At 72.0% G+C, this 54,101-nt stretch carries 58 protein-coding genes and 2 pseudogenes (1 of these 60 running past the window's edge); 29 read left to right on the forward strand and 31 right to left on the reverse strand.

Annotated elements, in window-relative coordinates; all coding sequences use genetic code 11:
- The first annotated feature begins 168 nt into the window (after nt 1-168).
- Nucleotides 169-1,248, forward strand: a complete 1,080-nt coding sequence (locus tag EKO23_RS13035) for a hypothetical protein (RefSeq protein ID WP_134717960.1) — start codon at nt 169-171, stop codon at nt 1,246-1,248.
- A gap of 54 nt (nt 1,249-1,302) precedes the next feature.
- Here EKO23_RS13035 and pstB read toward each other — a convergent pair whose 3' ends face one another.
- The 5 genes from pstB to EKO23_RS13060 all read right to left on the reverse strand — a co-directional run bounded on the left by pstB (nt 1,303) and on the right by EKO23_RS13060 (nt 6,348).
- Nucleotides 1,303-2,082: a phosphate ABC transporter ATP-binding protein PstB gene (gene pstB / locus EKO23_RS13040; RefSeq protein WP_134717962.1), complete on the reverse strand. Its 780-nt coding sequence runs from the start codon at nt 2,080-2,082 to the stop codon at nt 1,303-1,305.
- A gap of 11 nt (nt 2,083-2,093) precedes the next feature.
- Complete coding sequence (pstA, locus tag EKO23_RS13045; protein ID WP_134717964.1) at nt 2,094-3,173, reverse strand: phosphate ABC transporter permease PstA; 1,080 nt, start codon at nt 3,171-3,173, stop codon at nt 2,094-2,096.
- Nucleotides 3,173-4,105: a phosphate ABC transporter permease subunit PstC gene (gene pstC, locus EKO23_RS13050; protein WP_134717966.1), complete on the reverse strand. Its 933-nt coding sequence runs from the start codon at nt 4,103-4,105 to the stop codon at nt 3,173-3,175. The genes pstA and pstC overlap by 1 nt, the downstream gene beginning before the upstream one ends.
- A 64-nt stretch (nt 4,106-4,169) precedes the next feature.
- On the reverse strand, nt 4,170-5,279 hold the full coding sequence (pstS, locus tag EKO23_RS13055; protein WP_134717968.1) for a phosphate ABC transporter substrate-binding protein PstS: 1,110 nt from the start codon (nt 5,277-5,279) through the stop codon (nt 4,170-4,172).
- Between the two features lie 181 nt (nt 5,280-5,460).
- On the reverse strand, nt 5,461-6,348 hold the full coding sequence (locus EKO23_RS13060) for an NUDIX hydrolase (RefSeq protein WP_134717970.1): 888 nt from the start codon (nt 6,346-6,348) through the stop codon (nt 5,461-5,463).
- 42 nt (nt 6,349-6,390) lie between these two features.
- Here EKO23_RS13060 and EKO23_RS13065 point away from each other — a divergent pair, with 42 nt between their 5' ends.
- On the forward strand, nt 6,391-7,452 hold the full coding sequence (locus EKO23_RS13065) for a hypothetical protein (protein ID WP_134717972.1): 1,062 nt from the start codon (nt 6,391-6,393) through the stop codon (nt 7,450-7,452).
- A 93-nt stretch (nt 7,453-7,545) separates the two neighbouring features.
- Here the strand turns inward: EKO23_RS13065 and EKO23_RS13070 are convergent, their stop codons facing one another.
- The gene (locus tag EKO23_RS13070) at nt 7,546-9,729 is read right to left on the reverse strand and encodes an RNA degradosome polyphosphate kinase (protein ID WP_134717974.1); all 2,184 of its coding nucleotides are present in this window, start codon (nt 9,727-9,729) and stop codon (nt 7,546-7,548) included.
- A 158-nt stretch (nt 9,730-9,887) separates the two neighbouring features.
- On the opposite strand from EKO23_RS13070, the gene EKO23_RS13075 reads away from it, so the two are divergent.
- Nucleotides 9,888-10,934: an alpha/beta hydrolase gene (locus EKO23_RS13075; RefSeq protein WP_134717976.1), complete on the forward strand. Its 1,047-nt coding sequence runs from the start codon at nt 9,888-9,890 to the stop codon at nt 10,932-10,934.
- Here the strand turns inward: EKO23_RS13075 and mshD are convergent.
- Complete coding sequence (mshD, locus tag EKO23_RS13080) at nt 10,921-11,772, reverse strand: mycothiol synthase (protein ID WP_246051067.1); 852 nt, start codon at nt 11,770-11,772, stop codon at nt 10,921-10,923. The genes EKO23_RS13075 and mshD overlap by 14 nt on opposite strands.
- Nucleotides 11,773-11,855: 83 nt before the next feature.
- Complete coding sequence (locus EKO23_RS13085) at nt 11,856-12,584, reverse strand: response regulator transcription factor (RefSeq protein WP_134717978.1); 729 nt, start codon at nt 12,582-12,584, stop codon at nt 11,856-11,858.
- A gap of 42 nt (nt 12,585-12,626) precedes the next feature.
- Here EKO23_RS13085 and EKO23_RS13090 point away from each other — a divergent pair, with 42 nt between their 5' ends.
- Nucleotides 12,627-12,956 (forward strand): MoaD/ThiS family protein, encoded by a 330-nt coding sequence (locus tag EKO23_RS13090; protein WP_217702611.1) that lies wholly within the window; start codon nt 12,627-12,629, stop codon nt 12,954-12,956.
- Nucleotides 12,957-13,066: 110 nt separating this feature from the next.
- Here EKO23_RS13090 and EKO23_RS13095 read toward each other — a convergent pair whose 3' ends face one another.
- Nucleotides 13,067-13,498: an Hsp20/alpha crystallin family protein gene (locus EKO23_RS13095; RefSeq protein ID WP_134717980.1), complete on the reverse strand. Its 432-nt coding sequence runs from the start codon at nt 13,496-13,498 to the stop codon at nt 13,067-13,069.
- Nucleotides 13,499-13,614: 116 nt separating this feature from the next.
- On the opposite strand from EKO23_RS13095, the gene EKO23_RS13100 reads away from it, so the two are divergent.
- The 6 genes from EKO23_RS13100 (at nt 13,615) to EKO23_RS13125 (ending at nt 17,382) form a co-directional block, all read left to right on the forward strand.
- Nucleotides 13,615-13,902, forward strand: a complete 288-nt coding sequence (locus tag EKO23_RS13100; RefSeq protein ID WP_134717982.1) for a MerR family transcriptional regulator — start codon at nt 13,615-13,617, stop codon at nt 13,900-13,902.
- 28 nt (nt 13,903-13,930) lie between these two features.
- Nucleotides 13,931-14,398, forward strand: a complete 468-nt coding sequence (locus tag EKO23_RS13105; protein ID WP_134717984.1) for a TlpA family protein disulfide reductase — start codon at nt 13,931-13,933, stop codon at nt 14,396-14,398.
- Nucleotides 14,399-14,679: 281 nt separating this feature from the next.
- Complete coding sequence (locus EKO23_RS13110) at nt 14,680-15,144, forward strand: DUF4395 domain-containing protein (RefSeq protein WP_134717986.1); 465 nt, start codon at nt 14,680-14,682, stop codon at nt 15,142-15,144.
- 62 nt (nt 15,145-15,206) lie between these two features.
- A complete protein-coding gene (locus EKO23_RS13115; protein WP_134717988.1) occupies nt 15,207-16,055 on the forward strand; it encodes a sulfurtransferase in 849 nt (282 codons plus the stop codon).
- Complete coding sequence (locus tag EKO23_RS13120) at nt 16,055-16,351, forward strand: DUF1416 domain-containing protein (RefSeq protein WP_134717990.1); 297 nt, start codon at nt 16,055-16,057, stop codon at nt 16,349-16,351. Before EKO23_RS13115 ends, EKO23_RS13120 begins: the two co-directional genes overlap by 1 nt.
- A 248-nt stretch (nt 16,352-16,599) precedes the next feature.
- Nucleotides 16,600-17,382, forward strand: coding sequence for an inositol monophosphatase family protein (locus EKO23_RS13125; protein ID WP_134717992.1), 783 nt, complete (start codon nt 16,600-16,602; stop codon nt 17,380-17,382).
- Between the two features lie 3 nt (nt 17,383-17,385).
- On the opposite strand, the gene dtd is transcribed toward EKO23_RS13125, so the two are convergent.
- Nucleotides 17,386-17,811 carry a D-aminoacyl-tRNA deacylase gene (gene dtd, locus EKO23_RS13130; RefSeq protein ID WP_134717994.1) on the reverse strand — a complete coding sequence of 142 codons (426 nt, stop codon included), beginning with the start codon at nt 17,809-17,811 and terminating at the stop codon, nt 17,386-17,388.
- Nucleotides 17,812-17,862: 51 nt separating this feature from the next.
- Here dtd and EKO23_RS13135 point away from each other — a divergent pair, with 51 nt between their 5' ends.
- The gene (locus tag EKO23_RS13135; protein WP_134717996.1) at nt 17,863-18,711 is read left to right on the forward strand and encodes a beta-keto acid cleavage family enzyme; all 849 of its coding nucleotides are present in this window, start codon (nt 17,863-17,865) and stop codon (nt 18,709-18,711) included.
- Between the two features lie 4 nt (nt 18,712-18,715).
- Here the strand turns inward: EKO23_RS13135 and EKO23_RS13140 are convergent, their stop codons facing one another.
- The 3 genes from EKO23_RS13140 to EKO23_RS13150 are packed head-to-tail and all read right to left on the reverse strand — an operon-like array spanning nt 18,716 to nt 22,771.
- Nucleotides 18,716-19,099 (reverse strand): VOC family protein, encoded by a 384-nt coding sequence (locus EKO23_RS13140; protein WP_134717998.1) that lies wholly within the window; start codon nt 19,097-19,099, stop codon nt 18,716-18,718.
- Nucleotides 19,096-19,878: an arsenate reductase/protein-tyrosine-phosphatase family protein gene (locus EKO23_RS13145; RefSeq protein ID WP_134718000.1), complete on the reverse strand. Its 783-nt coding sequence runs from the start codon at nt 19,876-19,878 to the stop codon at nt 19,096-19,098. The genes EKO23_RS13140 and EKO23_RS13145 overlap by 4 nt, the downstream gene beginning before the upstream one ends.
- A gap of 37 nt (nt 19,879-19,915) precedes the next feature.
- Nucleotides 19,916-22,771, reverse strand: coding sequence for a helix-turn-helix transcriptional regulator (locus EKO23_RS13150; RefSeq protein ID WP_134718002.1), 2,856 nt, complete (start codon nt 22,769-22,771; stop codon nt 19,916-19,918).
- A gap of 132 nt (nt 22,772-22,903) precedes the next feature.
- On the opposite strand from EKO23_RS13150, the gene EKO23_RS13155 reads away from it, so the two are divergent.
- The 3 genes from EKO23_RS13155 to EKO23_RS13165 all read left to right on the forward strand — a co-directional run bounded on the left by EKO23_RS13155 (nt 22,904) and on the right by EKO23_RS13165 (nt 25,219).
- Nucleotides 22,904-24,154: an FAD-dependent oxidoreductase gene (locus EKO23_RS13155; protein WP_134718004.1), complete on the forward strand. Its 1,251-nt coding sequence runs from the start codon at nt 22,904-22,906 to the stop codon at nt 24,152-24,154.
- Between the two features lie 59 nt (nt 24,155-24,213).
- Nucleotides 24,214-24,780, forward strand: coding sequence for an OsmC family protein (locus EKO23_RS13160; RefSeq protein ID WP_134718006.1), 567 nt, complete (start codon nt 24,214-24,216; stop codon nt 24,778-24,780).
- 97 nt (nt 24,781-24,877) lie between these two features.
- Entirely contained in the window at nt 24,878-25,219 is a 342-nt protein-coding gene (locus tag EKO23_RS13165) for a metallopeptidase family protein (protein WP_134718008.1), read from the forward strand.
- A 29-nt stretch (nt 25,220-25,248) separates the two neighbouring features.
- On the opposite strand, the gene EKO23_RS13170 is transcribed toward EKO23_RS13165, so the two are convergent.
- Nucleotides 25,249-25,608: a DsrE family protein gene (locus tag EKO23_RS13170; RefSeq protein WP_134718010.1), complete on the reverse strand. Its 360-nt coding sequence runs from the start codon at nt 25,606-25,608 to the stop codon at nt 25,249-25,251.
- Between the two features lie 34 nt (nt 25,609-25,642).
- On the opposite strand from EKO23_RS13170, the gene EKO23_RS13175 reads away from it, so the two are divergent.
- The 5 genes from EKO23_RS13175 (at nt 25,643) to EKO23_RS13195 (ending at nt 29,472) form a co-directional block, all read left to right on the forward strand.
- Nucleotides 25,643-26,143: a heme-binding beta-barrel domain-containing protein gene (locus EKO23_RS13175; RefSeq protein WP_134718012.1), complete on the forward strand. Its 501-nt coding sequence runs from the start codon at nt 25,643-25,645 to the stop codon at nt 26,141-26,143.
- A 16-nt stretch (nt 26,144-26,159) separates the two neighbouring features.
- Nucleotides 26,160-26,579, forward strand: a complete 420-nt coding sequence (locus EKO23_RS13180) for a Fur family transcriptional regulator (RefSeq protein WP_134718014.1) — start codon at nt 26,160-26,162, stop codon at nt 26,577-26,579.
- Complete coding sequence (gene ygfZ / locus EKO23_RS13185) at nt 26,576-27,541, forward strand: CAF17-like 4Fe-4S cluster assembly/insertion protein YgfZ (RefSeq protein WP_134718016.1); 966 nt, start codon at nt 26,576-26,578, stop codon at nt 27,539-27,541. The genes EKO23_RS13180 and ygfZ overlap by 4 nt, the downstream gene beginning before the upstream one ends.
- Nucleotides 27,538-29,046, forward strand: a complete 1,509-nt coding sequence (locus EKO23_RS13190; RefSeq protein ID WP_134718018.1) for a hypothetical protein — start codon at nt 27,538-27,540, stop codon at nt 29,044-29,046. The genes ygfZ and EKO23_RS13190 overlap by 4 nt, the downstream gene beginning before the upstream one ends.
- Before the next feature lie 75 nt (nt 29,047-29,121).
- A complete protein-coding gene (locus EKO23_RS13195) occupies nt 29,122-29,472 on the forward strand; it encodes a phosphomannose isomerase type II C-terminal cupin domain (protein ID WP_134718020.1) in 351 nt (116 codons plus the stop codon).
- Nucleotides 29,473-29,707: 235 nt separating this feature from the next.
- Here EKO23_RS13195 and cysN read toward each other — a convergent pair whose 3' ends face one another.
- The 4 genes from cysN to cysC form a co-directional block, all read right to left on the reverse strand.
- Complete coding sequence (gene cysN / locus EKO23_RS13200; protein WP_134718022.1) at nt 29,708-31,024, reverse strand: sulfate adenylyltransferase subunit CysN; 1,317 nt, start codon at nt 31,022-31,024, stop codon at nt 29,708-29,710.
- Nucleotides 31,024-31,938, reverse strand: coding sequence for a sulfate adenylyltransferase subunit CysD (cysD, locus tag EKO23_RS13205; protein WP_134718024.1), 915 nt, complete (start codon nt 31,936-31,938; stop codon nt 31,024-31,026). The genes cysN and cysD overlap by 1 nt, the downstream gene beginning before the upstream one ends.
- 72 nt (nt 31,939-32,010) lie before the next feature.
- Complete coding sequence (locus EKO23_RS13210) at nt 32,011-33,111, reverse strand: sulfite exporter TauE/SafE family protein (protein ID WP_134718026.1); 1,101 nt, start codon at nt 33,109-33,111, stop codon at nt 32,011-32,013.
- Nucleotides 33,112-33,154: 43 nt separating this feature from the next.
- Nucleotides 33,155-34,336, reverse strand: a complete 1,182-nt coding sequence (gene cysC / locus EKO23_RS13215; protein WP_246051068.1) for an adenylyl-sulfate kinase — start codon at nt 34,334-34,336, stop codon at nt 33,155-33,157.
- A gap of 43 nt (nt 34,337-34,379) precedes the next feature.
- On the opposite strand from cysC, the gene EKO23_RS13220 reads away from it, so the two are divergent.
- The 4 genes from EKO23_RS13220 (at nt 34,380) to EKO23_RS13235 (ending at nt 37,018) form a co-directional block, all read left to right on the forward strand.
- Nucleotides 34,380-35,336, forward strand: a complete 957-nt coding sequence (locus EKO23_RS13220; RefSeq protein WP_134718030.1) for an asparaginase — start codon at nt 34,380-34,382, stop codon at nt 35,334-35,336.
- A 108-nt stretch (nt 35,337-35,444) separates the two neighbouring features.
- Nucleotides 35,445-35,858 carry a helix-turn-helix domain-containing protein gene (locus EKO23_RS13225; RefSeq protein ID WP_134718032.1) on the forward strand — a complete coding sequence of 138 codons (414 nt, stop codon included), beginning with the start codon at nt 35,445-35,447 and terminating at the stop codon, nt 35,856-35,858.
- On the forward strand, nt 35,851-36,630 hold the full coding sequence (locus EKO23_RS13230; protein WP_134718035.1) for a hypothetical protein: 780 nt from the start codon (nt 35,851-35,853) through the stop codon (nt 36,628-36,630). The genes EKO23_RS13225 and EKO23_RS13230 overlap by 8 nt, the downstream gene beginning before the upstream one ends.
- 100 nt (nt 36,631-36,730) lie before the next feature.
- The gene (locus EKO23_RS13235) at nt 36,731-37,018 is read left to right on the forward strand and encodes a DUF2516 family protein (protein WP_217702612.1); all 288 of its coding nucleotides are present in this window, start codon (nt 36,731-36,733) and stop codon (nt 37,016-37,018) included.
- A gap of 7 nt (nt 37,019-37,025) precedes the next feature.
- Here EKO23_RS13235 and EKO23_RS13240 read toward each other — a convergent pair whose 3' ends face one another.
- From EKO23_RS13240 to EKO23_RS13265, 6 genes are all read right to left on the reverse strand, one after another.
- Nucleotides 37,026-38,288, reverse strand: coding sequence for a hypothetical protein (locus EKO23_RS13240; RefSeq protein ID WP_134718037.1), 1,263 nt, complete (start codon nt 38,286-38,288; stop codon nt 37,026-37,028).
- Complete coding sequence (locus EKO23_RS13245) at nt 38,288-38,815, reverse strand: SigE family RNA polymerase sigma factor (protein ID WP_134718039.1); 528 nt, start codon at nt 38,813-38,815, stop codon at nt 38,288-38,290. Before EKO23_RS13245 ends, EKO23_RS13240 begins: the two co-directional genes overlap by 1 nt.
- A gap of 52 nt (nt 38,816-38,867) precedes the next feature.
- Entirely contained in the window at nt 38,868-40,241 is a 1,374-nt protein-coding gene (locus EKO23_RS13250) for a sugar nucleotide-binding protein (protein ID WP_425464395.1), read from the reverse strand.
- Nucleotides 40,242-40,255: 14 nt separating this feature from the next.
- Nucleotides 40,256-41,254 (reverse strand): dTDP-glucose 4,6-dehydratase, encoded by a 999-nt coding sequence (rfbB, locus tag EKO23_RS13255; protein WP_134718043.1) that lies wholly within the window; start codon nt 41,252-41,254, stop codon nt 40,256-40,258.
- Between the two features lie 20 nt (nt 41,255-41,274).
- Nucleotides 41,275-42,366 (reverse strand): LCP family protein, encoded by a 1,092-nt coding sequence (locus EKO23_RS13260; protein WP_167880459.1) that lies wholly within the window; start codon nt 42,364-42,366, stop codon nt 41,275-41,277.
- A gap of 147 nt (nt 42,367-42,513) precedes the next feature.
- Nucleotides 42,514-43,515, reverse strand: a complete 1,002-nt coding sequence (locus tag EKO23_RS13265; protein ID WP_167880460.1) for an LCP family protein — start codon at nt 43,513-43,515, stop codon at nt 42,514-42,516.
- Between the two features lie 161 nt (nt 43,516-43,676).
- Between EKO23_RS13265 and rfbA the strand changes: the two genes are divergently transcribed.
- Complete coding sequence (rfbA, locus tag EKO23_RS13270; protein WP_134718049.1) at nt 43,677-44,546, forward strand: glucose-1-phosphate thymidylyltransferase RfbA; 870 nt, start codon at nt 43,677-43,679, stop codon at nt 44,544-44,546.
- A 221-nt stretch (nt 44,547-44,767) separates the two neighbouring features.
- On the opposite strand, the gene EKO23_RS13275 is transcribed toward rfbA, so the two are convergent.
- Entirely contained in the window at nt 44,768-45,721 is a 954-nt protein-coding gene (locus tag EKO23_RS13275; protein ID WP_134718051.1) for a GDP-mannose 4,6-dehydratase, read from the reverse strand.
- Between the two features lie 2 nt (nt 45,722-45,723).
- Nucleotides 45,724-46,710, reverse strand: a complete 987-nt coding sequence (locus EKO23_RS13280; RefSeq protein WP_134718053.1) for a GDP-mannose 4,6-dehydratase — start codon at nt 46,708-46,710, stop codon at nt 45,724-45,726.
- A gap of 103 nt (nt 46,711-46,813) precedes the next feature.
- Here EKO23_RS13280 and EKO23_RS13285 point away from each other — a divergent pair, with 103 nt between their 5' ends.
- Genes EKO23_RS13285 through EKO23_RS13295 form a run of 4 tightly spaced genes read left to right on the forward strand, consistent with a single transcriptional unit; the run spans nt 46,814 to nt 49,071 of the window.
- Complete coding sequence (locus EKO23_RS13285; protein ID WP_134718055.1) at nt 46,814-47,179, forward strand: ArsR/SmtB family transcription factor; 366 nt, start codon at nt 46,814-46,816, stop codon at nt 47,177-47,179.
- Entirely contained in the window at nt 47,176-47,667 is a 492-nt protein-coding gene (locus tag EKO23_RS25280; RefSeq protein WP_167880461.1) for an SRPBCC family protein, read from the forward strand. The genes EKO23_RS13285 and EKO23_RS25280 overlap by 4 nt, the downstream gene beginning before the upstream one ends.
- On the forward strand, nt 47,667-48,224 hold the full coding sequence (locus EKO23_RS25285; protein WP_167880462.1) for a TIGR03086 family metal-binding protein: 558 nt from the start codon (nt 47,667-47,669) through the stop codon (nt 48,222-48,224). The genes EKO23_RS25280 and EKO23_RS25285 overlap by 1 nt, the downstream gene beginning before the upstream one ends.
- 43 nt (nt 48,225-48,267) lie before the next feature.
- Nucleotides 48,268-49,071, forward strand: a complete 804-nt coding sequence (locus EKO23_RS13295) for an N-acetylmuramoyl-L-alanine amidase family protein (protein ID WP_134718057.1) — start codon at nt 48,268-48,270, stop codon at nt 49,069-49,071.
- A gap of 5 nt (nt 49,072-49,076) precedes the next feature.
- Here EKO23_RS13295 and EKO23_RS26160 read toward each other — a convergent pair whose 3' ends face one another.
- From EKO23_RS26160 to EKO23_RS26485, 4 genes and pseudogenes are all read right to left on the reverse strand, one after another.
- On the reverse strand, nt 49,077-49,400 hold the full coding sequence (locus tag EKO23_RS26160) for an AMP-binding enzyme (protein ID WP_246051073.1): 324 nt from the start codon (nt 49,398-49,400) through the stop codon (nt 49,077-49,079).
- Between the two features lie 123 nt (nt 49,401-49,523).
- Nucleotides 49,524-49,709: pseudogene (locus EKO23_RS26590) on the reverse strand (AMP-binding protein); the annotation flags it as partial.
- A gap of 73 nt (nt 49,710-49,782) precedes the next feature.
- Nucleotides 49,783-50,130, reverse strand: a pseudogene (locus tag EKO23_RS26595) (AMP-binding protein); the annotation flags it as partial.
- Complete coding sequence (locus EKO23_RS26485) at nt 50,130-50,600, reverse strand: AMP-binding protein (protein ID WP_217702619.1); 471 nt, start codon at nt 50,598-50,600, stop codon at nt 50,130-50,132. The gene EKO23_RS26485 and the pseudogene EKO23_RS26595, both read right to left, overlap by 1 nt.
- 150 nt (nt 50,601-50,750) lie before the next feature.
- Between EKO23_RS26485 and EKO23_RS13305 the strand changes: the two genes are divergently transcribed.
- Complete coding sequence (locus EKO23_RS13305) at nt 50,751-52,115, forward strand: MFS transporter (protein WP_134718059.1); 1,365 nt, start codon at nt 50,751-50,753, stop codon at nt 52,113-52,115.
- 122 nt (nt 52,116-52,237) lie between these two features.
- On the opposite strand, the gene typA is transcribed toward EKO23_RS13305, so the two are convergent.
- Nucleotides 52,238-54,101, reverse strand: partial view of a translational GTPase TypA gene (typA, locus tag EKO23_RS13310; RefSeq protein WP_134718061.1) — the 3' portion only. Its footprint extends 32 nt past the window's final position; the window shows 1,864 of its 1,896 coding nt (coding positions 33-1,896); the start codon falls outside the window, past its right edge — the gene reads right to left on this strand; it ends in the stop codon at nt 52,238-52,240.

A 54,101-nucleotide genomic window follows, 5' to 3' on the forward strand; every position in this document is an offset into this window, starting at 1 on the left:
AGGGCTTGACGATCCATAGGAGCGTCCCGCCCCCCTCTCTCGATAGTCCCAAACGTTCGAGGGGCCCTGGCTCGTCCTGGACCCCTCAAACGTTTGGGACTATCCCGCCGCGACGGGAGCTGTGGATGATGCGAGCGGGAAGTCGGCCGGGTACCTGACCCTTTTGGGGTGCTCCGTGATCCTCCGCTTCCGGTCGGCGACCACCAGGTTGTGTGGCCGGTACGTCGCGACGTCACCGGCGTCGCCGGGCCCACGCCCGAACAGGCCCGTCGTCCGGGCTGGCGTCAGACCAGCCGCGGGCTCTATGTTCCCGGCTCGGTCGACGGCGATCGCGTCGAGCAGCGCATCGTGGAGGCGGGCGCGATCATCCGCGGGTACGGCGCAGTCAGCGGGTGGGCGAGCCTGCGTTGGCAAGGCGGGTACTGGTTCCCGGGCGTGCGCTCCGACGGAACCGCAGCACCGGTCGATCTGGTCACGGGCGGTCACGCCCTCCGGCCCCGAGACGGGATCCGGATCTCGGAGGAGCGCCTGTCGCCGACCGATCTGGTGGCCGTCGACGGACTCTGCGTCACCTCGGCGGTCCGCTCGGTCTGCTTCATGATGCGCTACGCGCGCACCCTGGACGCGGCGGTGCAGGTGCTGGACATGGCGGCGTACTCGGACCTCGTGTCGCTCGACGAGATCGCGGCGTACGCGCTCGACCACCCCGGCTGGACCGGCATCCCGCGGTGTCGCGAGGCGATCGTGCGCGCGGACGAGAACTCCTGGTCGCCCATGGAGAGCGCCGCGCGATCCGTGTGGACGGATGCGGCCGGGCTCCCGCGCCCGCTGTGCAACGTCCCCGTGTTCGACGTGGACGGCAGGCACGCCGGGACGCCGGACCTCCTCGATCCCGCCGTCGGCCTGGTCCTCGAGTACGACGGGGCGCTGCACCTGGCTGGCTCGCAGCGAGCCCGCGACGTACGTCGTGACGAGGCGTACCGCTCCCTCGGTCTGGAGGTCCTGATCGTCGTGGCCTCGGACCTGACCAACCGACACCGGTTGGCCGAGCGCATGATCGCAGCCCACGACAGAGCCGCCCGGCTGCCCCGCACGCCGGAGTGGACTCTCAACCGACCCGCCTGGTGGGTATCCACGGACACCGTGCTGCAGCGTCGCGCCCTCGTCGGGCTCGACCGCGACCGGTGGCTCCGCCTGCGCCTCCGCACCCGCCTGACCCACACCCAAGGGATAGTCCCAAACGTTTGAGGGACCCTGGACGCTCCAGGACCCCTCAAACGTTTGGGACTATCGGGGAGCGGGTCAGCCGAAGCGGCCGGAGATGTAGGCCTCGGTGGCGGGCTCGTCGGGGTTCGAGAAGATCTTCTTCGTAGGGTTGAACTCGATCAGGCGGCCGGGCTTGCCGGCGCCGGCGAGGTTGAAGAACGCGGTGTCCTCCGAGACCCGGGCGGCCTGCTGCATGTTGTGGGTGACGATCACGATCGTGTAGTCGGTCTTCAGCTCGTGGATCAGGTCCTCGATCGCGGAGGTCGAGATCGGGTCGAGCGCGGAGCAGGGCTCGTCCATGAGCAGCACCTGCGGCTCGACCGCGATCGCGCGGGCGATGCACAGGCGCTGCTGCTGGCCGCCGGACAGGCCCATGCCGGGCTTGCCGAGACGGTCCTTGACCTCGCTCCACAGGTTCGCGTGCTTCAGGGAACGCTCCACGATGTCGTCGGCCTCGGACTTCTTCAGCTTGCGGGAGTTCAGCCGCGAGCCGGCGAGGACGTTCTCGTAGATGGACATGGTCGGGAACGGGTTCGGGCGCTGGAAGACCATGCCGATCTGCCGACGTACCTCCACCGGGTCGATCATCGGGTCGTACAGCTCCTGGCCGTCGATGACGACCTTCCCGTCGACCCGCGCGCCCGGGGTCACCTCGTGCATGCGGTTCAGCGAGCGCAGCAGCGTCGACTTGCCGCAGCCCGAGGGGCCGATGAACGCGGTCACGGAACGGGCGCGCACGCTCATGCTGACGCCCTCCACAGCGAGGAAGTCGCCGTAGTAGATGTCCAGGTCAGAGATGTCGATGCTCTTGGCCATGGTGCTTCCTCTCAGCGCCCCTTCTTGGGGGCGAAGAACTTGCCGATCGCGCGGGCGCCCAGGTTCAGCGCCATCACGATCACGATCAGGACCAGCGCGGCGCCCCATGCGCGCGCCTGGCCCGCCTCGGGCGGGAGCCCGGGCTGGGTGTAGGAGAAGTAGATGAAGACCGGGAGCGTGGTCACCGGCTCGCTGAACATGTTCATGTTCAGGCCGTCGGTCTTGCCGGCGATGATCAGCAGCGGCGCGGTCTCACCGATGATGCGGGCGACGGCCAGCGTGACGCCGGTGATGATGCCGCTCATCGCGGTCGGCAGCACGACCTTGGAGACCGTGCGCCACTTCGGCACGCCCAGGGCGTACGACGCCTCGCGGAGCTCGTCCGGGACCAGCTTCAGCATCTCCTCGGTCGAGCGGACCACGATCGGGATCATCAGCAGGGACAGCGCCACCGAGCCACCGAAGCCCATCCGCACGCCCTCGCCGAAGAAGAGCACGAACAGCGCGTAGGCGAACAGACCGGCGACGATCGACGGGATGCCGGTCATCACGTCCACCAGGAACGTGATCCAGCGGGCCAGCCGCGAGGTCTTGCCGTACTCCACGAGGTAGATCCCGCAGAAGATGCCGACCGGGATCGAGATGATCGCCGCCCAGGCGGTCACGAGCAGCGTGCCCATGATCGCGTGGTAGATGCCGCCCTGCTGGTCGCCGATCACGTTGCGCATCGAGTAGGTCAGGAACTCGGCGTTGATCTGCGGGAGGCCCTCTGCCACGACCTTCCAGATCAGCGTGACCAGCGGGATCAGCGCGAGCACGAACGCCGTCCACACCAGGCCGGTCATCATCCGGTCCTTGGCCCGGCGGCCGTCCTCGACGAGTCGGGACCACAGCGGTACGCCGACCAGGTAGAGCACGACGGCGACCACGGCGATGCCGACGGGGCCCCAGCCCAGGAGCAGCCCGAGCATGGCGCTGGCGGCGACCGCGATCGCGATCACCAGCAGCGGCGCCCAGCGCGGCAGCGAGGGCGTCTTCAGGTGCATGGACGACCGGGTCGGGGTCGGTGGGGTGGGGGTGATCGTGGCCATCAGGAGCGCTCCCTCTCGGTCCGGGCGACGATCGCGCGGGCCGCGAAGTTCACGGCGAACGTGATCACGAACAGCACCAGGCCGCTCGCGATCAGTGCGTTGACCTTGAGCCCGGTCGCCTCCGGGAAGTTCAGGGCGATGTTCGCCGCGATCGTCGACGGGTTGGTCGACGAGATCAGGTTGAAGGTCACCACGCCGCTCGCCGAGAGGACCATGGCCACCGCCATCGTCTCGCCGAGGGCCCGGCCGAGGCCGAGCATGGTCGCGGAGACCATGCCGGAGCGGGCGTACGGGAAGACGGACAGCTTGATCATCTCCCAGCGGGTGGCACCGAGGGCCATCGCCGCCTCCATGTGCAGCTGGGGGGTCTGCGTGAAGATCTCACGGCTGATCGCGGTGATGATCGGGAGCACCATGATCGCGAGCACGATCGACGCGGTGAGGATGGTGCGGCCGGTGCTGCTCGCGGGGCCGGCGAAGAACGGCAGGAAGCCGAGGTACTCCTCGAGCCACTGGTAGAGCGGCTTGAGCTGCGGCCCCAGGAAGGCGATGCCCCAGAGGCCGTAGACGACAGAGGGTACGGCGGCGAGCAGGTCGATCATGTAGCCCACGACCCCGGAGATGCGACGCGGGGTGTAGAACGCGATCACCAGCGCCACGCCGATGGCGAGGGGGGTGGCGATCAGCAGCGCCAGGATCGCGGCCAGGAGCGTGCCGAAGACCAGCGGCCAGACGTAGTCCAGGAAGTTGGCGGCGCCGTCGAGGGCCGCTCCGCTGGCGCCGAGGGCCGGGAAGCCCTCGAGGGTCAGGAAGAGGGCAACGCCCGCGAGGGCGACGAGAATGGCGATGCCGGCACCGCGGGCGATGCCGGCGAAGATCACGTCGCCACGGCGCCGCGGCGCCTTGTCGCGGGTGGCGATGGTGGTGGACACGGAACTCCTCGGAACGGTGCTCAGGTGCGGCGACCCCGTCGGGCCGCCGCACCTGAGCGACGGGTCACTTCGCGCTGATCTGCGAGACGATGCCGTTGGCCTCGTCCGCGAGCTCGGCGTCGAGCGGGGCGGAACCGGCGTTGTCGGCGGCGGTCTGCTGGCCCTCCTCGCTGATCACGTAGGTCAGGTAGCCCTTGACCAGGTCGGCGGTGGCCTGGTCGTCGTAGTGCTGGCAGGCTATGAGGTACGACGCGAGCAGCAGCGGGTAGGCGCCCGACTCGGTGGTGGTGCGGTCGACGTCGATGGCCATGCTGACGTCGGTCGCGGTCTCGGCCCGCGGGGATACCGCGAGCACCTTGGCGGCGGCCTCGGCGGACGGCGCGACGTACTCCTCGCCGACCTTGATGGAGGCGACCTGGAGGTCACCGACCTGGCTCTCGTCGGCGTACCCGATCGAGCCCTCGCCCTCCTTGACGGCCTGGATGACACCCGAGGTGCCCTGCGCGGCCTCACCGGACTTCAGCGGCCACAGCTTGTCCTTCTCGTGCGGCCAGCCGCCGTCGGAGGCCTTCTCGAGGTAGTCGGTGAAGTTCTCCGTGGTGCCCGACTCGTCGGAGCGGTGCACCGGGGTGATCTTGGTCGACGGCAGGTCCGCGTCGGGGTTCTCCTGCTTGATCGCCGGGTCGTTCCAGGTGGTGATCTTCTCGTTGAAGATCTTGCCGATGGTCTCGGCGGACAGGTTGAGGGTGTCCACGCCGGGGAGGTTGTAGACGACCGCGATCGGGCTGACGTACGCCGGGACCTCGACCGGGTCCTCGCCGCCGCAGCGCTCCTTGGCGTCGCTGAGCTCGGTGGCCTCGTCGTCGTCCTTGAGGTAGGAGTCGGAGCCTGCGAAGTCGACGGCGCCTGCGATGAACTTCTCGCGGCCGGCGCCGGAGCCGGACGGGGTGTAGTTCACGGTGACGCCCGAGTTCTCGCCCTGGAAGCCCGCGCGCCAGGCGGTCTGGGCCGCCTCCTGGGCGCTCGAGCCCTCGCCGGTGAGGGTGCCGGACAGGCCGCTGTCGCTGCTGCTGCCGGAGTCCTCGTTGCCGGCGCCGCAGGCCGACAGGCCGGCGGCGAGGGCGATCACGGCGACGCCGGGGACGATCGCCCGGCGGAACGAAGTGCGCTTCACTTCATGTCTCCTGAATGTCTTTGGTCAATGCTGACAACTGGGAAGTTAGGCAACCGAGGTGACGTGACCCGTTGGCCTCGGTGAACGGCGGGTGAACGGTGCCCGGCCACCTGGTCACGTGCCCGCGGGGATGAGACGGCGATCACGTGAACGAGGGCGTGTCGCGACCCTTCCGAGCCCGTCAGCGAACCCGGTGGACCTCCAGGGAGACGACCCTGCCCTTGCGGTGGTGGAGCACCACGAGCTCGGCCGGCTCGAGCTTGCGGTCCTCGAACCCGAGCGCCTCCCAGAGCTGTGGAAGGACGGGTCGATGCGTGCAGACCAGGGTGCGCTTGCCCTGGGCGAGCAGGTCGGCGGCCACCTCGGCGATGCCGCCCGCGGTCGCGTCCTCCTCCGAGAGCCGGTCGTCGGACTCGACCCGCCGCCCGGTCGCGTCGGCGTACGGCGTGACGGTGGCGACGCACCGGGTGCTGCTGGAGGTGACCAGCCGGGTGACGCCGTACGCCGCGATCAGCGGGACGAGCCGCTCGGCCTGTGCGGTCCCGCGGGCAAGCAGCGGCCGGAACCGGTCGTCGGCCCGCCATCGCGAGCGGGACCTGGCGGCCGCGTGCCGGAGCACGACCAGGGTGCGGGTGGCCCGGGGCTCTTCGAGCGCCTCCTCGAGGGTCACCCTGTCGTGGTCGTAGGTGAGCAGCCTGGCCGCCTTGGCCACCGTCACCCACGCCACCTCGTCGATCTCGGCGTTCGGCGCATAGCCGCTGATGTCGTCGGGGCCGGTCACCCGGCCCACCCAGTAGTGCACGGTCTTGGCGCGGCTGGCGGTGACGGGGTAGCGCTGGTCGGACAGCGGGCGGCCCAGCCGGATCGCCAGCCCGGTCTCCTCCTCGACCTCGCGCACCGCCGCCGCGGTGGCGTGCTCACCGCGGTCGAGCTTCCCCTTGGGGAACGACCAGTCGTCGTACTTCGGACGGTGCACCAGGAGCACCTCGCCCCCGCCGGAGCCTGACCCGTGGCCGGTCTTGCGGAGCACGACCGCTCCGGCGGCGAGGACGTCGGGGCGACTCGGCATACGGCTAGTCTCACACCACCTCGTCCCCGGAAGGGAGTCCTGATGCCCCGGACGCGCGTCACGCGACGCGTCGCCCTGCTCACCGCGGTGGCCGTGGCGGTGGTCGGGGTCGCCGCAGCCGTGGGGTACGTCGTGTGGCCGAAGGGGAGCGACTTCGAGCGCGCCGCGGGGCTGCTGCCGGCCGAGACCCTGCGCGTGAGCTGGACGGACTGGTCCCGGCTGCGGGCCGAGTCCGACATGGCGGACCCGGCGGGGACGGGCGAGCCGGAGTTCCTCTCGGAGCTTGCGGACCGGGACCTCGCGGTGTCCTCGCTGGCGGCGTCGGCCCCCGCCCTGCGCAAGAACCTCGGGTTCGACCCGGCGGCGGCGGACTGGGAGATCCTCGGTCAGGGTCGCGGCGGCATGGTGCTGGTCCTCAAGGTCTCCGACGACACCGACCTCGGGACGGTGGCAACCCACTACGAGGAGGCCGGGTTCATGCGGCCCGACGACGACCCGATGTCCGGCGGCGTGTGGAAGGGCGGCCCCGACGTGGTCGCGGGCCTCGACGGGCTCGGGTCGCCGGAGCTCCAGCACGTGGCGTTCCTCGAGGACGAGGGCCTGCTGCTGAGCTCGGACAACGCCGGATACCTCGAGTCCGCGGTGCCCTTCGCCACGGGTGACGAGGACGGCCTCGACCTCTCCCACCTGGCCGGCCCCGCCGGGGACCCGCTGGCCGCGGTGGCGCTGGCGAAGGACCTGGCCTGCGAGGAGCTGAGCATGGCCTCGGCCGACCCGGACGCCCAGGCGCAGGCCGACCAGCTGGTCGACCAGGCCGGTGGGGTGGACCCGGTGACCGGCTACCTCGTGGCGATCGGCCCGGACCGGTCGCTGACCGTGGTCCTCGACTTCGAGAACGACGACCAGGCCGAGCAGAACGCCCGGTCCCGGAAGGCGCTGGCCGGGGCGGAGGACCCGGGTCAGCTGCTGGCCTACGACGAGCTGTTCGACCTCGACGACGTCGAGGCGGACGGGCACACGGTGGTGCTCACCGGCACCGCGCACCTCGCGAACGCGCCGCTGTCGAACCTGTCGTCGGGCCCGGTGCTGCTGGCGTCCTGCTGATCGTCGGGACCTTGGTTTCGAGACGGTCGCAGAGCGACCTCCTCAACCAGCGGTCGACGGTCTCCCGGGACCTCCTCAACCAGCGGTCGACGGTCAGCGACGACGGCGCTGTCGCTCGATGAGGTACTCCTGAAGGTGCACCGAATCCACCCCCGGAGGAGGCGTGCGGCGCCACTCGCCGTCGGCGGCGAGCTGCCAGGCCTGCGTGTCCTCGGCGAAGGACAGGTCGAGCAGCTCACCGACGTCGGCGACGAGCTCGTCGTCGGGCAGCCGCACCAGCACCTCGACCCGGCGGTCGAGGTTGCGGTGCATGAGGTCGGCCGAGCCGATCCATGCCTCGGGTGCGCCGCCGTTCTCGAACCAGTAGACCCGGCTGTGCTCGAGGAACCGGCCGAGGACCGAGCGCACCTCGATCGTCTCGGACAGGCCGGGGACGCCGGGGCGCAGCGCGCAGATGCCGCGCACCAGGAGCTGGACGGGCACGCCGGCCTGGGAGGCGGTATAGAGCGCGTCGATGAGCGACTCGTCGACGATCGAGTTGGCCTTGAGCCGGATCCGGGCCGGCCGGCCCGCCCGGTGCGCGTCGATCTCGCCCTGGATCCGGTCGAGCAGCCCGTCCCGGACGGAGTCGGGCGCGACCAGGAGCTGGTCGTACTCCGCGTTCCGCGAGAAGCCGCTGAGGTTGTTGAACAGGTGGGCGACGTCCTCGCCGATCGCCGGGTCCGCGGTGAGCAGGCCGAGGTCCTCGTACATCCGCGCGGTCTTGGGGTTGTAGTTGCCGGTGCCGATGTGGGTGTAGCGGCGGATCCCCTCGGGCTCGTCGCGCACCACCATCGACAGCTTGCAGTGGGTCTTGAGCCCGACCAGCCCGTAGACCACGTGGCAGCCGGCGTGCTCGAGCTTGCGGGCCCAGCGGATGTTGTTGGACTCGTCGAACCTGGCCTTGATCTCCACGATCACCAGCACCTGCTTGCCGGCCTCGGCGGCGTCGACGAGGGCGTCGATGATCGGGGAGTCTCCCGAGGTGCGGTAGAGCGTCTGCTTGATCGCCAGCACGTGCGGGTCCGCGGCCGCCTGCTCGACGAAGCGCTGCACGGAGGTGGCGAACGAGTCGTAGGGGTGGTGCAGCAGCACGTCGGTGCGCCGGGTCGCCTTGAACACGTCCACCGGGCTCGCCGACTCGACCTCGGCCAGGTGCCGGTGCGTGGTCGGCACGAAGGCGGCGTACTTGAGCTCCTCGCGGGCGAGGTCGGCGATGTCGTGCAGGCCGCGCAGGTCGAGCGGGCCGGGCAGCCGGACCACCTCGCCCGCGGAGACGCCGAGCTCGGAGACCAGCAGGTCGAGCACCTTGTCGTCGATCGACTCCTCGACCTCCAGCCGCACCGGCGGCCCGAACTTGCGCCGCAGCAGCTCCTTCTCGAGGGCGGCGAGGAGGTTCTCGGCGTCGTCCTCCTCGACCTCGAGGTCCTCGTTGCGGGTGACCCGGAACGTGTGGACCTGGAGCACCTCCATGCCCGGGAACAGCCGCTTCAGATGCTCGCCGATGACGTCCTCGAGCGGCACGAAACGCTGGTTGCCGAGCGGCACGAACCGGTTGAAGATCGGCGGCACCTTCACCCGGGCGAAGTGCTCCTTGCCGGTCGTGGGGTTGCGGACCAGGACGGCGATGTTGAGCGACAGGCCGGAGATGTAGGGGAACGGGTGCGCCGGGTCCACCGCCAGCGGCGTGAGCACCGGGAACACCCGGTCCTTGAACAGCCGCTTGCAGAACTTCTGCTCCTCGCGGTCGAGGTCGTCCCACCGGACCAGCTCGATGCCCTGGTCCTGCAGAGCCGGCACGATCTCCTTCGCGAACAGCGCGGCGTGCCGCGACATCAGCTCGGCACTGGTGGCCCAGATCGAGTCGAGCACCTCGCGCGGGAGGTGGCCGGACGCCGAGCGGACCGCGACGCCCGCCGCGATGCGGCGCTTGAGGCCGGCGACGCGGACCATGAAGAACTCGTCGAGGTTGCTGGCGAAGATCGCGAGGAAGCGGACCCGCTCCAGCAGCGGCAGCGACGGGTCCTCCGCGAGCTCGAGGACCCGCTGGTTGAACCGCAGCCACGACTCCTCGCGGTCCAGGAAGCGGTCCTCGAACGCGCCGAGGTCGGCCACCTCCACCGGGTCGGGGACGTACGGCGGGTCGACGTCGAACTCGCCGGCCTCGAGCTGCCCGCCCTCCACCGGCCCTTCGTCGAGTGAGCCGCTGACGTGCGAAGGGAGGCTGTCCTGCGTCATGGATCGAGTGTCCCACCGCCGGGTGAACGACGGGTGACGCGTTCGGATCAGTCCGGCAGGTCACTTCCGGCGGATCCTGGCCCCGGTCGTGGGCCCGGCCGCCGGCGCGACGAACCTCACACCCCCGTACGCCGCCGGCGGCGGTAGTTTCGCGGGGCATGAGCTCCCAGCGACGCAGCGAGCGTGCCCGGTCCGCCGCCCTCGGGCGCGTGCTCGCCCTGCCGCCGTCCGTGCAGCGCCGAATGGCCGGACGGCCGGTCCGGCGCGACGGCCAGACCCTCGACCCGCAGGTCCAGCTGGTGCTGCGGCTGCAGCGGGTGGCGCGCGAGCCCGGCCCCGAGACACTGCCGGTCCCGGCCGGACGTCTCGCCGTCGACCGCCAGGCCCGCACGATGGGCGGCAGCCCCCCGATCGGCGTGCTGGTGGAGCGCACCGTCGCTGGGCTGCCCGCGCGGATCTATCTCCCTGCAGCCCTGGCCGCGTCCAGCGAGCCGCGGCCCACGCTCCTCTACCTGCACGGCGGCGGCTTCGTGTACGGCGGGCTCGAGGCCTACGACGCCGTGTGCCGGTTCCTGGCCGAGCGGGCCGGCGTGCAGGTGGTGCTGGTGGACTACCGGCTCGCTCCCGAGCACGTGTTCCCCGCCGCGCACGACGACGCGATCACGGCGTACGACGCGCTGGTCGCGGACGCCGACGACCTGCGGGTCGACACCGCCCGGCTCGCCGTCGGCGGCGACTCCGCCGGCGGCAACCTCGCTGCCGCGGTGGCCGCGCACGCGGCCAGGAAGCGGCTCCCGCTGGCCTTCCAGATGCTGGTCTACCCGGTCACCGACCCGGCCGGCGACACCGTGAGCCGGCGGCTGTTCGGCCGCGGTTTCTATCTGACCACCGAGTTCATGGACCTCGCGGTCGACAGCTACCTGCCCGAGCCGGCCGACCGGCTCGATCCCCGGGTGGCGCCGCTGCACGGGGAGGTGCCGGCCGGCGTCGCGCCGGCGTACGTTGTGACCGCGGGCTTCGACCCGCTCCGCGACGAGGGCGAGGCCTACGCGCGCAAGCTGGCCGACGCCGGGGTCGCCGTCGAGCTGCGACGCCACGACGGGCTGGTGCACGGGTTCCTCAACTGGCTGGACCGCGGCGAGGCCAACCGGACCGCCAACCTCGAGGTCGCCGCCGCCCTGGCCGCGGGGGTCAAGAGCGTGTGAACTGCACGTGCGTGTCGCTGGCAGCGTGTGTGAACCCGAGCCGCTCGTAGACCTTCCGCGCCGGGTGGTTGTCGGACTCGACGTAGAGCAGCACCTCGCGCACACCGTGCCCGGCCAGGTGGTGCAGGCCGGCCAGCGTGAGCATCCGCCCGAGCCCGGCGCCCTGGGCCTCGGGGGCGATCGCGACGACGTACACCTCGCCGAGGTCCGCGTCGTGCTGCTTGGTCCAGTGGAAGCCGAGCATCCGTTCGCCGTCGTGCGCGACCAGGAGCCCGGCCGGGTCGAACCACGGCTCGGCCATCCGCTCGGCCAGCCCGGCGGCGTCCATCGACCCCTGCTCCGGGTGGTGGGCGAAGGCGGCGGCGTTGACCCGCAGCAGGTCGGCCTCGTCCGCTGGGCGGTAGCCGCGGATCGCGACGTCGCTCTCCAGCGGCGGCAGCGGCTCGGTCACCGGTCGGCGCATCACCCAGAGCTCGCGGGTGGCGGCGAAACCGTGCCGCGCGGCGATCGCCCGGGCCGCCGGGTCGTCACCGTGGCTCCACGCCGTCCGCACGTCGGCACCGCTGTCCGCGACGGCCGCCGCGAGCGTCGCGCCCTCCCCCCGGCCTCGCGCCTCCGGCGCCACCGCCAGGTCCAGCGCCCCCTCGTGCACCAGGGCGAACCCGTTCCCGGTCACCCACATCCGCGCCGCCGCCAGCCCGCGGTGCTTGAGCAGCAGCGCCGCCTGCTCGTCGAGCGGGTCGTGCCCGTCCGCCGCCCGGCTGGCCTGCCGGACGCGCTCCACCAGGTCCCGTCCCTGTGCCGCCGAGTCCGTGGTCGTGATCTCCCGTGCCGTCACGGGCCCATCGTGCCGCACCCGCCTTGGTGGGTCGTCCGCCCCACGGGGGTGCCTGGCCCCCTGTCAGGCGGACGACTGCAGATCTAGGCGTCCTCGGTCGCCTCGACGTCGATGCCGGCGCCGGCCTGGTCCTTGGCGGGCAGCACGAAGCGGTAGCCGACGTTGCGGACGGTGCCGATGAGCGTCTCGTTCTCGGGGCCGAGCTTGGCGCGCAGCCGGCGTACGTGCACGTCGACGGTACGGGTGCCGCCGAAGTAGTCGTAGCCCCAGACCTCCTGGAGCAGCTGCTGGCGGCTGAACACCCGTCCGGGGTGCTGGGCCAGGAACTTCAGCAGCTCGAACTCCTTGAACGTGAGGTCGAGCGGGCGGCCGCTGAGCTTCGCGGTGTACGTCGCGTCGTCGACGACGACCTCGCCTGTCCGGATCACGTGTGACTCGGGGTCGTCGGCGTCGCGCTGCGCGGCGAGCCGGCCGATCGCCAGCTTGATCCGGGCCTCGAGCTCGGCCGGGCCGCAGGTGTGCAGCACCACGTCGTCCATGCCCCAGTCGGCAGCGACCACGGCCAGACCGCCTTCGGTGACCACGAGCAGCACCGGCACGTCGGTGCCGGTGGTGCGGATCAGGCGACAGAGGTCGCGGGCGTGAGCCAGCTCCTGGCGTCCGTCGACGAGGACCAGGTCGGACTCGGGCGCCTCGATCAGCGCACTGCCCTCGGCGGGCAGGATCTTGACCTGGTGGTTGAGCAGGGCCAGGCCGGGGAGTACGTCGGCCGACGGCTGGAGCGCGTCGGTCAGCAACAGCAGCGTGCCCATGGCGACTCCTCGTGCTTGCCCGGATGGTGAAGGATATCGGGCATGACCGGGCACGAAACGCGAACCGCGCAGGGCGAGACGCCCGCGGACCGCACCGCGAGCACGTCGTACGTCGTGGTGCGCTACTGGGCAGCGGCCCGCGCGGCGGCGGGGGTGGCCCAGGACCGGGTACCCGTCGACGGGCCGGTCAGCCTCGCCGACCTGCGGTCCCGGGCGCTGGCGCTGCACCCCGACGCGCCGCGGCTCGCCGACGTCGTCGGGGCCTGCTCGGTCCTCATCGGCGACGAGCCGCTCGGCACCCGCGATCCGGCCGACGTGCAGGTCGCGCCGGGCTCCTCGGTCGAGTTCCTGCCCCCGTTCGCGGGCGGCTGAGCCGGGCATGGCAGCGGGGCCGGAGTAGCAGGCCCCCGGCCCCGTGCCTGGCGGTGACCGGGGTAGCAGACCCCCGGTCACCAGTCGGCAGACCCGTCGGCGTACGCGGGTCAGGCCTCGATCGCGGTCCGTCCGGTGTCGTTCGAACCGGTCGCGACCTCGATCTTGCGCGGCTTCGCGCGTTCGGCGACCGGCACCGTCAACCGCAGCACCCCGGCGTCGTACGACGCCTCGATGCGGTCGAGGTCGAGGTTGTCGCCGAGCACGAGCTGGCGGCTGAAGACGCCGCGGGGACGCTCGGAGGCGAGCATCTCCCAGTCGCCGTTGCGGGCGACACGCTCGGCGCGAACCGTGAGCACGTTGCGCTCGACGTCGAGGTCGATGCTCTCGCGGGACACGCCCGGCAGGTCGAACTCGATGACGAACGCGTCGCCCTCGCGCCAGGCGTCCATCGGCATGACCGCGGGGCGGTTGGTGGTGCCCAGGACCTGCTGGGTCAGGCGGTCGAGCTCACGGAAAGGGTCGGCGGATCGCAGCAACATGGGTACCTCCTCTGGGTTCGTGGTCTCCGTGATCTGTTCTCACGGATACAGGTTTTATGTAATACTCACGTCAGGAGTTGTCAAGCCCCGGATTGCACCGGGGATCGAGGAGTCCCATGGCGAAGTCCTCCGACGGTGTGTTCGCGATTTCCGTGGCGGCCGGCATGGTCTCGATGGAGATCCAGAACCTGCGCGTCTACGAACGGCACGGCCTGGTGACCCCCGACCGCACCGGCGGCAACACCCGTCGCTACAGCCAGGACGACATCGACCGGCTGCACCGGGTGCGCGACCTGCTGGCCGAGGGCCTGAACCTCGCGGGGATCGCCCGGGTGCTGGTCCTGGAGGACGAGGTCGAGGACCTGCGTCGTCAGAACGCGGCGCTGCGGGAGCGCGAGGAATGAGCCGGGCCGCTCCGACGTTGCCGCCGTCATGACCGCCGGCCAGCTCGTCCTCCTCGTCGCCGTCGTCCTGGCCCTCGGGTTCGGGGCCTGGCGTGCGCTCGCCGACGGCAGGTTCCGCGGGACGCACCGGGTGCGCGGTGCCGGGGCTGCGGCCACCCCCGGCGACGAGGCGTCTGAGCCTGGGCTCCTCGACGGCACCGACATCGAACACGAGCTGGGGGAGCGGGCCACGCTGCTCCAGTTCTCCAGCGCGTTCTGCGCGCCGTGCCGGGCGACCCGGCGGGTGCTGGGCGAGGTCGCGGAGCTGGTGCCGGGTGTCGCCCACGTCGAGGTCGACGCCGAGCACCACCTCGAGCTGGTGCGTCGGGTCGGCGTGCTCCGGACGCCCACGACCCTGGTGCTGGATGCGCGGGGCCGCGAGGTGGCCCGGGCCGGCGGCACTCCGAAGCGCGACGAGGTGCTCGCGACGCTGGCCCGGGTCACGGTGGCGGAGTGAGGATTGTCCGCATTCTGGAACGGATGACCACATCCTGAGATTTGCGCTCGGGTTGCCGATCGGGGCGCCGTAGATTGGGCCGCATGTCGACGACCATGCTGACCCGCCGCCGCGCAGTGGACCACTGCCGCGTGCGTTCGGCGCTGTGTCGCATGCCCTGACGGGACGCCGGTCAAAGGTTCTTTTGTCGAGTCGTTTACACGACTAATCTGGGCGTCCCGTGCCTCGCAGCCCGCAGGCCTTCCCGACGCGCGGTCGCGCGTCCCGACGCAGGAGACTCCATGCACACCACCCCCGCGCAGATCGACCCGCGCGGTGCGCGGTTCGCCGCCGCCGTGACCGCGCTCGTGCTCGCCGCCGTGCTGCTGCTCGCGCCGTCCCCCGTCGCCGTCGCGCTGCTCGCGGTGCAGGCCGCGGTGTTCGCGGTCGGTGCCGGTCGCGGCGTCCAGCACACGCCGTACTCCTGGCTGTTCCGGACCGCGGTGCGGCCCCGGATCGGCCCGCCGGCCGAGCGCGAGGACGCCGCCCCGCCGCGGTTCGCGCAGGCGGTCGGTCTCGGCTTCGCGCTGGTCGGCCTGCTCGGGTTCCTGGCCGGCTCCGCGCTGGTCGGGCTGGTCGCGACCGGGTTCGCCCTGGCCGCGGCCCTGCTCAATGCCGTCTTCGGCCTGTGCCTCGGCTGCGAGGCCTACCTCCTGATCAAGCGCCTGACCGGACCGAGGGTGGTCCCGGTGGGGTCGAGCGACTAGCACCACCCGACCACCCGAACGAGAAGTCAGACACCAGCGGAACAACGGAAAGAGAGAACCACATGAGCCGCGAGAACACCCTCGTGACCGCCCAGTGGGTCGAGGAACATCTGGACGACCCGAGCGTCGTGCTCGTCGAGGTGGACGAGGACACCACGGCGTACGACAAGGGTCACATCAAGGGCGCCATCAAGCTCGACTGGACCACGGAGCTGCAGGACCAGGTCCGCCGCGACTTCGTGGACAAGGCCCAGTTCGAGGCGCTGCTCTCGGGGAAGGGCGTGTCCAACGACAACACGGTCGTGCTGTACGGCGGCAACAACAACTGGTTCGCGGCCTACGCCTACTGGTACTTCAAGCTCTACGGCCACGACGACGTCAAGCTGCTCGACGGCGGTCGCAAGAAGTGGGAGCTGGACTCCCGCGAGCTGACCGACGAGGCACCCAGCCGTGCGGCGACGTCGTACACCGCGCAGGAGCAGGACAAGAGCATCCGCGCGTTCCGCGACGAGGTCGTCGCCGCGATCGGCGCGCAGAACCTGGTCGACGTCCGCAGCCCCGACGAGTACGCCGGCCGGCTGCTCGCCCCGGCCCACCTCCCCCAGGAGCAGGCGCAGCGTGCGGGCCACATCCCGACCGCCGCGAACGTGCCGTGGAGCAAGGCGGCCAACGACGACGGCACCTTCAAGTCCGACGAGGAGCTGAAGGAGATCTACACCGAGGCCGGCGTCGACTGGAGCAAGGACACCATCGCGTACTGCCGCATCGGCGAGCGCTCCTCGCACACCTGGTTCGTGCTCAAGGAGATCCTCGGGCAGGAGAACGTGAAGAACTACGACGGCTCGTGGACCGAGTACGGCTCGCTCGTCGGCGTCCCGGTCGCCCTCGGCGACGAGAGGGGCGAGGCCTGATGTGCGGCGCGATCGAAGGTGGCCTGTCGCTCGACGGGGTCAACGTGGCCAAGGAGGCCGTCGTCCAGGGTCAGGTGACCCGTGGCGGCGCGCCCGTCGGCAATGCCTACGTCCGGCTGCTCGACCGGACCGGTGAGTTCACCGCGGAGGTGCCGACCAACGAGCACGGCCAGTTCCGCTTCTTCGCCGGTGACGGCGAGTGGACGCTGCGCACGCTCGCGCCGAAGGCGCAGCCGATCGACAAGAAGGTGATCGCCGCGCGCGGCTCGGTGGCCGAGGTGGCCATCACGCTCTGATCCCCTCCCCAGGGAGCTCCGACCCGTCACCCGGTGGTGGCGGGTCGGAGTCATTTCCGGCGCCCATGTCGGGATAGTCCCAAACGAAACGGCTGCCGACACGCCGTACGGGACCCCTCGAACGTTTGGGACTATCCGGCCGGGGGCTGCGGCGCGAGGGTGACGGCGTGGGTCGAGGGGTGGGTCGAGGGTGGGGCGCGGGGTGGGGCGCGGGGTGGGGGTGCTCCGGCAGTCGGTAGGTTGCTCGCGTGGAGACCGACGAGGTCCTGACCCTGCTCGTGGACGTGGCCGAGGAGGTGATCGACCCCCGCTTCCGGGACCTGGCCGACGAGGAGATCGCGGAGAAGAACCCCGGCGACCTGGTGACCGTGGCGGACAGGGAGGCCGAGGCCCGGATCACCGGTGTGCTCGGCGCCGCCTACCCCGAGGCGCTGATCCTCGGCGAGGAGGCGACCGCGGCGGACGCGACGCTGATGAAGCGCTACCAGGCCGCGGACCACGCGTTCACGGTCGACCCGGTCGACGGCACCAAGAACTTCGTGCACGGGTCGAAGGACCACGCGGTCATGGTCGGGGAGGTACGTCGCGGCGAGGTCGTGCGCGGCTGGATCTGGCAGCCGCAGCACAAGGTCGCGTATGTCGTGGAACGCGGCGCCGGGGCCTGGCGCGACGGGGAACGGCTCACCCGACCCCCGCTGGGTGACGAGCTGCGCGGGGTCACCTCGCGACGCAGCTGGATCGGCCGCGCCCTCGGCACGCTGCGGGCGCTCGACCTGACCTGGGTCTGCTGCGGCGTGGACTACCCGAAGCTGGTCGAGGGCGAGGCGGACTACGCGCTCTACCGCAAGGCCAAGCCGTGGGACCACGTCCCGGGCTCGCTGCTGCTCGCCGAGGCCGGTGGGTACGTCGGCACGTTCGACGGGGTGCCCTACCACCCGCTGGCGGACCCGCCGGCCGGCCTGGTCGCGGCGGCCGACCGGGCGACCTACGACCTCGTGCAGGGGCTGCTCGACAACCTCCCCGGGGTCTGAGCCTCAGCGCTCGAGCAGCACCGTGATCGGGCCGTCGTTGACCGAGGCGACCTCCATCTGTGCCCCGAAGACCCCGCGCTGCACGTGCGCGCCGAGGCGCTCCAGCTCGGCGCAGAACGCGTCGTACACCGGCTCGCTGACCTCGCCGGGCGCCGCCGCCTGCCAGGTCGGACGGCGTCCCTTGCGCGCGTCGCCGTACAGCGTGAACTGGCTGACCACCAGCACCGGCGCCCCGACGTCGGAGGCCGACTGCTCGTCGCGCAGCAGCCGCAGGTCCCAGACCTTGCGGGCGGTCCACGCGGTCTCGTCGGGGCCGTCGGCGTGGGTGACGCCGAGGTAGACCAGCAGCCCCGGGCGCTCGATCTCGCCGACGACCTTCCCGTCGACAGTCACGGCTGCGCGAAGAACTCGCTGTACGACGGCTCGCATCGGGAAATCTTCCTTCCGGTGAGTCGACGGGGCTGCGGCGATTCTGGCACGATGACCGCCATGCCCGAGCCGCTGCTGATCACCGTCGCGCCCACCGGAGCCGAGACCGCCAAGGCGGACTGCCCGCAGCTCCCGACCACCCCCGAGGAGCTCGCCGCGACCGCGGTCGCGTGCCGGGAGGCCGGTGCGGCGATGATCCACATCCACGTGCGCGACCACGACCACCAGCCGACCCTCGACCTGCCGCTGCTGCGCGAGTGGGTGGCGGCGGTGCGGGAGTCGACCGACCTGGTCGTCCAGCTCTCGACTGGCGGGTCGGTCCACGACCCGCTCGACACCCGGCTCAAGGTGCTCGACGCCGAGCCGGACTCCTGCAGCCTCACCATGGGCACCACCAACTTCGGCGACGACGTGTTCATGAACCCGTGGCCGTTCGTGTGCGAGCTCTACCAGCTCTCGCAGGAGCGGGGCGTGGTGCCGGAGTTCGAGCTGTTCGACCTCGGCCAGGTGCACGCGCTGCACCGGCTGCTCGACACGTTCGGCCTGCCGGCCGGGGGCAAGGTGCACTGCGACCTGGTGATGGGCGTGCCCGGCGGCATGAACGGCACGGCGGACGCGCTGGTCGCCTCGGTCGCCGCGCTGCCGGCCGCCACCACCTCGTGGTCGGCCACCGGCATCGGCCGCTCCACGCTCGCGGTGATGCTCGCCTCGCTCTCCAAGGGCGGCCACCTGCGGGTCGGCATGGAGGACGTGCTCACGATCAGCCGGGGCGTCCCGGTCGAGTCCAACGCCCAGCTCGTCGAGCGGGCGGTCGAGGTGGCCCGGGTCGCGCAGCGTACGCCGATGACCCCGGGCGAGGCGCGGACCCTGCTCGGCCTCGACGCGGTCGCCGCGGGCTGAGGGCTCAGCGGGACGCGGGCTCGAACAGCTCGACCAGGTTCCCCGAGGGGTCGGCGACGAGGACCTGCCGGCCGCCGGGGCCGGAGACCACCTCGCTGCGGAAGGGAAGCCCGGCGTCACGCAACCGGTCCACCGCGGCGTCGAAGTCGTCGAGGACCAGGTGGATGCGGTTGCGGCCGGGGCCGGCGCTGTCCCCGGGTGTCGCGCGGGCGCCGGAGCTGGCGGCGCCGGACAGCAGCAGCCGGAGGGGTCCGCGGACGACGTCGGCGAAGGCCGGCGCCGGATGGCTGCGGACCGTGAACCCCAGGTGGGTGGTGTAGAACTCGATCGCCGCGTCGACGTCGTCCACCAGGTAGCGGACGCTGGCGAGCTCGGCTTCGGTGCTCATCTCGGTTCCTTCCTGTCGGGGGTGGGTTCGAGCGTGGGCAGGACGTGGAGCAGGTGCCCGATCCGGGTGTCGATCTCGCGCGCCGCCCGTCGTACGGCGCGGTCTGCGGCAGGCGCCGGGGTGCCGGCCGGCGCGGGGTCGGCCATGCTCCAGTGGATGCGCCGCGGGTGACCGGGGAGCTCCGGGCAGACCTCGCGGACCCGGTCGCACAGCGTCACCACGACGTCGAACCCGTGCGTGTCGAGGGCGTCCAGCGCCTGCGGGCTGCGCCCGGAGACATCGATCCCGTAGTCCTCGGCGAGCACCCGGACGGCGCTCGGGTGGGTGCGCTCGGCGGGGTGGCTGCCCGCGCTGGCGACGTCGACGGCGCCGCCCGTCCGTTCCCGCAGGAGCGCCTCGGCGACGGGCGATCGCGCGCTGTTGCCGGTGCAGGCGAACAGCACCCGGAGCCGCCGGTCGGGCCTCGGCGCTTCGGGCCGGGCGACGGCCAGCGCCGGGTGCAGCGAGGCGCCGGTCCCCGCGAGCAGGTCGCGGCAGCGGTCGAGGTCGAGACGGTAGTAGCTGTCGCGACCGTCGAAGCTGCTCCGCCGGGCGGTCACCAGGTCGGCGTCGCGCAGCAGCCGCAGGTGGTAGGACACGAGGTTCTGCGGCTGCCCGACCAGGTCGACCAGCTCGCGCACGCGGTGGTCCCCGGTGGCGAGTCCGACGAGGAGCCGCCAGCGCACGGGATGGCCGGCCAGCCGCACGAACGGCGGCGGCGCGGCGGGTGCCTGCCGCATCCTTCGAACTTACATCAAACCGGCTTGATGTAAAGGTCTAGGAGGGCGACCCCTCGGTCGCGGTGGCCCAGGCGGCGATCTCCGACCGCCGGCTGACGCCGAGCTTGGCCCGGATGTGCTCGAGGTGCGAGCCGGCCGTGCGTGCCGTGATCCGCAGCTCCTCGGCGATCTCCCGGTTGGTCAGCCCGCGGGCCACCAGCCGGGCCACCTCGAACTCGCGCTGGGTGAGCGGCGACCAGGCCTGCGGGGCGTCGTGGTGGTCGAGCCGGGACCCGATCGCGGCCGCCGCCTCCAGCAACGGCGTCGACCCGACCGCGGTCGCTGCTTCGCGCACCTCCTCGACCAGCGCCGCCGCCTCGGTACGGCGGTTGGACGCGACCGCGCACCGGGCCAGGTCGAGCGCGCACCACTGGCCCTCCCACCAGCGCTGACGCGCCGCCCAGTCCGCGCGGGCCCGACCCAGCAGCTCGCGCGCCTTCCCGGTGCGGCCCGCGGCCAGCTGGATGAGGCCGGCCGCGTGGTCGACGGCGGGCAGGGTGCCGGGCACGCCGCGGGCGACGAGGTCGGCGGAGACCCGATCGGCCCACTCCTGCGCCCCGGACGGGTCCTGCGCAGCGAGTCGGGCCCGGGTGCCGGTGACCAGGAAGGGGAACAGGTTGGCCGCCTCGAGGATCTCGTGCGAGGCGTCGAACCCGGCCCCGGTCAGCGTGACCGCCGCGGCCGCGTCACCGGTCAGCACCGCGATCTCCGCCAGTCCCCACAGGGCGGGGGAGAAGCGCTGCAGCTCCCGCATGTCCTCCCCGGACGCCCGGGCCTCGCCCAGCGCGGTCACCGCGGCGTCGTACCGACCGCGGCCGAGGGCCACGAAGCCGAGCGCGTGCAACGCAATGATCCGGGTCGTGATGCCGCCCTCGTCGTCGGCGAGCAGCTGCTGCGCCTCGACCACCGCGGCGTCCCACCGGCCTCGGCACCACCACACGTGCGCCTGGTGGCTGGCCATGTAGTGCCGGTGGTTCCACTGCTGCGTGCGTGCGGCGTACTCCACGCCCTCGGACAGCCAGCGCTCCGCCCGGTCGTACTCCACCAGCGTCGACGCCGACGACCCGAGCATCCGGTAGCCGCGGGCCGCCTCCGCCTCCAGCCCCAGCTCGCGGGCCGCCCGGGTGGCCTCCTCCAGCCGGCCCCAGCCGTCCCGGCCCGCGAACACCTCCACCGTTCCTGCCGTGATCACCGTGTCCAGCCGGGCCTGCTCGTCCTGCAACGCGACCGCCTCCAGCGCGGTCTCGGCGGCCCGGAGCGCCTCGTCGAGCCGGTCGTCGACGAGGTACGCCGCCGCCTCGCCAGCCAGCAGGTCCGCCCGGACCCGCTGCGCCTCCGGCTCGTCCCTCCCCTCGACCGTGCGCAGGGCCGCCCGCAGCAGCGCCACCCGGTCCTCCAGCGGGTCGCCGAGCAGGTGCCGGACGGCGACCAGCCGGGCGACCAGCGCCGCCGCGCCGACCGGGTCGCCGGCCGCCGTACGCAGGCGCCGCGCCTCCTCGAAGTCCTCCGCGGCCCGGGCGTTGTGGTCGGTCGCCGCCGCCTCGACGGCCCGGCGGGCGAGCAGGTCCGCGCGGCGCGGGTCGTCGGGGGCGCGCAGGCAGCGCACGGCCCGGTTGAGCAGGTCGAGGGCGTCCTGGTGCGCCGACAGCGTGCTGGCGCGTAGCGCGGCGGCCGATGCGGCGTCCACCGCCTCGTCGTACTGCCCGGCCTCCTCGTGGTGCGCGGACCGGTAGGCGTCGCCGCCGAGCTGGCCGCGACGCCGGGCCACGTCGGCGACCCGGGCGTGCAGGGCGCGGCGTAGCGCCCGCGGCGCGACGCCCTCGACGGCGTCGCGGATCAGCGCGTGGCGGAAGCCGAACCAGCCCGGCGCCTCCTCGACCACCAGGTGCCGGTCGACCAGCTCGTCGAGGCCGGCCGCCGCCGGGTCGTGGGAGGTGCCGGCGACCTCGGCCAGCAGGTCCAGGTCACAGCTGCGGCGTACGACGGCCGCGGCGACCGCGATGTCCCGGGCCGGCGGCGACAGCGCGTCGAACCGCTGCTGCACCGCTTCGGCCAGGGTCTCGGGCACGTAGCGCGACGACGGCGTCAGCCGGCCCTGCGTGGCGGCGTTCACCAGCTCCTCCACGTGCAGCGGCACCCCGCCGGAGCGCCGCTGGACCAGCTCGATCAGCCGGCGCGAGGGGGCTCCCCCGGGCACCAGGTCGCGGACCATCTGCGCTCCCTGGCCCCGGTCGAGGGCGGGCACGTGCAGCTCCTGGGCGAGGCGCTGCAGCAGGACCCGGGATCGCCAGGCGCGGGCCGGGGAGTCCTGGTGGAGCTCGTCGGTGCGCAGCGTGCCGACCACACACATCGGCAGGTCCGGGAGGCGCCGCGCGAGGTGCCCGACGATCTCGAGGCTCAGCTCGTCACACCAGTGCAGGTCCTCCAGCGAGAGCAGCGCCGGCCCGTTGGCGAGCGCGGCCAGCCGCTCGACCGCGTCGAGCACCAGCAGGCGGCGGCGCCGGTGGGCGTCGCCGGTGGACGAGGCGCCCACGTCGACCAGGTCCGCGACCAGGTCCCGCCCGCGCGCGGCCACCTCCGTGCTCTCCGAGCGGGCCATCGCGTGCCCGAGCTCGAGCAGCAAGCCGGCGGAGAGCTCCACGTCCTGCGGGAAGGCGGCGGCCGACCACAGCGCGAACCCCTGCTCCCCGGCCCGTTCCTGCAGCGCCTGCAGCAGCCGGGTCTTGCCGATCCCGGCCTCCCCGGAGACCAGGACCAGACCACCGGCTCCGTCGAGCGCGGCCGTGAGGCGCTGCCCGGCGAGGGCGAGGAGCTCGTCCCTCCCGCGGATCACCTGGGTACGCCTGTCGTCCACCCGCTGCCGCCCGTCTCACCGACATCGGCGACCGAGAAGCACCCGCCTTGTCGGGCATTCGACCGATGACCGTTGCGTGGCGCTCCCGGAGTCTGGACCCCGTCCTCACGGAAGCCAGCAAGGAGCCCTCCCATGGCAAGGTACCTCGACCGCGACCCCTACCTCACCAGTTCGGGGCCCGGACGCGCGCTCGGACCCCTGCGCAGCCACCACGACGTCGTGGTCGTCGGCGCCCGCTGCGCCGGCGCAGCGACGGCGCGGCTGCTGGCCAGGGCCGGCCACGACGTGGTCATGGTCGACCGGTCCCGGCCCTCGCGCGACACCAGCTCGACCCACTCGCTGTCGCGGGGCGGCGTCGTGCAGCTGGCCCGCTGGGGCCTGCTCAACCGGGTGGTCGCGAGCGGCGCTCCGGAGATCCGGACGGTCACCTTCCACCATGACGGCGAGGTCGCGACGCACACGATCAAGGACCGGGCCGGGGTCGACTTCGTGGTCGCCCCGCGGCGCTACGTCCTCGACGAGCTGCTCGCCAACGCCGCGGTCGCGGCCGGCGCCCGGCTGATCACCGACACAGTCGTGACCGGGCTGGTGCACGACGCGGACGGCCGCGTGACCGGCGTACGGTCCCGTGACGCCGACGGGACCGAGCGCGAGCTGACCGCCCGCCTGGTGATCGGCGCGGACGGCGTCCGGTCGCCGGTCGCGCGGTACGTCGACGCGGAGGTCACCGAGCGCTACGGCCCGACCGGGTCCTGCTTCTACACCTACGTCGGCGGGGTGCCGTGGGACGGCATCGAGCTGCACGTCGCCGAGAACGCGTTCGCCGGGGTCTTCCCGACGCACAACGACGAGGCCTGCGTCTGGCTGATCCGGCCGTTCGACGACATGCGGCCGGTGATCGAGGCGGGGTCCCACCGGACCGACGCCTGGCTCGACCAGCTGGACCGGACCGTGCCCGGCCTGGCCGGCCGGGTGCGCGGCGGGACGTTCGGGGAGCGGCTGCGCGGCTACGCCGGGCTGCCCAACCACGTGAAGCGCCCGTACGGCGCCGGGTGGGCGCTGGTCGGCGACGCCGGCTACCACCGGGACCCGATCACCGGCCACGGCATCACCGACGCGTTCCGGGACGCCGAGCTGGTCTCCGAGGCCGCCGACGCGGTGCTGCGCGGCACGGACGAGGACGAGGCCATGTCCCGCTACGAGAGCCAGCGGAACGCGGCGATCGAGCTGACCTTCGGCCTGACCCGGGCCCTGGGCGCCTTCCCGGAGCCGACGGACTTCCTCGAGACCCAGACCCGGCTCAGCAAGGCCCTCGACGCCGAGGCCCTGGCCCTGGCCGCCCGCCCCGTCCCCGGGTACGCCGGCCGGCGACCGGCCGCCTGACCGCCCCCACCCCGACCCACACACCAGGGAAACCACCCACCACAACGAAAGGGACAGTCATGTCCATCACGCAGGAGAACCACGTCAACGGTGTCGACACCGCCACCCTCTTCGCGACCATCGGGGCGGTGAAGGAGCAGCCCGAGCTGGCCGCCTTCCGGTTCCGGACCGCGCACCGCTGGGTCAACGGCACCCAGAGCGAGGCCCGGTTCCCGGGCTTCTACGGTGCCGGGCAGGAGCACACCCACCAGCACGACACCGTGATCACGGCCGACCACCCGGTCGTGCTCGTCGGCAACGACAACGGCCCCACCCCGGCGGAGCTGCTGCTCAACGCGCTGGGCGCCTGCCTGACCGCGGGGATCGGCAACATCGCCTCCGCCCGCGGCATCGAGCTCCACGGGGTTCGCTGCACCGTCGAGGGCGACATCGACCTCCGCGGCATCCTCGGCATCGACGACGTGGTCCGGAACGGGTTCGACAACATCCGCGTCGTGTTCTCCGTCGAGGGCGACGCCGAGGCGGAGCAGCTGGCCGAGCTGGTCGCCCAGTCGCGGGCCCGATCGGCGGTCTTCGACGTGGTCAGTCACGGCACCGACGTCACGGTCGAGGTCGCCGGCCGCTGACCCGCCGGTCCCGACGTACGACGGCACCGGGGGCCGGCTCGGCGGCCCCCGGACCACTGCGTCCCCCGCGTCAGGGGTGCGGTCGCACACTGGACCCATGGTCGAGGTCGACGGCGAGCAGTTCGAGGCGATGGTCACCGAGGCCCTCGACGGGCTGCCGCCGGAGCTCGGGAAGCTGATGAGCAACGTGGCCGTCACCGTGGAGCACGGGCCGGGACCGCGAGGCCTGCTCGGGCTCTACCAGGGGATCCCGCTGACCCGCCGTACGACGAGCTACGGGGGCGTCCTGCCCGACCGGATCACGATCTACCGTCGCGCGATCTGTGCGGTCTCGCGCAGCGACGAGGAGGTCGTCGAGCAGGTCCGCCGTACCGTCGTCCACGAGGTCGGCCACCACTTCGGCATCTCCGACGCGCGGCTGCGCGAGCTCGGGTGGTGACGGCGCGGGGACGGGGTGACACGGCGCCGTCAGTAGACGAGCGCCTGCACCCCCTCGCCGAGCACCTCCTCGGCGAACACCGCGGCGCCGGCGATCCGGACCCCGCCGAGGACATCGGCGGCGGTGATCCCGCGCCGGTCGGCGCACTGGGTGCACAGCGTCACCTGTCCCGACGCGAGCACGGTGCCGAGCAGGTCGGCCAGCGGCATCGCCAGCGGCAGCGAGAACTCCTCGGCCCGCCCCGGCACCGCGAACCACGCCGCCTCGCCGGTCAGCCAGAGCCCCACGTCGGCCCCCGACGCCGCGGCGGTCGCGGCGACCGTGAACGCCTGGTTGCAGCGCTCCGGGTCGTCGGCGCCGCAGGTGACCTTGACCAGCAGTCTCCGCATGGGCCGACAGTAGCCACGGCCTAGACTGCCCGCCATGCCGTTCCAGATCCCTGACAACATCCACCCGAGCTGCGCGCCGCTGGCGTGGCTGCTCGGCACCTGGCGCGGCAACGGCCAGGGGGACTACCCGACGATCGACGGCTTCAAGTTCGGCCAGGAGATGCTGTTCCAGCAGGACGGCCGCCCGTTCATCCACTACATGAGCCGCGCCTGGATCGAGGACGACGAGGGCAACGTGGTCCGCGAGGCCGCACAGGAGACCGGGTTCCTGCGCCCGCAGGAGGACCGCACCCTCGAGGTGGTGCTCGCCCACAACCTCGGCTTCGTCGAGGTCTGGCACGGCGAGATCCACGCCGACCAGCCGCGGTTCGAGATCGTCACCGACGCGATCGCCCGTACCGGCACCGCCAAGGAGTACACCGGCGGCAAGCGCCTCTACGGGTACGTCGAGGGCGACCTGCTCTACGCCTACGACATGGCCGCGATGGGCCAGCCTCTCCAGCCGCACCTGTGGGCCCGGCTCCAGCGGCAGTGACCCCGCCGGCAGCACCATGAGCGACTTCGCCGAACGGCTCCGCAGCAGCGGCAAGCGGCTGACCCCGCAGCGCGAGCTGATCCTGCGCGCCGTCGACTCCCTCGGCCACGCCACCCCCGACGAGGTGCTGACCGAGGTGCGCAAGCAGTCCAGCGCGGTGAACATCTCGACCGTCTACCGCACGCTCGAGGTGCTCGAGGAGCTCGGGCTGGTCAAGCATGCGCACCTCTCCGACCGCGCCCCGACGTACCACTCGGTGGGCGGCCACGAGCACTTCCACCTGGTCTGCCGGAATTGTCACCGGGTGATCTCGGTTGACGCAGGTGTACTCGACCCGTTGCTGGAGCGGCTGCGGACCGACGAGGGCTTCACCGCCGACGTCGGTCACCTGACCGTCTTCGGCCGGTGCGACCAGTGTGAGGAGATCGACGCATGACCAGCCCGCTCCTGGGCCTTCCCGGAGCCGTCGCCGGCGACGGCATCGACGCCCCCGTGGCTGCCCACTACGGCTCGTTCCACGGCGAGCAACGAGCCCTCGAGAACGGCGAGGGCTTCGTCGACCAGTCCCACCGCGACGTGCTGCGCATCGCCGGCCCCGACCGGCTGCGGTGGCTGCACGACCTGACCACGCAGCACCTGCTCGACCTGGTCCCCGGCACGCCCGTGGCGGCGCTGATCCTGAGCCCGCAGGGCCACGTCGAGCATGCGATGTACGGCATGGACAGCGGCGGCGAGGACGGCGCCCTGACCGTGCACACCGAGCCCGGCCGCGGTGCGGCGCTCGCCGACTTCCTGCTGAAGATGCGCTTCCTCAACCAGGTCGAGGTCGAGGACGCGACCGCCGAGCTCGCGGTCACCTGGCGCCCGTCGGCCCGCACCGGCGTCCCGTACGACGGCTACGAGCTCGTCCCGCGCGACCGGCTCGAGGCGTACGCCGCCGCGGCCGGCCCCCCCGCCGGGCTCTGGGCGTTCGAGGCGCTCCGGATCGCCCGCGGCGAGCCCCGGCTGGGCCTCGACACCGACCACCGGACCATCCCGAACGAGGCCGGGTGGATCAACAACGCCGTCCACCTCGACAAGGGTTGCTACCGCGGTCAGGAGACGGTGGCCCGGGTGCACACCCTCGGCCGTCCGCCACGCCGGCTCACCCTGCTGCACCTCGACGGCTCCGAGAACCGGCTGCCGGCCGTGGGCTCCGAGCTGCTGCTCGGCGACAAGGTCGTGGGCTTCGTCGGCACCTCCGCGCGGCACCACGAGCTGGGGCCGATCGCGCTGGCGATGGTCAAGCGCAACGTCCCGATCGACGTCCAGCTCTCCGTCGACGGCCTCCCGGCGGCGCAGGAAATTGTCGTGGATCCCGAGGTCGGGCTGCACGTCCGACCTATGCTGCGTGGGTGAGCTGGACGGGGCGACTCGCGTGGCTGCTGCGTTCGTGGCGGCTGCACCGACCTGACGCGCCCCTCGCCGACCCGGCCGCCTTCGCCCGCGCACTGACCGGGAACGGCTGTCCCGCGACCCCCGAGCAGGTCGTCGCCTGGGAGTCCGGCGCCGTGGACCCGCCGTACGCCGCGTGGGTCGGCTACGAGCGCGTGCTCGGGCTCGATCACTGCCTGCTCGCCTCCTCGCGGGAGTACCTCCGGGTCTCGCTGCCCGCCGGCTCGCTGCCCCAGGTGCTGGCGCCCACCGACAAGGACTCCGACCACTTCGAGCACGACCGCAAGCGGCTGCTGGCCGCGGCCGCCACGGGAAGGGCGACCCCGATCCAGTGGACCGCGCTGGGCTCGCACCTCACCGCCGACCAGGACTGGGCGCCGGAAGGGGAGGAGGTGCAGGCCCTCTGCGACGAGATCGTCACCCAGCTCGCCCGTGGCGTGGACGCGTCGTACCGCCTGATCTCGATCGCCGCGGCCGGGCTGGCCCAGGTCGCTGCGCTCCGGGCGCCCCTGGTGACCAGCATCCGCGGCTACCTCGGCGACCCCGACGTCCAGGTCGTGCACGACCCCCTCGGTCTGCTCGACCAGATCAGCTCGCCCGAGGCCGCCGACCTGGTGCTCGACCTGCTCGAGAAGGCGCCGAACCGGGCGCTCTACCTGCACGCGGTCTGGCAGGCCACCCAGATGGTGCTCCGCGGCGGGTTCGACGACCGGCAGCGGGCCCGGCTCGGCGTCCTGGTGCTGGCCCGCTGGCGGGCCGACCCGACGCAGGCCCCGGTCGACCTCGCCCAGCTGATCGCGGTGCTCCCGACCGGCTTCCGGGAGGCCTTCTCCCGCGCCGCGCAGCAGTGGGGGAACACCGACTTCGGCTACGTCCTCGAGCACGGCGAGGACGTCACGGCCGAGTCGGCCGAGCGGCTCGCCACCCGGCTGGTCAACGCGGTCGCGGCCGCCGACCCCGCCGCGATGGAGTCCGACCGCGGCGAGCTCGCCTCGCTGGTCCGCGAGTCCCTGTTCCACCGGGAGTCCGAGCGGCGGCACCTGGGGTCCGTCCTGCTCTCGGCGTCGCCGTACGCCGCGGGGCTGGGGGAGGCCGCGCTCGACGCGCTCAGCGAGCGGGACACGGTGTCGCTGGCCCGCGGCCGGGCAGCGACCCTGTGCACCTACCTGGCCACCGAGCACCACCGGCTGCGGCTCAGCCCGTTCGTGGGCGACCCGGACGAGACCGTGGCCGCGGCGGTGACCATCGCCCTCGGACACATCGAGTTCGCGACCACCACCGACCAGGTGCTGCGGCACATGATCCCCACCCAGCCGGGCAGCCTCGGCCGCGGCCACATGTACGCGCTCGGCATGACCGGCTCGCCCGGACTGTCGGCGATCGCGTCGTCGTCGTCGGCCCCGGACTGGCAGCGCCGGGCCGCGCGCTGGTGGCTGCGCACCGGGCCCGCGATCCGCCACCCCCAGTGACAGCCGGTAGTGACCACGCGCCGGCGACCGGTTGGTTAGGCTGACGGCCGTTCGTCACCAGAGGGGGATCGGCACATGGCACTCGAATCCGCGGAGCGGCCCTGGGGGTCGTGGCACGTGCTCGATGAGGGACAGGGCTACAAGGTCAAGCGCATCAACGTCTCGCCCGGCTGCCGCCTCTCCTACCAGACCCATGCTCACCGCTCCGAGCACTGGGTCGTGATCCAGGGCGTCGCCACCTGCGTGCTCGACGGCGACACGGTGGTCCGCGAAGCCGGCCAGTCGATCGACGTACCGACCGGGGCCGCGCACCGTATCTCCAACGCCCATGCCGACGAGCTGGTGATCATCGAGGTGCAGCGCGGCTCCTACACCGGTGAGGACGACATCGTCCGCCTCGAGGACGACTACGGCCGCCAGGGCTGACCCGACCGCTGGATGAGGAGGGGGTTCTGCGCCCGTCTCGAAACCTAGGTCCCTGGTCGCCTCGAGGCCCTTGGTTTCGAGAGGCTCGCTGGCGCTCGCTCCTCAACCAGCGGGGGAGTTTCGAGAGGCTCGCTGGCGCTCGTTCCTCAACCAGCGGGGGGCGAAATGACGACGACCCGCCGTCACCGACCGGAGTCGGGAGCACGGCGGGTCGTCGGCGGGCGACCGGGGAGCGTCAGGTGCCGCTGTTGATCATGCCGGCGCCGACGGTCACGCCGGTCGCCTCGTCGATCAGGATGAACGAGCCGGTGGTGCGGTTCTTCGAGTAGGGGTCACACAGCAGCGGCATCGTCGTGCGCAGCTGGACGCGACCGATCTCGTTGAGGCCGAGCTCCTTGGTCTCCTGGTCGCGGTGCAGCGAGTTGACGTCGAGGCGGTACTGGACGTCCTTGACCATCGCGCGACCGGTGCGGGTGGTGTGCTTGATGGCGAGCTTCTGGCGCGGGCGCAGCGGCTCGTTGGTCATCCAGCAGACCATCGCGTCGATGTCCTGCGAGGGCTTGGGCGCGTTGTTCACGCGGGCGATCATGTCGCCGCGGGAGACGTCGACGTCGTCCTCGAGGTGCACGGTGACCGACATCGGCGGGAAGGCTTCGCCGATCTCCTTGTCGAACAGGTCGATCTTCGCGATCTTGCTGGTCATCCCCGACGGCAGCACCACGACCTCGTCACCCGGCTTGAGCACGCCGCCGGCGACCTGGCCGCCGTACCCGCGGTAGTCGTGGAACTCGTCCGACTTCGGGCGGATGACGTACTGGACCGGGAAGCGAACGTCGACCAGGTCACGGTCGGATGCGACGTGGACGTGCTCGAGGTGGTGCATGAGGGTCGGGCCGCTGTACCACGGCATCTTCTCCGAGCGGGTCACCACGTTGTCGCCCAGGAGCGCCGAGATCGGGATGATCTCGAGGTCCGGGATCGACAGCTTGGTCGCGAAGGAGGTGAACTCCTTGTGGATCCTGTTGTAGACGTCCTCGGAGAAGTCGACGAGGTCCATCTTGTTGACCGCGAGCACCAGGTGCGGGACCCGGAGCAGCGACAGGATCACCGCGTGCCGGCGGGACTGCTCGGTGAGGCCCTGGCGGGCGTCGACCAGCACCAGGCCGAGGTCGGCGGTGGAGGCGCCGGTGACCATGTTGCGGGTGTACTGCACGTGGCCCGGGGTGTCCGCGATGATGAACTTGCGGTTCGGGGTCGCGAAGTAGCGGTAGGCAACGTCGATCGTGATGCCCTGCTCGCGCTCGGAGCGCAGGCCGTCGGTGAGCAGCGCGAGGTCGGTGTAGTCGTAGCCACGCGACTTCGACGTGGACTCCACGGACTCGAGCTGGTCCTCGAAGATCGCCTTCGAGTCGAGCAGCAGGCGGCCGATCAGCGTCGACTTGCCGTCGTCCACCGAGCCGGCGGTCGCGAACCGGAGCAGGTCCGCGCTCTCCTTGATGGCGTGCTGGTGCTCGACCTCGCCGTCGGTGGCGGTCGTCTCGGGCGGGGTCATCAGAAGTAGCCTTCCTTCTTGCGGTCTTCCATGGCCGCCTCGGAGAACCGGTCGTCACCTCGGGTGGCACCGCGCTCGGTGACCTTGGCGATGGCGATCTCGTCGATGATCTCGGCGGTGTTGGCGGCGTCGCTCTCGACGCAGCCGGTCAGGGTCAGGTCGCCGACGGTGCGGAAGCGGACGGTGCGCTCCTCCACGGACTCGCCGGAGCGCAGCGGGTTGAACTCGCTCTCGCTCAGCAGCATGCCGTCGCGCTGGAAGACCCGGCGCTGGTGCGAGAAGTAGATCGACGGGATCTCGATCTGCTCGCGGTCGATGTAGTGCCAGATGTCCAGCTCGGTCCAGTTGGAGAGCGGGAAGATGCGCATGTGCTCGCCCTCGTGGAGGCGGCCGTTGTAGAGGCTCCAGAGCTCCGGGCGCTGGTTCTTCGGGTCCCACTGGCCGAAGTCGTCTCGGTGGGAGTAGACGCGCTCCTTGGCGCGGGCCTTCTCCTCGTCGCGGCGGCCGCCACCGAAGGCGGCGGTGAAGCCCTCCTCCTCGATGGCGTTGAGCAGGGTGCCGATCTGGAGGCGATTGCGGCTGGTCTTGCCGTCGTCGACGACGATGCCGCTCTTGATCGCCTCCTCGACGCTGGCGACGACCAGGCGCACACCGAGCCGGTTGACCCAGGAGTCACGGCAGGCGAGGACCTCGGGGAAGTCGTAGCCGGTGTCGACCTGCAGCACCGGGAAGGGGATCTTCGCCGGGTAGAAGGCCTTCTCCGCCAGCCGCAGCATCACGATGGAGTCCTTGCCGCCGGAGAACATCAGCACCGGCTTCTCGAACTCTGCGGCGACCTCACGGAAGATGTGGATCGACTCCGCCTCCAGCTGGTCGAGCTGACTCAGCTGGTAGTCGGCATGGGTGTCAGTCATGGGTGACGGGAACCTCTCGTCGGGACAGCAGCGGCCATCGTATCGATATCGGGCGGGGGCGGAGAATCGTCGTCAGGCGCCGTGATCGCGGTCACGGGACTCCTCGTGAGCCGGGTTCCCCGTCTGCCGGGGCTGCTGGGACGCCGGTGACTCGTGGGGAGGGCGCGGGTGGCCGTGGGCGTGCGCGCGGCCGGTGCCGACGTACCGCGGGTCGTCGAGGTCCGCGACGTACGGCGCCCCGAACATCGGCAGCCCCTGCTGCTTGCGGAGCAGCCCCCAGACCAGCGGGACCAGGACCAGCATCGCGACGCCGATGCCGGCGATCAGCATGGGGTGGGTCTCGTCCTCGCCGGCGCCGAGCGGTGCCCAGCCGGCCTTGTCGAGCAGGGCGACGCCGGACATCGTGAGCACCACGACGATGCCGCGACGGATCACCGACTGCGGGACGCGGGGCGCGATCTTGCTGCCGAGGATGGTGCCGGGCACGGAGCCGAGGATCAGCGGGATGGTGAGCTGGAGGTCGAGGCCGTGCAGTGCGATGTTGGAGATCGCGGCGGCCAGCACCAGCGGGACCGCCTGCACCAGGTCGGTGCCGACCAGCTTCACCGCCGAGAGCCCGGGGTAGAGCATGAGCAGCGCGATCATGATCACCGAGCCGGAGCCGACACTGGTGATGCCGACCAGCAGGCCGCCGAGCGCGCCGACCAGCAGCGTCGGGAGGGGGCGGATCTTCGGGTTCGGGTCACCCTCCGGCCCGCCGCCGCGGACGCGGACCAGGTTGATGTAGAGGCGCAGGGCGTACGTCGCGGCCGCGAGCAGCAGCGCGAAGCCGATGCACATCTTGAGGACGTCGTCGATCTCGTCCGGGTCGGTGAACCAGGCGACGAGATGGGGTCCGAGCAGGGCCATCGGCACCGATCCGATGATCAACCACTTCGCGAGCTGGATGTTGGGCGAGCCCTCGCGGGCGTGCACGACGGCCCCGCCGGTCTTGTAGACGGCGGCCGCGGTGAGGTCCGCGGTCACGACCGTGGCGGCGTCCCCCACGCCGAGGAAGATCAGCGCGGGCGTCATCAGCGCACCGCCACCCATCCCCGTCAGTCCGACGACCACGCCGACGAGGAAGCCGGCGACGAGGATCGAGAGGAACGTGAGGGTGATCAGGTCGGCCATGGGGACCTTTCGGACGAAACGTGCGGGGACAAGCCGCGTTAGTCTACTGAAGCAATTGGTCTTGTCGAAGTCGGGCGAGCACGTCCTCGACGCACTCGTCGATCGTGCGACCGGTGGTGTCCACCCGCACCCGGGCGTCCTCCGGCTCCTCGTAGGGGGAGGAGATGCCGGTGAACTCCGGGATCTCGCCGGCCCGGGCCCGCGCGTAGAGCCCCTTGCGGTCCCGGCGCTCGCACTCCTCGAGCGGGGTGGCGACGTGCACCAGGAAGAACTCGCCGCCGGCCTCCTCGACCAGGTGCCGCACCTGCTTGCGGGTCGCGTCGAACGGCGCGATCGGGGAGCAGATCGCCACCCCGCCGTGCCGGCTGATCTCGGCCGCCACCCAGCCGATCCGGCGGATGTTGGTCTCGCGGTCCTCCTTGCTGAAGGTCAGCCCGGCCGAGAGGTTCCGGCGGACCACGTCGCCGTCGAGGCTGGTCACCGTGCGGGTGCCCTGCTCGAGGACCCGGTCCTGGATCGCCCGCGCGATCGTCGACTTGCCGCTGCCGGACAGGCCGGTGAAGAACAGCACCAGGCCGCGACGCTCCGGCGGAGGCCGGTCGGCGTCGACCACGGCGGCGACCTCGTCGGGCAGGTCGCTGTCGTCGTCGGCCAGTGCGACCACCCGGTCGCCGTCCGCGTAGTTGGTGACCACCTGCACGCCGAGGTCGTGGTCGACCCGGGCGTCTCCGTGGGAGGCGAGCGGCACGGCGACCACGGCGGCGTCCGGCAGGTGCCCGGCAGCCGCCAGCGTGGCGCGGACCAGGCCGACCGGGCTGAGCCCCTCCGGAGTCCCGGCCCCGGTGAGGGCGAGCAGGACCAGCGGGCCCTCGCCGGACAGCGCCTCGATCTGGTCGACGCCGAGCGGGCCGCTGACCGGCACGAACGAGCGGCCAGCGTACTGCTCGCGGACCTGGGTGGGCGTCAGGTGCAGCGCGCGGAACGGACCGAACTGCGGGTGGGTCAGCGGCTGCACCCCGCCGTTGGCGGTGACCCGGGCCAGCGGCAGCCCCTCGGGGTCGACGAGCTCGACGGTGCCGTCCACGCCGTCGGGGAGGGCAAGCGTGACGGGTGAGCCGGGCTCGTTGAAGCCGGTGAGCGGGGCGAGCCCGCCGCCGACGAGCAGCTCGAGGTCGTCGAGCTCGCGGGGCGTGGGGCAGTGCTGGGGTGGGGCGGGGGTCGGCACCCGGCCATCCTGCCATTGCCCCGGAGTACGTACGCTCCGGTCCATGCCTGCACCCGCCGTCGCCGAGATCGTCCGTTCCGGGTTCGTGGAAGGACACCACTACGGGTCCCTGGTCGCGCTCGCCGCCGACGGCAGCGTGGACTGGTCGGTGGGGGACGTGACCGCCGCGATCCTGCCGCGTTCGTGCAACAAGCCGGTCCAGGCGGTGGGCATGCTCCGCGCCGGGCTGGACCTGCCGCCGGACCTCCTCGCGCTGGCCTGCGCCTCGCACTCCGGCGAGCCGTTCCACGTCGACGGGGTACGCCGGATCCTCGCGGCCGCCGGGCTGGGCGAGGACGCGCTCCAGACTCCGCCGGACTACCCGCTCGACGACGCGTCGCGCGAGGAGGTCGTGCGGGCGGGCGGCAGCAAGGCGCGCGTCCTCATGAACTGCTCCGGCAAGCACGCCGCGATGCTGGCCACCTGCGTGGTCAACGGCTGGGACCTCGCGACGTACCGCGACCCGGCACACCCGCTCCAGCAGGCGATCGCCGCGACCTTCTCAGACCTGACCGGCGAGCCGGTCGAGCACGTCGCGGTCGACGGCTGCGGTGCGCCCCTGCTCTCGGCCAGCCTGACCGGGCTGGCCCGGGCGTTCCGGACGATCGCGGTCGCCACGGCCGGCCCCGAGGCCCGGGTCGCGGCCGCGATCCGCAGCCACCCCGAGTTCGTGTCCGGCACCCGGCGTGACGAGCTGGCCCTGCTGCGCGCCGTCCCCGGCGCGATCGGGAAGGCCGGCGCCGAGTCCTGCTACGCGGTGGCGCTCCCGGACGGGCGCAGCTTCGCGCTGAAGTGCGACGACGGCGCGCCGCGCGTGCGGCCGGTGCTGATGGCGGCCGCACTGCGGCGCGGCGGGGTGCCGGAGGAGGCCGGGGTGGATGCGGAGGCGGTCGCGGCGACCGGCCGCGCCGAGCTGCTCGGCGGCGGCGTCCCGGTCGGGGAGATCCGCGCGGTGATCTAGTCCTGCTAGCGCTCTGTTGAGCGGGTTTCTCCTTGCTGTGAAGGGATTCACAGAGAATTAACCGACCATGTGCTTGCTTCTGCTAACTCCAGTTAGCACGATGGGGACATGGCACGAGGAAGGGTCGGCAAGACCGTCGGGTCGCTCGGTGACTACCTCAGGGAGCAGCGGGTCCAGGCCCGCCTGTCCCTGCGGCAGCTCGCGGAGCAGGCCGGCGTCTCCAACCCCTACCTCAGCCAGATCGAGCGCGGCCTGCGCAAGCCCTCGGCCGAGGTGCTGCAGCAGATCGCGAAGGCGCTCCGGATCTCCGCGGAACAGCTCTACATCCGCGCCGGGATCATCAGCCCCGAGGAAGGCGTCGGCGGATCCGTTGAGCTCGCCGTCCTTGCCGACCCCGGCCTGACCGAGCGCCAGAAGCAGTCGCTGCTCGACGTCTACGCCTCGTTCCTCGCGCAGAACGCGCCAGGGCCGGGCGAGGCGCACCCGACCGGACACGACACCGAAGGAGCCGACCATGGCTGACGCCAGGATCGACCTGAAGAACATCGACCTCAAGACCGCCGCCAAGCCGCTGTACGCCGGCGTCGGTGCCACCGACCTCGCCGTGGGCGTGGCCCGGCAGTACCTCGCCGACGTGCAGTCCCGCGTGGCCGAGGTCCAGAAGCGGATCGAGAAGCTCGACCTCGAGCCGAAGACCCTCAACGCCAAGGCGCAGTCCGCGGTCACCACCCGCGTCGACGCCGTGACCAGGTCGGTCACCAAGGACGCCAAGGCCCGGCAGGCCGCCCTCGAGGCGAAGCTGGCCGACCTCCAGGCCGAGGCGAAGAAGGCGCAGGCCCGCTTCGAGGCCCAGCTCGCCGAGCTCCAGGGCGACGCGAAGTCCCTGCCAGCCAAGGCCCAGGCCTTCGTCGCCGACACCCTGGCCGAGGTGGCCGAGACGTACGCCGAGCTGGTCAAGCGTGGCGAGACCCTGGTCACCCGGATCCGCACCCAGGAGACCACCCAGGACGCCGGGAAGTCCGCCGCCACCACCTCCGCCAAGGCCCGGGCCACCGTGACCCAGACCAAGAAGGCCGCGTCCGAGACCACCTCGACCGCGAAGAAGTCGGCGAAGAAGTCGACCTCGACCGCGAAGAAGTCGGCGTCGACCACGAAGAAGACCGCCGCCAAGAAGGCCGCCCCGGCCGCGAGCAGCGCCAAGGCCACCGCCACCGCAGCAGAGAAGACCGCGGAGAAGGCCGCCGAGGCGACCACCGAGGCCGTCGAGAAGACCGGCGACGCGTCGGAGAGCTGACCGACCCGCACACCACGGGGCCGCGGACCGCAGGGTCCGCGGCCCCGTGTCGTGTCCTCGGTCGTTTTTCGGGGGCCGGGCCACCGTCTAGGCTGTGCTGGTGGCTTTCCTGATCACGGGATACATCGAGCTGGCGGTGATCCTCATCGCGCTGGCGATCAAGGCGTTCGCCTTCATCAACGCGCTGCTGTGGCCCGCCGAGAGCTACACCGCCGCGAACAAGCTCACCAAGCCCGCGTGGCTGGCCATCCTCGGCGTCGGCCTGGCCGCGCAGGTGGTGCTCATCCAGGCCTCCCCGATCAACCCGATCCACCTGATCGCGACGGTCGCCGCGATCGTGTTCCTGGTCGACGTCCGGCCCGCGGTCTCCGAGCTGACCAGACGCTGATCGGCCGTCAGCGCATCCGGGCCACGGTGAACGCGACGCCATGGTCGCCGTCGACCGGACGTTCCCAGACCAGCCGGTCGCCGGCCCCGGCGGCGTCCCCGGTGTAGGAGCTCTCCCGGTCGGTGAGCCGCAGGAGCCGGCCGTCGTCGAAGGAGTAGGCGTAGACCCCGGCTCGTCCCTCCTCGCGGGTCTTGACGGTCAGCCACCGGTCGGAGGTGGCGACCGGGCCGAGCTGGTCGCCGGTGAGGCTTGCCAGCGGCCTGCCGTCGAGGTCGAACACGTCGATGTGGTCGACGATGTCGGTCATCGCGTTCGGGTCGTCGCCGATGGCGCAGTTCGTCGTCACCACCACGGCGTCGGCGGCCAGGCCGACCCCGATCTGGCGGCAGTCGCCGGTGTGCGGGTCGAACGAGACGGTCCGCCCGGCGGCCAGGTCGCCGACCGTCACCTCGTGGTTCGGCCGGGCCAGCGTGTCCGTGTAGGCGTACGTCGTGCCGCGCTGCGCGACGTTGCCGGCCGTCGCGAACGGGGCCAGTGCGCTGCCCGGCGCGGTCGAGGTCCGGAACAGCTGGGTCCGCGGGCCCTGGAACGTCGGCCCGTTCGTGGTCAGGACCTGGTCGCTGCCGGCGGCCACCGGCCCGGCGCTGGTGTCGAACATGACCAGGCTGCCCCGGTCGTCGGTCCACGCCCGCCAGCGTCCGCGCTGCGCCTCGAAGAGCCAGAACCCGGCCACCGAGCCGTCGGACTCGTCGCCGCCGTCCTCGAAGACCAGGTCGGCGCCGGCGGTGCCGGCGTAGTTGCCGAGCCCGGGGGGAGCGGCCAGCCAGCGGACCTCGCCCCCGGGCGGAGCCAGGCCGACCTCGCTCTCCTGGGTCCGCTCCACGCCGTGGGGGTACCGCTGGAGGACGGTGGTGCCGTCGGGCGTGATCCCGCGGACGAACGGACCACCGGACGCCTCGGTGTCGGCGCTGCGGACGGTCCGCTCGACGACGTAGTCGCGGCCCTCGACCGCCGGGCTCGCGTCGTCGAGCGTCAGCCGCTCGGCGGGCGGCGGGGAGGCGGGCGCACCGTCCCCGTCGCCGCCACCGCCGGCCAGGGCGAGCGGCACCCCTCCGACCACGGCCAGGGTGGCCAGGGCGGCGCCGCCGAGGGCGGCCCGGCGGCGGAGCACCCGGCCGCGGCCGGCCCGGATCACGGTGGCGGGGTCGAAGTGGTCCTCGGGAGTGCCGTCGGCGGCGGCGTGCAGCCGCTCGGACAGGGTCTCCACCATCACAGGCCTCCTTCCGCGGCTGCGACCAGGTCTCGGAGCTCGAGGTGGCGACGCAGGGAGGCCAGCGCCTTCGCGGTCTGGCTCTTGACCGTGCCCTCGGTGCAGCCGAGCACCCGGGCGGTGTCCGCGACCCCGAGGTCGTCGTAGTAGCGGAGCACGACGCAGGCGCGCTGTCGGGGTCCGAGCTCGCGCAGCGCGCCCATCAGCTCGTCGCGCACGGCCAGCGGCTCGGCCGGCCCCTCGACCTGGCCGCGGTCCAGCACCTCGGCCGAGGTGGGCAGCTCCCGGTTGGACCGCTTGCGGGTCCAGTCGATCCACGCCGAGACCGCGCAGCGCCGGGCGTACGCGTGCACGCCCTCGCCGGCGCGGTGCAGCCGCGGCCACGCGACGTACACGCGGACCAGTGCCTCCTGGGCCAGGTCGGCGGCCAGCTCCCAGTCGCCCGACAGCAGGTAGGCGGTCCGCCGGAGCCGCGGCCGGGCGGCCACGGCGAAGTCGGCGAACTCCTGGTCGTCCCTGCGACGCATCCGTTCTCCCCTCGTCACCCCCAGAACGAGGTGACCACCGGACGGGGTTGCCTCAGCCGCGGGGGAGTTCCGCGACGTACGCCGCGAGGGCAGGCAGGGCGTCCGCCGGACGGAAGCCGGTGTCCGCGAGCTTCTCGAGCGCGAAGGTGCTGTGCCGCGGGCGGGGCGCGCCCGGGCGGTCCCGGAAGTACTCCACGGTGCTCACCTCGCTCACGTCCTGCGGATCGCGACCACGCAGGCGGAAGACCTCGCGAGCCACCTCGCACCACGAGGTCGGCTCGCCGGAGTTGCTCACGTGGTAGGTCCCGAAGGGTGACGAGGTGTCGAGGAGGTGCTTCGTGGCCCGGGCGAGCTCGTCGGCGAACGTCAGGCGCCCGAACTGGTCGTCGACGACCTGGGGACTGACCCCGCGGTCGGCCAGGGCGGCCATGGTGCGCACGAAGTTCGCGCCGTCGCCGACCAGCCACGACGTCCGGAGGATGAAGTGGCGCGGTGCGCCGGCGATGGCGAGCTCGGCAGCAGCCTTGGACTGTCCGTAGATGCCGAGCGGCGACAGGGGCTCGTCCTCGGCATGAAGGGGACGCGTGCCGTCGAAGACGTAGTCCGTGGAGTAGTGCACCAGCGTCATCCGGAAGTCGCGCGCCACGCTGGCCAGTTCCGCCGGCGCGGACGCGTTCACCGACCAGACCGGGCCTCGCTGGTCCTCGGCGGCGTCGACCGCGGTCCACGCGGCTGCGTTGATGATCGTGTCGTACTCGGACCACGGCCAGCTTCGGATCTCGTCGAGGTCGCTGAGGTCGAGCTCGCTCCGACCGACCGCGTGCGCGTCGGGGAAGACCTCCCTGAGGGCACGACCCAGCTGCCCGTCCGCGCCGAGGACGAGGGTGCGGCGGGGCGGCATCGGGACCACCTCCGCCAGTCGCGGGTTGTCGTGCAGGTCCTTCGCCGACACCTCCGACTGGGCGAGGGGGATCGGCCAGGGGATGGCGACGGTGGGGTCGTCGAGCGCGAGCGCTGCGTAGCTCGCGTCCGGCCGCCAGTGCTCGTTGACGAGGTACGTGTAGGAGGTCGCGTCCTCCAGCGTCTGGAACGAGTTTCCGACGCCACGCGGGACGAAGACGGCGACCCAGGGCGTCAGCTCGACGGTGAACACGGCCCCGAACGAGTCGCCGGCCCGCAGGTCGACCCAGGCCCCGAAGGCTCGCCCGCTCCCGACGGAGACGAACTTGTCCCACGGCTCGGCGTGGATGCCGCGCGTGGTGCCCGCCCTGCCGTTGAAGGAGATGTTGTTCTGGACGGGCCCGAAGTCGGGGACGCCGTGCGCCACCATCTTCTCCCGCTGCCAGTTCTCCTTGAACCATCCTCGCGGGTCCTCGCGCACGTCGAGATGGACGACGAGCAGCCCCGGGACGGGGGTGGTCTGCACCGAGATCCCACCCATTACTGCCCCTTCGCGGCGTAGCCGGCTTCGGTGGCCTCCTTGTGCGACCGCCACCAGTCCTCGTGCCCGCGGTACCAGTCGATGGTCGCGGCCAGCCCGCTCTCGAAGTCACCGTACGTCGGCCGCCAGCCGAGCTCCGAGCGCAGCTTGCCGGACTCGATCGCGTAGCGCAGGTCGTGCCCCGCGCGGTCGTTGACGTGGTCGAAGTCGTCCGCCGGGCGACCCATCAGCTCGAGGATCAGCCGGACCACGTCCAGGTTGCTCTTCTCGCCGTCCGCGCCGATCAGGTAGGTCTCGCCGATCCGACCCTTCTCGAGGATGGTCAGCACCGCGGAGGAGTGGTCGTCGGCGTGGATCCAGTCGCGCACGTTGGCGCCGGTGCCGTAGAGCTTGGGCCGGATCCCGACGAGGACGTTGGTGATCTGGCGCGGGATGAACTTCTCGATGTGCTGCCACGGCCCGTAGTTGTTGGAGCAGTTCGAGATCGTGGCGCGGACGCCGAAGCTGCGGACCCAGGCCCGGACCAGGAGGTCGGAGCCGGCCTTGGTCGAGGAGTACGGGCTGCTCGGGTTGTACGGCGTGTCCTCGGTGAACCGCTTCGGGTCGTCGAGCTCCAGGTCGCCGTACACCTCGTCGGTGGAGATGTGGTGGAAGCGGGTGTCGTGCTTGCGGACCGCCTCCAGCAGGGAGAACGTGCCGATCAGGTTGGTCTGCACGAACGGCGAGGGGTCGTCGAGGGAGTTGTCGTTGTGCGACTCCGCGGCGTAGTGGACGACCACGTCGTGGTCGCGCACCAGCTCGTCGACGAGCATCGCGTCGGCCACGTCGCCGACGACCAGCTCGACCCGATCGTCCGGGAGGCCGTCCAGGGACTCGCGGGACGCGGCGTACGTCATCTTGTCCAGCACCGTCACGCGGGCGTCGGTGTGGGCGATGACGTGGTGCACGAAGTTCGACCCGATGAACCCCGCGCCTCCGGTGACCAGAATGCGATCCATGCGCCAGATCCTAATGTGGTCTAGCTGACGGCATCGCGGCGAGGCAGCCGCTCCACGTCATGACGGTCCACCCAGCGGTCGATCGATCCCTTGCCGAGGGCGGTGAACATCCCCCGGGTCGCCTCCTTGTCGAGGCGGACGATGCTGGCGCCGTGCACCATCGCGGTTCCGTTCGTGGGCACCGTGTAGTAGTCGACACCGCCACTCGTGAAGCCCCTGAGGTCCCACGCCAACGAGCGGATCGCGCCGTTGGTGAGGTCGGCGTCGACCGCCACCAGCTTCGAGAGCTGCTGCGCGAGCCGGGTGCCGGTCAACGGGTCGCCGGGGCCGAGCTCGCCGACCCGGTCCAGGAACCCGCGGATGAAGTTCTGCTGGCGCTGGACCCGGTCGAAGTCACCGCGCGGAAGGCTCTTACGGGCCCGGACGTAGGCGAGCGCCGCCCCGCCCTCGAGCTCGTGCTGCCCGGCCCGGTAGTCGGCGCCGTCGAGCTTCTCGTCGCGGCTCAGGGTCACGGGGACCCCGTCCACCACGCGGGTGGCCTCCTCGAACCCGGCGAAGTCGATCACCGCGACGTGGTCGAGGTAGAGCCCGGTCGCGTCCTCCACCGTGCGAGCCAGCAGCTCGGGCCCGCCGTACGAGAACGCCGCGTTGATCTTCGTACGGCCGTACCCGTCGACGGGCACGTAGGAGTCCCGCGGGATCGACACGACGGTGGCGCGGGTGCGGTCCGCGGACAGGCGCAGCACCATGATCGCGTCGCTGCGGTAGGACCCGATCGGCCACGAGGACTGCTTCATGGTGTTCTCGAAAGAACCGCCCGCCTGCGCCGCGTCCACGCCGACCAGGAGGAAGGTGGTCGCCTCACCGGCCGGACGGGACGGACGGTCCGGGCGGTCGAGGTCGACCTCGAACCTCGAGATGTGGCCCACCTGGGCGTTCAGGTAGAGGGCCCAGCCGCCGACCGCTGCCAGCAGCGTCAGCAGCAGGACGACCATGATGACCATGGCCTTGTGGCGGCGGACGAAGCCGGATCGGCGGCGCTCCTCGGTCCGAACCTGTTCCCCGGTCCGGCCCTGCTCCTCCGCCCGAGCGTCCTGAGTCGCGTGGGCCACGTGGTCCTCCGTGCTGTGTGTCGATCGTGCTGTGTGTCGATGCCGGGGCATGGGCAGCCCCGTGGCCGCTGGCGGGCCGGCCGGCCATCCTAGGTGAGGCACCGGCCCGGACCGTCATCGCCGACACCCGGACGGCGGTCGCGAGGGTCAGGGAAGCGCGTCCTCGTCCCGCGCCGCCTGGAGGTCCTGCTCGTGCTCCCACTTCCGGAACGTTCCCTTGCGGATGTCCCGGAAGAGCTCCCGGGTCGCCGCGGTGTCCAGTCGGACCACGCTGGCTGCTCCTTCACGACCCAGGCCCGACGTGGGGGCCGTGAAGAACCGCACGTCCTCGCCCTGGAGGTGGCGGAGGTCCCAGGCCAGCGAGCGGATCGTGCCGGTGGTGAGGTCGGCGTCCACCGCCACCAGGCGGGAGAGCTGGCCGGCGAGCCGGGTTCCGGTCACCGGGTCCCGCGGGGCGACGTCCCCGAGTCGCTCCAGCAGCCCTCGGAGGAAGTCCTGCTGGCGGTGCACCCGCTCGAAGTCACCGCCGGGGAGGTCGTAGCGCTGCCGGACGTAGTCGAGGGCCTCACGACCACGGAGGTCGTTCCAGCCCTCCGGGTGCATCCGGCCGGCGAGCGACTCCGGCCGGGCGAGGTAGACCGGGACGCCGTCGACGATCCGGGACACCTCCTCGAACCCGGCGTAGTCGATGACGACCACGTGGTCGACGTACGCCCCGGTGACGTCCTCCACCGTGCGCGCCAGCAGCTCGGGACCACCCAAGGAGAACGCGGCGTTGATCTTGCCGTGCCCGTGACCGGGGATGGGGACCCAGCTGTCGCGGGGCAGCGAGACGACCTGCACATGCCGTCGGTCGGCCGCGAGGTGGACCACCATGATGACGTCGCTGCGGAACGAGCCGATCGGCCACTCCACCTGCTGCATGGTGTTGCGGAAGGATCCGCCCGCCTGCGCCGAGTCGACGCCGACGAAGAGGAACGTCTGCGCCTTCCCCCCGGGTGCCGCCGGCCGGTCCGGGCGGTCGAGCGTCATCTCGAAGCGAGGGATCGCGTCGATCTGCGTCTCGAGGTAGTAGGCCCAGACGGACAGGCCGGCCAGTGGCGCGAGCAGCAGCAGGAACATGATGATCATGGCCTTGTGCCGCCTCACGAACGCACCTCGTCGTGGTCGGCTGCGTTGCCTTTCCCGCGTTACGGCGTGCGGGCGTGGTTCGTGCGTCGCTGACATCGTGGTCCCCCGTCTCCCCCAAGACGTTCCCCCGAGACCCGTGCGACCCAGCCAGGCCGCCGCACTCATTCTAGGATGCGCGCATGCAAGGAATCATCCTCGCCGGCGGAACCGGCTCGCGTCTGCACCCGATCACCCAGGCGGTGAGCAAGCAGCTCGTCCCGGTCTACGACAAACCGATGATCTACTACCCGCTGTCCACGCTGATGCTCGCGGGGATCCGTGACGTGCTGGTCATCACCACCCCGCACGAGGCCGAAGCCTTCCGGCGCCTGCTCGGGGACGGCTCGCAGTTCGGCATGACGATCTCCTACGCCCAGCAGGCGAGCCCGGACGGCCTGGCCCAGGCCTTCCTGATCGGGGAGGAGCACATCGGTGGCTCCGCGTGCGCGCTGGTCCTCGGCGACAACATCTTCCACGGACAGGGCCTGGGCCTGAAGCTGAGGCGCTTCTCCGAGATCGACGGGGCCGCGATCTTCGGCTACCACGTGGCGAATCCCAGCGAGTACGGCGTCGTCGACTTCGACGAGGACGGCAGGGCCGTGTCCCTGGAGGAGAAGCCGGAGAAGCCCCGGAGCCACTACGCGGTGCCGGGCATCTACTTCTACGGCAACGACGTCGTCGAGCGGGCGCGCACGCTGAAGCCGTCCGCCCGCGACGAGCTCGAGATCACCGACCTGAACCGCATCTACCTCGAGGAGGGCCGACTCCAGGTCGAGGTCCTGCCGCGCGGCACCGCCTGGCTCGACACGGGCACTTTCGACTCGCTCAACGACGCCAGCAACTTCGTGCGCACCATCGAGGGCCGCCAGGGCGTCAAGATCGGGTGCCCGGAGGAGATCGCCTGGCGCATGGGCTTCCTGACCTCGGAGGCGCTCCGCGAGCTCGCCGAACCGCTCGCCAAGAGCGGGTACGGCCACTATCTCCTCGGCCTGCTCGACGGTGACCTCTAGGCGTTGAGTTGCGCCTCCCTGAGGGTCGAGCTGCGCCTCCCTGAGGGGTGAGTGGCGGCTTCCTGAGGGTCGAGTGGCGCCTCCCCGTCGCGTCCACAGAGCGAGGCGCGACTCAAGGGGTAGCGAGGCGCGACTCAACGCATAGCCGAGCGCAACTGAACGTGTAGCGAGGCGCGATTCAACGGGTAGGGGGGCGCGACTCAACGGGTAGGGGGCGCGACTCAAGGGGGTGGGTGGAGGTCGGCGTCGACCATGCGGGCCACGATCTCGGGGAACGTGAGGGTGGGCTTCCAGCCGAGCCGCTCGCGGGCCCGGGAGGCGTCACCGGTCAGGTCGAGGGCGTCGGTGGGACGGGACAACGCCTCGTCGGAGCGCAGTCTCGCGGCACCGTCGGTCACGCCCGCGTGCGCGAACGCCGCCAGGGCGAGCTCGCGCACCGAGTGGCTCTCGCCGGTCGCCACCACGTAGTCGTCGGGTCGGCCGGCACGGGCGGCCCGCACCATCGCGTCGACGTGGTCGGGCGCCCAGCCCCAGTCGCGCCGTACGTCGAGGTTCCCGAGCGTGAGCGTCTCCGCCTCGCCGCGCGCGATCGCGGCCACGGTGCTCGTGATCTTGCGCGTCACGAACGTGACCGGCCGCCGCGGGGACTCGTGGTTGTAGAGGATCGCACTCACCGCGTGCAGCCCCCGCTCCCGATGCTCCGCGACCGCTTGGTGCGCGAGCGCCTTCGCCTCGCCGTAGGGGTTGACCGGCCGCACCGGCGTCGACTCGTCCTGGGGCGACCGGTCGGGCCGGCCGAAGATCTCGGCGCTCGACGCCTGCACGAACCGTACGGCGCGCCCCGAGCGGGCCTGCGACGCCAGCGCCGCCCGCATCAGGGACACCGCGGCGGTGCCGTTGACCAACAGGGTCTCCTCGGGCCGCTCCCACGAGCGCGCGACCGAGCTGACCGCGGCCAGGTTGTAGACCTCGTCGGGCGCGAGGTCGAGCAGCAGCGCCCGGGTGCCGGCGAGGTCCGTGACGTCGCCGGGGTGCAGGACGATGCCGTCGGGGCAGTACCGCAGGTCGTCGGCGTGGTGGGTGAGCGCATGCACCGCGACACCATCGGCGAGCAGCCGCTCGGCGAGGTAGCTGCCGTCCTGCCCGCCGATCCCCGTGACGAACGCCCGGGTCACCCTCAGCTCCCGGCCAGGTGCTTCTGCTCGGCCAGGTCGGCCTCGACCATCATCGCGACCAGCTCCTCGAAGCCCACCCGCGGCCGCCAGCCGAGCACCTCGCGGGCCTTGCTCGCGTCGCCCACCAGCGCGTCGACCTCGGCCGGCCGCAGGTACGCCGGGTCCTGCCGCACCAGCGCCGACCAGTCGTCGATACCGACGCGCCGGAACGCGACGTCGAGCAGGTCGCGCACCGAGTGCGTGTCGCCGGTCGCCACCACGTAGTCGTCGGCCACGGGCTGCTGGAGCATCAGCCACATCGCCTCGACGTAGTCGCCGGCGAAGCCCCAGTCACGACGGGCGTCGAGGTTGCCCATCACCAGCTCGTGCTGCAGCCCGAGCGCGATCCGGGCGGCGGCACGGGTGACCTTGCGGGTCACGAACTCCGGCCCGCGCAGCGGGGACTCGTGGTTGAACAGGATCCCGGACGACGCGTGCATGCCGTAGGACTCGCGGTAGTTGATCGTCATGTGGTGGCCGAACACCTTCGAGACGCCGTACGGCGAGCGCGGCCACAGCAGCGTCCGCTCGTGCTGCGGCGACTCCTGCACCTTGCCGAACATCTCCGAGCTCGACGCCTGGTAGAAGCGCACCCGCCCCGGGTCGTCGCCGGCGTGCAGCCGCACCGCCTCGAGCATGTTGAGCACGCCCTTGCCGGTCACGTCGGTGGTGACGTGCGCGTTGTCCCAGGAGTAGGCCACGAACGAGACCGCACCGAGGTTGTAGACCTCGTCCGGCCGGGCATCGCGCAGGGCACGCATGAGGCTGGACAGGTCGGTCAGGTCGCCGGTGTGCAGGCGGACGCCCGGCAGCCGGCGCCGTACCAGCTCCCGCTTCGGGTTGTTCTGGCCGCGGACCACGCCGTGGACGTCGTACCCCTTCGCGAGCAGCAGGTCGGCGAGGTAGAGGCCGTCCTGGCCGGTGATGCCGGTGATGAGGGCGGTGGGCACGGGGGAATCATGCCAGTGGCCTTCTCAACCGAATGGTTGACAAAGGCGAACAAGCGGGATTACGGTCATTCACAACCAATCAGTTGAATACGAGGAGGCGGGCATGCCGGACGACCAGCTCTCCCGGGTCTTCGCGGCCCTGGCCGACCCGACCCGGCGCGACATCGTCGGTCGGCTCGCGGTCGGCGACGCGACCGTCGGCCAGCTGGCGGCGCCGTACGACGTGACCGTGCAGGCGGTCTCCAAGCACCTCAGGGTGCTCGAGGACGCCGGGCTGGTGAGCCGCACCCGCGACGCGCAGCGGAGGCCCTGCCACCTCGAGGCGGAGGTGTTCGACCTCATGACGAAGTGGATCGAGCGCTACCAGCGCCAGGCCGAGGAGCGCTACCAGCGCCTCGACGCGGTGCTGGCGCGACTCCAGGACGACGAGCAGCAGCAGACCGACCCCGACGAAGGAGCAGCATCATGAGCACCACGACCAGGCCCGAGGCCACGATCGTCGCCGACCCCGACACCCCGGTCGTCACGATCACCCGCGAGTTCGACGCGCCGCCGGAGCTCGTCTACCGCGCGCACGCCGAGCCCGAGCTGCTGCAGCAGTGGCTCGGCCCGGACCGGATGTCCACGACCATCGACCACTACGACTGCCGGCGCGGCGGCAGCTTCCGCTACGGCTCGGTCTGGGACGACGGCGAGGCCTGGTTCTACGGGTCGTTCCACGACGTCCGTCCCGGCGAGAAGATCGTGCAGACCTGGACCTGGGAGGGCATGCCGGACGCCGTGTCCCTGGAGACGGTGGTGTTCGAGCCGCTCGAGGGCGGTCGGTGCCGGCTGGTCGCCACCGCGGTCGTGGACTCCATGGAGGCGCAGGCCGGGATGATGGCCAGCGGCATGGAGGTCGGCATCAACGAGGGCTACGCCAAGCTCGACGCGATGCTGGCCCGGGGGCTGGACTGATGGGCCGCGCGCCCGCCGAGGAGCACCGCGTCGTCGCGGCCACCTTCTCCGACCGCGTGCGGGGCACAGCCGACTGGGACGCCCTGGCGCCGGTCGACGGGTGGACCGCGCGCGACGTCATACGCCACCTCGTCGAGTGGTTCCCGGCCTTCCTCGAGGGCGGCGCCGGGATCGAGCTCCCCGCGGGCCCGTCGGTCGACGACGACCCGGTGGGCGCGTGGCGGGTGCAGACCGACGCGATCCAGGCGCTCCTCGACGACCCGGCCACCGCCGACGCCGAGCTCAGCAACCGGCACGTCGGCGTGGTCCCGCTGGACCGCGCGATCGACATGTTCTACACCAGCGACGTCTTCCTGCACACGTGGGACCTGGCCCGCGCCACCGGCCAGGACGAGACCCTCGACCCGGAGAAGTGCGCGGTGATGCTGGCCGGGATGGAGCCCATGGACGAGGTGCTACGGGCCTCCGGCCAGTACGGCCCGAAGGTGCCGGTCCCCGCCGACGCCGACGTGCAGACCCGCCTGCTGGGCTTCATCGGGCGCGACCCGCTCGGCTGATGGGTCGGTGCCCGCCCGGGCCGGTGACCTAGGGTGGGACTCCATGTGGACCCGCACCCTGGCCGCCTCCGCCCTCGTGGTGGTGTGCTCGGTGGCCGGTGCCCTGCTCCCCGCGGGACCGGCCGAGGTGCCCACCACGACCCCGAGCGGTACGCCGGTGCAGCCGGCCGCGGCGCCCGGTCCGCTGGCCGGTCGGCTGATCGTGATCGACCCCGGCCACCAGCTCGGCAACCACAACTACCCGCGCAAGATCAGCAGGCTCGTGCCGGCCGGCGGGTTCAAGAAGCCGTGCAACACCACCGGCACCGCCACCCGCGGCGGGTACCCCGAGGCCACCATGGCCTTCCAGGTCGCCCGCGCCCTGAGGACCCGGCTCGAGGGCCTCGGCGCGGAGGTCCGGATGACCCGCTACCGGAACCGCCAGGACCTGTGGGGTCCGTGCGTCGACGTGCGCGGCCGGGCCGGCAACCGCGCCCACGCCGACCTCAAGATCAGCATCCACGGCGACGGCTCCACGGCCTCTGGCGCCCGCGGCTTCCACGTCATCCGGCCCACCTCCCGCAAGGGCTGGACCGACGACATCGCCCGATCCTCGCGCCACCTCGCGCTCGACGTCCGCGCCGGCCTGCACGCGCGGGGCATCCCCTACGCCAACTACATCGCCGGCGGCGACGGTCTCGACGCCCGCGGCGACCTCGGCACCCTCAACCTCTCCGACGTCCCGACCGTCATGGTCGAGCTCGGCAACATGCGCGCCGCCGTCGACGCCCGCCGGATGACCACCCGCTCCGGCCGCGCGACGTACGCCGCGGGGCTGGTGCGCGGGATCCGGTCGTTCCTGGGCTGAGAGGATCAGCCGTCGTCGCCGTCCGCGATCCGGGCGTGCTCCTCGCGCAGCTGCCGCTTGAGGATCTTGCCGCTCGGGTTCTTCGGCAGCGCGTCGGCGACGACGACGTACTTCGGCCGCTTGTACGGCGCGAGCACGTCGCGCGCGTGGGCGAGGACGTCGCCAGCGGTGAGCTCGCTCCCGTCCTTCGGGACCACGACAGCGGTGACCGCCTCGACCCAACGGGGGTGGTCGACGCCGAAGACCGCGACCTCGGCGACGCCGTCGAGGCGGTAGAGCGCCTCCTCGACCTCGCGGCTGGCGACGTTCTCGCCGCCGGTCTTGATCATGTCCTTCTTGCGGTCGACGACGTAGAGGCGGCCGTCCTCGTCGACGTACCCGAGATCGCCGGAGTGGAACCAGCCGCCCCGGAACGCCTCGGCGGTCTTCTCGTCGTTCCGGTGGTAGCCGAGGGTCGCGTGGGGGGAGCGGTGCACGATCTCGCCGACGGTCCCGGCCGGCACCTGCCGGTCCTCGTCGTCCACGATCCGGGTCTCGACGTTGAGCGCCGCCCGCCCGGCTGAGCCCGCGTGGGAGAGCTGCTCGGACGGGCCGAGCTGGGTGGCCAGCGGCGCCATCTCGGTCTGCCCGTAGAAGTTTCCAGAGGCGGACGTCGGGCAGTCGGGCCTGCATCTCCTTGAGGACCTCGACCGGCATCGGCGAGGCGCCGTAGTAGCCCTTCGCCAGCGAGGACAGGTCGGCGTCGTCGAAGCCGGGCGCGCGGAGCAGACCGATCCACACCGTCGGCGGAGCGAAGAACCTGGTGACGCGTTCCTGCTCGATGTTGCGCAGGATCGCGGCCGGGTCCGGCGCCGGCAGGATGACGCTGGTGGCGCCGAAGTAGATGTCGGGGCCGAGGAACACGTCGAGCTGTGCGCAGTGGTAGAGCGGCAGCGTGTGCAGCTCGACGTCGTCGGGGGAGAACTCGCCGTCGAGGGCGCAGGTGACGTACTGCCACATCAGCGACCGGCTCGACAGCAGCGCGCCCTTCGGCCGCGACTCGGTGCCGGAGGTGTACATCAGCCGCACCGGGTCGTCGTCCGCCACCGGTACGTCGGGCGCCCCGGGCGCGTGGTCGAACAGGCCGCCACGTCGTCCCAGCCGGACGGGGCGCCGCCGATCGCGACCCGGTGCCGGACCGAGCCGGCGCTCGCGGCCAGCGCCTTGTCAGCGACGTCCGTCAGCGCCGCCTCGACCACGAACGCACTCGCCTCGCTGTGGTCGAGGATGAACGCGATCTCCTCGGGGCGGAGCATGAAGTTGACCGGAACCAGCACCACCCCGGCCCGTGCCGTCGCGAAGTCGAGGACCGCGAACTGCCAGCAGTTGTGGCTCAGCAGGGCCAGGCGGTCGCCTGTCGCGAGCCCGGCGTCGACGAGGGCGGCCGCGGTCCGGTCGACCAGGTCGTCGAACGCGGCGAAGGTGAGGCGCAGGTCGCCGTCGACGATGCCGACCTTGTCGGGGAGCCGGAGCGCGGTCCGGCGGGGCAGGTCGCCGAGCGACTGCGAGTGGGCGTGGCGGACGAGGTCGCTGGTGGACGTCGTGCCTCACCGTAGGCCGGGCCGGGCGGGCGCCGGAACCGTCCGACCGACGGGCCGACCCGGGAATCAGCCGCGACGCAGGCGCGTTGGAGGCTGACGATGACCGCCACCGACTGCACCCTCGACGTCGCCCGCCTTCCCGCAACCGCAACCGCCGTTCCGGTGGACGACTCGCGCCGGGTGTCGATACTGCTCGGTGCCCTGTTCGGGCTGGCCGGCATGGGCTCGTCGTCCGCGGCGGTGGCGCTGCCGATCCTCGGCCCGGACCTCGGCGTCTCGTCCGGGATCGCGGCGTGGACGATCAGCCTCTACGTGCTGATGCTCGCGGTCACCACGGCGGTCTACGGCCGGATCTCCGACCTGGTCGGCACCCGGCTCCCGCTGCTGGCCGGGCTGGTCCTGATGTCCGTCGGCGCGATGGTCGCCGCCCTGGCCCCGAGCTTCGGCGTCCTCCTTGGCGCCCGGGTGCTGCAGGGCGCCGGTGCCGCCGCCGTGCCGACCCTCGGCGTCGCGATCCTTTCGCAGCGCTACCACGGGTCGGTGCGCGGCCTGGCGTTCGGCCGGCTCGCCGGCACCGCCGCCGCGATCAGCTGCCTGGGCCCGCTCGCCGGTGGCGCGGTCGAGGGACTGCTCGGCTGGCGCGCGGTGATGGCGCTGCCCATCCTCGGCATGGCTGTCGTCCCGTTCCTGTGGCGCGCGCTCACCGACGAGGGCAGCGGCGCCACCCTCGACGTCCTCGGTGCGCTCCTGGTCGCGCTGACCGCGGCCGGCATGGTGCTGCTCGTGCAGTCGCCGTCGGCCGGGCTCGTGGTCGCCGTCGTCGGCGCCGGGCTGCTGGTGCTCGGCGTCCCCGCCGTCACCGTGTCCGTACGCCGCCGCCCGCACGGCTTCCTGCCGCTCTCGGTGGTCCGCAACGCCCTCGTGGTGCGCAGCGCGATCGCCGCGGCCGCCGTACCGGCCTCCTGGTTCGCGCTGCTCATCGCGATGCCGGCGGTGCTGCTCGACCACGGCTGGGAGGCCTGGCAGGTCGGGCTCGCGATGCTGCCCAGCGGCATCGTCGCACTCGCCGTACCCCGTGTCGCCGGGCCGCTGCTCGGCCGGATCGGCTCGGGTCGCTCCCTCGCGACCGCCGCCGTGGTGGCGTCGGTCGCCCTGCTGGTCGCCTCCCTCGGTGCGCACTGGGTCAACGCGCCGCTGCTGGTGGTCGCGATCGTCCTCGTCACCTTCGCGTTCGGCCTCGGCCAGCCGGCGCTCAGCGCCGCGGTCGGCGATGCCGTCGAGCCCGACGTGCGTGGCGTGGCGCTCGGGGTGGCCACCCTGCTCTTCCTCGTCGGCGGCAGCATCGGCTCCGCTGTCGTGGCAGGCCTGAGCGGCACCCTCGGCCTCGGTGGCGCGGTCGCCGCCCTCGCCGTCCTCCCGGTGCTGGGCCTGCTGGTCCTGGCACCGACCCTGCGCCGCGCCTGACCGCAACGTGATACGACCTGGCCGCCCCGACGACGCCCCGACGACCAGCTCGGATGACTTTGGGGCGGACGTCGTACGAGATGGCTTCCCGAGCAACCAGTGCGTATGTCGTCCCGCGACAGCTACTGGCTCTTGCGGGCGCGGGACGCGAGCTTGGCCCGCTCGTTCTGGTCCAGCACCACCTTGCGGATGCGGACCATCTCCGGCGTCACCTCGACGCACTCGTCCTCGCGGCAGAACTCCAGGCACTGCTCGAGCGAGAGCCTGCGCGGCGGGACCAGCTTCTCGAAGTTGTCCGAGGTCGCGGACCGGATGTTGGTCTGCTGCTTCTCCTTGGTGATGTTGACGTCCATGTCGTCGGCACGGGAGTTCTCCCCGACGATCATGCCCTCGTAGACCTCGGTGGCCGGCTCGACGAACATGATGCCCCGCTCCTGCAGGTTGGTCATGGCGTACGCCGTGGCGGCACCCTTGCGGTCGGCCACCAGCGACCCGGACGCGCGGGAGCGGATCTCGCCGGCCCACGGCTCGTACTTCTCGAAGACGTGGTGGGCGATGCCGGTGCCGCGGGTCTCGGTGAGGAACTCGGTGCGGAAGCCGATCAGGCCGCGGGCCGGGACCAGGAACTCCATCCGCACCCAGCCGGTGCCGTGGTTGGTCATCTGCTCCATGCGGCCCTTGCGGTTGGCGAGCAGCTCGGTGATCGTGCCGAGGTACTCCTCGGGCGCGTCGATGGTCAGCCGCTCGACCGGCTCATGGCGCTTGCCGTCGATCTCCTTGGTGACCACCTGCGGCTTGCCGACGGTCAGCTCGTAGCCCTCGCGCCGCATCTGCTCGACCAGGATCGCCAGCGCCAGCTCGCCGCGGCCCTGAACCTCCCAGGCGTCCGGGCGGTCGGTCGGGAGGATCCGAAGCGACACGTTGCCGACCAGCTCGCTGTCGAGGCGGTCCTTGACCAGGCGGGCGGTGACCTTGGCGCCCTTGACCCGCCCGACGAGCGGGCTGGTGTTGGTGCCGATGGTCATCGAGATCGCCGGCTCGTCGACGTGGATGAGCGGGAGCGCGACCGGGTTCTCGGGGTCGGCCAGGGTCTCGCCGATGGTGATGTCCGGGATGCCGGCCACGGCCACGATGTCGCCCGGGCCGGCGGACTCGCCGGGGGTGCGCTCGAGGCCCTTGGTGACCAGCAGCTCGGTCACGCGGACGTTCTTCGAGGTGCCGTCGCGCTTGATCCAGGCGACGTTCTGGCCCTTCTTCAGCGTGCCCTGGTGGACCCGCAGCAGCGCCAGGCGGCCGAGGAACGGCGAGGCGTCCAGGTTGGTGACGTGGGCCTGCAGCGGCGCGCCCTCGTCGTACGTCGGCGCCGGGATCGTGTCGAGGATCGTGCGGAACAGGGGCTCGAGGTCGGGGGAGTCGGGCAGCCCGCCGTTCTCGGGCATCTCCAGCGACGCGCGGCCGGACTTCGCCGAGGCGTAGACGACCGGGAAGTCGAGGGCGTCCTGGCTGTGCGACTCGTCGAGCAGGTCCATGAACAGCTCGTAGGTCTCGTCGACGACCTCGGAGATACGGGCGTCGCTGCGGTCGACCTTGTTGACCACCAGGACCACCGGCATGTCGGCGTTCAGCGCCTTGCGGAGCACGAACCGGGTCTGCGGCAGCGGTCCCTCGGAGGCGTCGACGAGCAGCACGATGCCGTCGACCATCGACAGGCCGCGCTCGACCTCGCCGCCGAAGTCGGCGTGGCCGGGGGTGTCGATGATGTTGATCGTCATGCCCTCGGGCGCGCTCGGGCCGGTGTAGTGGACCGCGGTGTTCTTCGCGAGGATCGTGATCCCCTTCTCGCGCTCGAGGTCGCCGGAGTCCATGACCCGCTCGGCGACGCCCTCGGCCTGGTGGGCGGTGAACGCGCCGGCCTGGTGGAGCATCGCGTCGACCAGCGTGGTCTTGCCGTGGTCGACGTGGGCGACGATCGCGACGTTGCGGAGG

Origin of the sequence: Nocardioides guangzhouensis, assembly GCF_004519545.1 — a bacterium.
GTDB lineage: Bacteria > Actinomycetota > Actinomycetes > Propionibacteriales > Nocardioidaceae > Nocardioides > Nocardioides guangzhouensis.

Coding starts and splice junctions, on each gene's coding strand:
- EKO23_RS13175 (WP_134718012.1), top strand. CDS start 25,643: ATGCCGTTCCAGATCCCTGACAACATCCACCCGAGCTGCGCGCCGCTG.
- EKO23_RS13060 (WP_134717970.1), bottom strand. CDS start 6,348: ATGCCGAGTCGCCCCGACGTCCTCGCCGCCGGAGCGGTCGTGCTCCGC.
- EKO23_RS13240 (WP_134718037.1), bottom strand. CDS start 38,288: ATGGTGGAGACCCTGTCCGAGCGGCTGCACGCCGCCGCCGACGGCACT.
- EKO23_RS26160 (WP_246051073.1), bottom strand. CDS start 49,400: ATGATCAAGACCGGCGGCGAGAACGTCGCCAGCCGCGAGGTCGAGGAG.
- EKO23_RS25285 (WP_167880462.1), top strand. CDS start 47,667: ATGGGCCGCGCGCCCGCCGAGGAGCACCGCGTCGTCGCGGCCACCTTC.
- EKO23_RS13145 (WP_134718000.1), bottom strand. CDS start 19,878: ATGCGGCAGGCACCCGCCGCGCCGCCGCCGTTCGTGCGGCTGGCCGGC.
- cysD (WP_134718024.1), bottom strand. CDS start 31,938: ATGACTGACACCCATGCCGACTACCAGCTGAGTCAGCTCGACCAGCTG.
- EKO23_RS25280 (WP_167880461.1), top strand. CDS start 47,176: ATGAGCACCACGACCAGGCCCGAGGCCACGATCGTCGCCGACCCCGAC.
- EKO23_RS13100 (WP_134717982.1), top strand. CDS start 13,615: ATGGCGAAGTCCTCCGACGGTGTGTTCGCGATTTCCGTGGCGGCCGGC.
- EKO23_RS13195 (WP_134718020.1), top strand. CDS start 29,122: ATGGCACTCGAATCCGCGGAGCGGCCCTGGGGGTCGTGGCACGTGCTC.
- EKO23_RS13155 (WP_134718004.1), top strand. CDS start 22,904: ATGGCAAGGTACCTCGACCGCGACCCCTACCTCACCAGTTCGGGGCCC.
- cysN (WP_134718022.1), bottom strand. CDS start 31,024: ATGACCCCGCCCGAGACGACCGCCACCGACGGCGAGGTCGAGCACCAG.
- EKO23_RS13180 (WP_134718014.1), top strand. CDS start 26,160: ATGAGCGACTTCGCCGAACGGCTCCGCAGCAGCGGCAAGCGGCTGACC.
- EKO23_RS13285 (WP_134718055.1), top strand. CDS start 46,814: ATGCCGGACGACCAGCTCTCCCGGGTCTTCGCGGCCCTGGCCGACCCG.
- EKO23_RS13065 (WP_134717972.1), top strand. CDS start 6,391: ATGCCCCGGACGCGCGTCACGCGACGCGTCGCCCTGCTCACCGCGGTG.
- EKO23_RS13245 (WP_134718039.1), bottom strand. CDS start 38,815: ATGCGTCGCAGGGACGACCAGGAGTTCGCCGACTTCGCCGTGGCCGCC.
- EKO23_RS13105 (WP_134717984.1), top strand. CDS start 13,931: ATGACCGCCGGCCAGCTCGTCCTCCTCGTCGCCGTCGTCCTGGCCCTC.
- EKO23_RS13135 (WP_134717996.1), top strand. CDS start 17,863: ATGACCGCCATGCCCGAGCCGCTGCTGATCACCGTCGCGCCCACCGGA.
- EKO23_RS13230 (WP_134718035.1), top strand. CDS start 35,851: ATGGCTGACGCCAGGATCGACCTGAAGAACATCGACCTCAAGACCGCC.
- pstB (WP_134717962.1), bottom strand. CDS start 2,082: ATGGCCAAGAGCATCGACATCTCTGACCTGGACATCTACTACGGCGAC.
- EKO23_RS13165 (WP_134718008.1), top strand. CDS start 24,878: ATGGTCGAGGTCGACGGCGAGCAGTTCGAGGCGATGGTCACCGAGGCC.
- rfbB (WP_134718043.1), bottom strand. CDS start 41,254: ATGGATCGCATTCTGGTCACCGGAGGCGCGGGGTTCATCGGGTCGAAC.
- EKO23_RS13120 (WP_134717990.1), top strand. CDS start 16,055: ATGTGCGGCGCGATCGAAGGTGGCCTGTCGCTCGACGGGGTCAACGTG.
- ygfZ (WP_134718016.1), top strand. CDS start 26,576: ATGACCAGCCCGCTCCTGGGCCTTCCCGGAGCCGTCGCCGGCGACGGC.
- EKO23_RS13220 (WP_134718030.1), top strand. CDS start 34,380: ATGCCTGCACCCGCCGTCGCCGAGATCGTCCGTTCCGGGTTCGTGGAA.
- pstA (WP_134717964.1), bottom strand. CDS start 3,173: ATGGCCACGATCACCCCCACCCCACCGACCCCGACCCGGTCGTCCATG.
- EKO23_RS13170 (WP_134718010.1), bottom strand. CDS start 25,608: ATGCGGAGACTGCTGGTCAAGGTCACCTGCGGCGCCGACGACCCGGAG.
- EKO23_RS13295 (WP_134718057.1), top strand. CDS start 48,268: ATGTGGACCCGCACCCTGGCCGCCTCCGCCCTCGTGGTGGTGTGCTCG.
- EKO23_RS13110 (WP_134717986.1), top strand. CDS start 14,680: ATGCACACCACCCCCGCGCAGATCGACCCGCGCGGTGCGCGGTTCGCC.
- dtd (WP_134717994.1), bottom strand. CDS start 17,811: ATGCGAGCCGTCGTACAGCGAGTTCTTCGCGCAGCCGTGACTGTCGAC.
- EKO23_RS13115 (WP_134717988.1), top strand. CDS start 15,207: ATGAGCCGCGAGAACACCCTCGTGACCGCCCAGTGGGTCGAGGAACAT.
- EKO23_RS13085 (WP_134717978.1), bottom strand. CDS start 12,584: ATGGGCACGCTGCTGTTGCTGACCGACGCGCTCCAGCCGTCGGCCGAC.
- EKO23_RS13140 (WP_134717998.1), bottom strand. CDS start 19,099: ATGAGCACCGAAGCCGAGCTCGCCAGCGTCCGCTACCTGGTGGACGAC.
- rfbA (WP_134718049.1), top strand. CDS start 43,677: ATGCAAGGAATCATCCTCGCCGGCGGAACCGGCTCGCGTCTGCACCCG.
- EKO23_RS13305 (WP_134718059.1), top strand. CDS start 50,751: ATGACCGCCACCGACTGCACCCTCGACGTCGCCCGCCTTCCCGCAACC.
- EKO23_RS13095 (WP_134717980.1), bottom strand. CDS start 13,498: ATGTTGCTGCGATCCGCCGACCCTTTCCGTGAGCTCGACCGCCTGACC.
- EKO23_RS13070 (WP_134717974.1), bottom strand. CDS start 9,729: ATGACGCAGGACAGCCTCCCTTCGCACGTCAGCGGCTCACTCGACGAA.
- EKO23_RS13075 (WP_134717976.1), top strand. CDS start 9,888: ATGAGCTCCCAGCGACGCAGCGAGCGTGCCCGGTCCGCCGCCCTCGGG.
- EKO23_RS13090 (WP_217702611.1), top strand. CDS start 12,627: ATGACCGGGCACGAAACGCGAACCGCGCAGGGCGAGACGCCCGCGGAC.
- EKO23_RS13210 (WP_134718026.1), bottom strand. CDS start 33,111: ATGGCCGACCTGATCACCCTCACGTTCCTCTCGATCCTCGTCGCCGGC.
- EKO23_RS13160 (WP_134718006.1), top strand. CDS start 24,214: ATGTCCATCACGCAGGAGAACCACGTCAACGGTGTCGACACCGCCACC.
- EKO23_RS13225 (WP_134718032.1), top strand. CDS start 35,445: ATGGCACGAGGAAGGGTCGGCAAGACCGTCGGGTCGCTCGGTGACTAC.